46 protein-coding genes and 4 pseudogenes are annotated in these 49,816 nt (G+C 70.5%); 23 read left to right on the forward strand and 27 right to left on the reverse strand.

From position 1 onward, the window contains the following. Positions 1–278, forward strand: a 278-nt coding sequence (locus RNC47_RS26570) for an MmyB family transcriptional regulator (RefSeq protein ID WP_449657355.1), incomplete at its 5' end; no start/stop codon positions are given. 67 nt (positions 279–345) lie between these two features. On the opposite strand, the gene RNC47_RS26575 is transcribed toward RNC47_RS26570, so the two are convergent. The 7 genes from RNC47_RS26575 to RNC47_RS26605 form a co-directional block, all read right to left on the reverse strand. Continuing rightward, on the reverse strand, positions 346–1,845 hold the full coding sequence (locus tag RNC47_RS26575) for an aldehyde dehydrogenase family protein (protein WP_311602260.1): 1,500 nt from the start codon (positions 1,843–1,845) through the stop codon (positions 346–348). A 32-nt stretch (positions 1,846–1,877) separates the two neighbouring features. Then, positions 1,878–2,906, reverse strand: coding sequence for a zinc-dependent alcohol dehydrogenase family protein (locus tag RNC47_RS26580; protein WP_311602261.1), 1,029 nt, complete (start codon positions 2,904–2,906; stop codon positions 1,878–1,880). 142 nt (positions 2,907–3,048) lie between these two features. Continuing rightward, entirely contained in the window at positions 3,049–4,527 is a 1,479-nt protein-coding gene (locus RNC47_RS26585) for an MFS transporter (protein WP_311602263.1), read from the reverse strand. A 408-nt stretch (positions 4,528–4,935) separates the two neighbouring features. Next, positions 4,936–5,922: a ketopantoate reductase family protein gene (locus RNC47_RS26590; RefSeq protein ID WP_311602264.1), complete on the reverse strand. Its 987-nt coding sequence runs from the start codon at positions 5,920–5,922 to the stop codon at positions 4,936–4,938. Between the two features lie 28 nt (positions 5,923–5,950). Then, a complete protein-coding gene (locus RNC47_RS26595; protein WP_311602265.1) occupies positions 5,951–6,742 on the reverse strand; it encodes an HpcH/HpaI aldolase family protein in 792 nt (263 codons plus the stop codon). 32 nt (positions 6,743–6,774) lie between these two features. After that, positions 6,775–8,226 carry an aldehyde dehydrogenase family protein gene (locus RNC47_RS26600; RefSeq protein ID WP_311602267.1) on the reverse strand — a complete coding sequence of 484 codons (1,452 nt, stop codon included), beginning with the start codon at positions 8,224–8,226 and terminating at the stop codon, positions 6,775–6,777. 40 nt (positions 8,227–8,266) lie between these two features. Then, positions 8,267–9,085 (reverse strand): SDR family NAD(P)-dependent oxidoreductase, encoded by an 819-nt coding sequence (locus RNC47_RS26605; RefSeq protein WP_311602268.1) that lies wholly within the window; start codon positions 9,083–9,085, stop codon positions 8,267–8,269. Between the two features lie 240 nt (positions 9,086–9,325). On the opposite strand from RNC47_RS26605, the gene RNC47_RS26610 reads away from it, so the two are divergent. The 4 genes from RNC47_RS26610 to RNC47_RS26625 all read left to right on the forward strand — a co-directional run bounded on the left by RNC47_RS26610 (position 9,326) and on the right by RNC47_RS26625 (position 15,761). Further along, positions 9,326–10,162, forward strand: a complete 837-nt coding sequence (locus tag RNC47_RS26610; RefSeq protein WP_311602269.1) for a hypothetical protein — start codon at positions 9,326–9,328, stop codon at positions 10,160–10,162. 86 nt (positions 10,163–10,248) lie between these two features. Beyond that, entirely contained in the window at positions 10,249–13,221 is a 2,973-nt protein-coding gene (locus RNC47_RS26615; protein WP_311602271.1) for an FAD-binding and (Fe-S)-binding domain-containing protein, read from the forward strand. Then, positions 13,218–14,708, forward strand: a complete 1,491-nt coding sequence (locus tag RNC47_RS26620) for an NAD-dependent succinate-semialdehyde dehydrogenase (protein ID WP_311602272.1) — start codon at positions 13,218–13,220, stop codon at positions 14,706–14,708. Before RNC47_RS26615 ends, RNC47_RS26620 begins: the two co-directional genes overlap by 4 nt. Positions 14,709–14,984: 276 nt before the next feature. Further along, entirely contained in the window at positions 14,985–15,761 is a 777-nt protein-coding gene (locus tag RNC47_RS26625) for an IclR family transcriptional regulator (RefSeq protein WP_311602274.1), read from the forward strand. Positions 15,762–16,154: 393 nt separating this feature from the next. Here the strand turns inward: RNC47_RS26625 and RNC47_RS26630 are convergent, their stop codons facing one another. Next, positions 16,155–16,637, reverse strand: a complete 483-nt coding sequence (locus tag RNC47_RS26630) for an SAM-dependent methyltransferase (RefSeq protein WP_311602275.1) — start codon at positions 16,635–16,637, stop codon at positions 16,155–16,157. A 489-nt stretch (positions 16,638–17,126) separates the two neighbouring features. Between RNC47_RS26630 and RNC47_RS26635 the strand changes: the two genes are divergently transcribed. Continuing rightward, positions 17,127–17,408, forward strand: coding sequence for an integrase core domain-containing protein (locus tag RNC47_RS26635; RefSeq protein ID WP_311602276.1), 282 nt, complete (start codon positions 17,127–17,129; stop codon positions 17,406–17,408). A gap of 68 nt (positions 17,409–17,476) precedes the next feature. Here RNC47_RS26635 and RNC47_RS26640 read toward each other — a convergent pair whose 3' ends face one another. From RNC47_RS26640 to RNC47_RS26650, 3 genes are all read right to left on the reverse strand, one after another. Continuing rightward, entirely contained in the window at positions 17,477–18,343 is an 867-nt protein-coding gene (locus RNC47_RS26640) for a helix-turn-helix transcriptional regulator (protein WP_311602278.1), read from the reverse strand. Between the two features lie 105 nt (positions 18,344–18,448). Then, a complete protein-coding gene (locus RNC47_RS26645) occupies positions 18,449–18,787 on the reverse strand; it encodes a MoaF-related domain-containing protein (RefSeq protein WP_311602280.1) in 339 nt (112 codons plus the stop codon). A gap of 114 nt (positions 18,788–18,901) precedes the next feature. Beyond that, positions 18,902–19,501: a flavodoxin family protein gene (locus RNC47_RS26650; RefSeq protein ID WP_311602281.1), complete on the reverse strand. Its 600-nt coding sequence runs from the start codon at positions 19,499–19,501 to the stop codon at positions 18,902–18,904. A 474-nt stretch (positions 19,502–19,975) separates the two neighbouring features. On the opposite strand from RNC47_RS26650, the pseudogene RNC47_RS26655 reads away from it, so the two are divergent. Together RNC47_RS26655 and RNC47_RS26660 are read left to right on the forward strand one after the other, a co-directional pair. After that, positions 19,976–20,149: pseudogene (locus RNC47_RS26655) on the forward strand (alcohol dehydrogenase catalytic domain-containing protein); the annotation flags it as partial. 1,002 nt (positions 20,150–21,151) lie between these two features. Continuing rightward, the gene (locus tag RNC47_RS26660; RefSeq protein ID WP_311602283.1) at positions 21,152–22,033 is read left to right on the forward strand and encodes a hypothetical protein; all 882 of its coding nucleotides are present in this window, start codon (positions 21,152–21,154) and stop codon (positions 22,031–22,033) included. A gap of 6 nt (positions 22,034–22,039) precedes the next feature. Here RNC47_RS26660 and RNC47_RS26665 read toward each other — a convergent pair whose 3' ends face one another. Then, positions 22,040–23,200 carry a sensor histidine kinase gene (locus RNC47_RS26665; protein WP_311602284.1) on the reverse strand — a complete coding sequence of 387 codons (1,161 nt, stop codon included), beginning with the start codon at positions 23,198–23,200 and terminating at the stop codon, positions 22,040–22,042. 65 nt (positions 23,201–23,265) lie between these two features. Beyond that, positions 23,266–24,321 (reverse strand): zinc-dependent alcohol dehydrogenase, encoded by a 1,056-nt coding sequence (locus RNC47_RS26670; RefSeq protein ID WP_311602286.1) that lies wholly within the window; start codon positions 24,319–24,321, stop codon positions 23,266–23,268. Between the two features lie 124 nt (positions 24,322–24,445). On the opposite strand from RNC47_RS26670, the gene RNC47_RS26675 reads away from it, so the two are divergent. Then, complete coding sequence (locus RNC47_RS26675; RefSeq protein WP_311602287.1) at positions 24,446–25,159, forward strand: response regulator transcription factor; 714 nt, start codon at positions 24,446–24,448, stop codon at positions 25,157–25,159. 127 nt (positions 25,160–25,286) lie between these two features. Continuing rightward, positions 25,287–26,093, forward strand: a complete 807-nt coding sequence (locus RNC47_RS26680; protein ID WP_311602289.1) for an SDR family oxidoreductase — start codon at positions 25,287–25,289, stop codon at positions 26,091–26,093. 103 nt (positions 26,094–26,196) lie between these two features. On the opposite strand, the gene RNC47_RS26685 is transcribed toward RNC47_RS26680, so the two are convergent. Then, complete coding sequence (locus RNC47_RS26685) at positions 26,197–26,394, reverse strand: hypothetical protein (protein ID WP_394814887.1); 198 nt, start codon at positions 26,392–26,394, stop codon at positions 26,197–26,199. Between the two features lie 52 nt (positions 26,395–26,446). Next, positions 26,447–26,563 (reverse strand): annotated as a pseudogene (locus RNC47_RS37665) (IMP dehydrogenase); the annotation flags it as partial. 88 nt (positions 26,564–26,651) lie between these two features. On the opposite strand from RNC47_RS37665, the pseudogene RNC47_RS26690 reads away from it, so the two are divergent. Beyond that, a pseudogene (locus RNC47_RS26690) lies at positions 26,652–27,038 on the forward strand (MmyB family transcriptional regulator); the annotation flags it as partial. A gap of 27 nt (positions 27,039–27,065) precedes the next feature. Here the strand turns inward: RNC47_RS26690 and RNC47_RS26695 are convergent. After that, positions 27,066–27,941 (reverse strand): LLM class F420-dependent oxidoreductase, encoded by an 876-nt coding sequence (locus RNC47_RS26695; RefSeq protein WP_311602290.1) that lies wholly within the window; start codon positions 27,939–27,941, stop codon positions 27,066–27,068. 403 nt (positions 27,942–28,344) lie between these two features. Here RNC47_RS26695 and RNC47_RS26700 point away from each other — a divergent pair, with 403 nt between their 5' ends. From RNC47_RS26700 to RNC47_RS26710, 3 genes are all read left to right on the forward strand, one after another. After that, positions 28,345–29,367, forward strand: a complete 1,023-nt coding sequence (locus RNC47_RS26700; RefSeq protein ID WP_311602291.1) for a zinc-dependent alcohol dehydrogenase family protein — start codon at positions 28,345–28,347, stop codon at positions 29,365–29,367. Positions 29,368–29,426: 59 nt separating this feature from the next. Continuing rightward, complete coding sequence (locus RNC47_RS26705) at positions 29,427–30,194, forward strand: glucose 1-dehydrogenase (RefSeq protein ID WP_311602292.1); 768 nt, start codon at positions 29,427–29,429, stop codon at positions 30,192–30,194. Positions 30,195–30,744: 550 nt separating this feature from the next. Next, positions 30,745–31,209: a PPOX class F420-dependent oxidoreductase gene (locus RNC47_RS26710; RefSeq protein ID WP_311602294.1), complete on the forward strand. Its 465-nt coding sequence runs from the start codon at positions 30,745–30,747 to the stop codon at positions 31,207–31,209. A gap of 126 nt (positions 31,210–31,335) precedes the next feature. On the opposite strand, the gene RNC47_RS26715 is transcribed toward RNC47_RS26710, so the two are convergent. Next, entirely contained in the window at positions 31,336–32,031 is a 696-nt protein-coding gene (locus tag RNC47_RS26715) for a TetR/AcrR family transcriptional regulator (RefSeq protein WP_311602296.1), read from the reverse strand. Between the two features lie 102 nt (positions 32,032–32,133). On the opposite strand from RNC47_RS26715, the gene RNC47_RS26720 reads away from it, so the two are divergent. From RNC47_RS26720 to RNC47_RS26750, 7 genes are all read left to right on the forward strand, one after another. Further along, positions 32,134–33,072 carry an NADP-dependent oxidoreductase gene (locus RNC47_RS26720; protein WP_311602297.1) on the forward strand — a complete coding sequence of 313 codons (939 nt, stop codon included), beginning with the start codon at positions 32,134–32,136 and terminating at the stop codon, positions 33,070–33,072. Between the two features lie 26 nt (positions 33,073–33,098). Next, complete coding sequence (locus tag RNC47_RS26725; RefSeq protein ID WP_311602299.1) at positions 33,099–33,779, forward strand: SDR family NAD(P)-dependent oxidoreductase; 681 nt, start codon at positions 33,099–33,101, stop codon at positions 33,777–33,779. A gap of 59 nt (positions 33,780–33,838) precedes the next feature. Continuing rightward, positions 33,839–34,210 (forward strand): DoxX family protein, encoded by a 372-nt coding sequence (locus RNC47_RS26730; RefSeq protein WP_311602301.1) that lies wholly within the window; start codon positions 33,839–33,841, stop codon positions 34,208–34,210. A gap of 22 nt (positions 34,211–34,232) precedes the next feature. Continuing rightward, on the forward strand, positions 34,233–34,871 hold the full coding sequence (locus RNC47_RS26735; RefSeq protein ID WP_311602302.1) for an NAD(P)-dependent oxidoreductase: 639 nt from the start codon (positions 34,233–34,235) through the stop codon (positions 34,869–34,871). 56 nt (positions 34,872–34,927) lie between these two features. Then, positions 34,928–35,980 carry an LLM class flavin-dependent oxidoreductase gene (locus RNC47_RS26740; RefSeq protein WP_311602303.1) on the forward strand — a complete coding sequence of 351 codons (1,053 nt, stop codon included), beginning with the start codon at positions 34,928–34,930 and terminating at the stop codon, positions 35,978–35,980. 102 nt (positions 35,981–36,082) lie between these two features. Beyond that, entirely contained in the window at positions 36,083–36,967 is an 885-nt protein-coding gene (locus RNC47_RS26745) for a dioxygenase family protein (protein ID WP_311602305.1), read from the forward strand. Next, entirely contained in the window at positions 36,964–37,398 is a 435-nt protein-coding gene (locus RNC47_RS26750) for a nuclear transport factor 2 family protein (protein ID WP_311602307.1), read from the forward strand. Before RNC47_RS26745 ends, RNC47_RS26750 begins: the two co-directional genes overlap by 4 nt. Before the next feature lie 117 nt (positions 37,399–37,515). Here the strand turns inward: RNC47_RS26750 and RNC47_RS26755 are convergent, their stop codons facing one another. Continuing rightward, the gene (locus RNC47_RS26755) at positions 37,516–38,109 is read right to left on the reverse strand and encodes a TetR/AcrR family transcriptional regulator (RefSeq protein WP_311602309.1); all 594 of its coding nucleotides are present in this window, start codon (positions 38,107–38,109) and stop codon (positions 37,516–37,518) included. 116 nt (positions 38,110–38,225) lie between these two features. Between RNC47_RS26755 and RNC47_RS26760 the strand changes: the two genes are divergently transcribed. Beyond that, positions 38,226–40,709 carry an alpha-L-rhamnosidase-related protein gene (locus RNC47_RS26760; RefSeq protein WP_311602311.1) on the forward strand — a complete coding sequence of 828 codons (2,484 nt, stop codon included), beginning with the start codon at positions 38,226–38,228 and terminating at the stop codon, positions 40,707–40,709. A gap of 113 nt (positions 40,710–40,822) precedes the next feature. Here the strand turns inward: RNC47_RS26760 and RNC47_RS26765 are convergent, their stop codons facing one another. The 6 genes from RNC47_RS26765 to RNC47_RS26790 are packed head-to-tail and all read right to left on the reverse strand — an operon-like array spanning position 40,823 to position 46,259. After that, the gene (locus RNC47_RS26765; RefSeq protein ID WP_311602312.1) at positions 40,823–41,695 is read right to left on the reverse strand and encodes a 3-keto-disaccharide hydrolase; all 873 of its coding nucleotides are present in this window, start codon (positions 41,693–41,695) and stop codon (positions 40,823–40,825) included. Continuing rightward, positions 41,692–42,870, reverse strand: a complete 1,179-nt coding sequence (locus RNC47_RS26770; RefSeq protein ID WP_311602313.1) for a Gfo/Idh/MocA family protein — start codon at positions 42,868–42,870, stop codon at positions 41,692–41,694. The genes RNC47_RS26765 and RNC47_RS26770 overlap by 4 nt, the downstream gene beginning before the upstream one ends. Before the next feature lie 20 nt (positions 42,871–42,890). Beyond that, positions 42,891–43,793 carry a sugar phosphate isomerase/epimerase family protein gene (locus RNC47_RS26775; protein ID WP_311602314.1) on the reverse strand — a complete coding sequence of 301 codons (903 nt, stop codon included), beginning with the start codon at positions 43,791–43,793 and terminating at the stop codon, positions 42,891–42,893. Between the two features lie 17 nt (positions 43,794–43,810). Beyond that, positions 43,811–44,728 carry a TolB family protein gene (locus RNC47_RS26780; protein WP_311602316.1) on the reverse strand — a complete coding sequence of 306 codons (918 nt, stop codon included), beginning with the start codon at positions 44,726–44,728 and terminating at the stop codon, positions 43,811–43,813. Continuing rightward, positions 44,725–45,195 carry a heme-degrading domain-containing protein gene (locus RNC47_RS26785; RefSeq protein ID WP_311602318.1) on the reverse strand — a complete coding sequence of 157 codons (471 nt, stop codon included), beginning with the start codon at positions 45,193–45,195 and terminating at the stop codon, positions 44,725–44,727. The genes RNC47_RS26780 and RNC47_RS26785 overlap by 4 nt, the downstream gene beginning before the upstream one ends. A gap of 26 nt (positions 45,196–45,221) precedes the next feature. Then, positions 45,222–46,259 carry a Gfo/Idh/MocA family protein gene (locus RNC47_RS26790; RefSeq protein WP_311602320.1) on the reverse strand — a complete coding sequence of 346 codons (1,038 nt, stop codon included), beginning with the start codon at positions 46,257–46,259 and terminating at the stop codon, positions 45,222–45,224. A gap of 134 nt (positions 46,260–46,393) precedes the next feature. Between RNC47_RS26790 and RNC47_RS26795 the strand changes: the two genes are divergently transcribed. Further along, complete coding sequence (locus RNC47_RS26795; RefSeq protein ID WP_311602321.1) at positions 46,394–47,656, forward strand: MFS transporter; 1,263 nt, start codon at positions 46,394–46,396, stop codon at positions 47,654–47,656. 45 nt (positions 47,657–47,701) lie between these two features. Here RNC47_RS26795 and RNC47_RS26800 read toward each other — a convergent pair whose 3' ends face one another. The 3 genes and pseudogenes from RNC47_RS26800 to RNC47_RS26810 form a co-directional block, all read right to left on the reverse strand. Beyond that, the gene (locus RNC47_RS26800) at positions 47,702–48,754 is read right to left on the reverse strand and encodes a LacI family DNA-binding transcriptional regulator (RefSeq protein WP_311602322.1); all 1,053 of its coding nucleotides are present in this window, start codon (positions 48,752–48,754) and stop codon (positions 47,702–47,704) included. Between the two features lie 388 nt (positions 48,755–49,142). Continuing rightward, positions 49,143–49,412 (reverse strand): RraA family protein, encoded by a 270-nt coding sequence (locus RNC47_RS26805; protein ID WP_311602323.1) that lies wholly within the window; start codon positions 49,410–49,412, stop codon positions 49,143–49,145. Positions 49,413–49,684: 272 nt separating this feature from the next. Continuing rightward, a pseudogene (locus RNC47_RS26810) lies at positions 49,685–49,816 on the reverse strand (IS481 family transposase); the annotation flags it as partial.

The following is a 49,816-nucleotide window of genomic DNA, read 5'->3' on the forward strand; positions in this document are numbered from 1 at the left end:
TCGCGCTCGTCGGCGAGCTCTCGCTGCGCGACAAGCAGTTCGCCCAGTGGTGGGGAGAACACCAGGTCGCAGCCCGCACCATCGGCACCAAGACCCTCGACCACCCCGTCGTCGGAGAACTCGTCCTGGACTGGGACACCCTCACCGCCAACACCGACCCCGACCAGCACCTGACCGTCTGGACCGCGCCCCCCGGCTCCCCCACCCACGACCGCCTGCGGATCCTCGCCTCCTGGGCCGCCAACCACCACCTACCCGCCTCCCAAAACCTCACCTGACCCCACCCGACCGGCTCGGAAACGGCAGGTCAGTGGATGGCACCGCGGCCGAGCGACAGCGGGCCGGTCATAGTTCCATGTAGACACTCTTGGTGTACAGGTAGGTGTCCATATGTGCAGCACTCCCCTTGGAGCCATACCCACTCAGCTTCGTTCCACCGAATCCGACCAACGGATCGATGTAGCCGTAACAGTTCACCCACATCGTGCCGGTGTGCACGCCATGGACCACTCGAAGAGCAGTGGACAGACTTTGTGACCACACCGCTCCCCCGAGACCATATTCGCTGTCATTAGCGATAGCGATGGCCTCGTCCACATCATCGAACGGCAGAATCGACAAAACTGGGCCAAAGATCTCTTCGCGAGCGATTCGCATCTCGTTGGTCACCCCTCCGAAGACACTCGGCTGCACGAAGTATCCGTTTTCGAGTTCGCCCCCGAGCCGTTGGCCGCCGCGGAGCAGTTCGGCCCCTTCGGCTCGTCCGACATCGATGTAGGACAGCACCTTGTCCAACTGGGCTTGGGAGATGACCGGGCCCAGTGCGGCGGCGGCGTTCAGGCTGTGCCCGATCCGAAGGGTGTCCGTGAACGCCAGCAGCCGCTCGGTGAACTCGTCAACGATGGGCCGCTGAACCAGCACCCGGGTGCCGGCGAAACAGATCTGACCGGAGTTGGCGAAAACACCCATCGCGGCTCCCGGCACCGCCTTGTCCAGGTCTGCGTCGGAGCACAGGATATCCGCCGACTTGCCACCCAGTTCCAGCTGCAGCTTTTTGATGTTCACGGTGGACGCCTGGATGATGCTGCGGCCGGTCTGCGTCGATCCGGTGAAAGCGATGCGGTCGACATCGGGGTGAGCCGCCAGCGCATGGCCGGCTTCCTCGCCCAGGCCGGTGACGACATTGATGACCCCAGCCGGCATTCCGGCCTCGTGCAGGAGCTCGGCCACCCGCAGCACCGAAAGGGAGGCATCCTCGGATGGCTTCAGCACGGCGGTGCACCCGCTGGCCAGAACAGCACCGACGATCCAGAACTGACCGTTGAGTGGACCGTTCCAGGGAATGATGCCGCCAATGACTCCGACCGGGGCCTTCAACGTCATCGTGGTGACGTTGCCGGGGATACCGTTCATCAACGTCTCACCCGTGATGTTCGCCGCCTGAGAGGCGAAGAACGACACCATCTTCAGCAAGGCGGGCTTGGTGTTACGCAACCTCGAGACCGGGGCGCCCATGTCAAGGGCCTCGATCTGAATCAGTTCCTCGAATCTTTCGTCGAGGACCTGGGCGATGCGCGTCAGCAACGCCTGGCGCTCGTACGGGGTCCAGCTGCTCCACGGACCTCGGAACGCCCTGCGTGCGGCCAGGACCGCGCGATCGACGTCGGACCGGCCGCCGGCGGCGAGCCGCGCCAGGACTTCACCGGTCGACGGATTGACGGTGGTCAGTGTCTGCCCGGACGCGGCCGGGACGCGCTGGCCGTCGATGACGAGATGGTGCACGTCACGGGACAAGAAGACCTGGGCCTGCTCGCTCGGAGCGAAGTTCTGCTGGGATGTGGTCACTGCTTCCCTCTCACCTGACCTTCGACGCCTCGTCAGTCGAAGACGAAGACGCCTTTGCCGATCTGGCGTCGATCGAACAGCTCGTAGGCCCGCTCCGCCTCGTCCAGCCGGAACTCGTCCGTGAACAGCGACTCCACGTCCAGGCCGCGCTCGGCGACGAACAGGGCACACTCCTCCTGGAGGTTCTTGCTGAAGGTGAGCGAGCCCACGATGGTCTTCTGCAACTGGATGAGTTCTTCGCTGTCCAGCTCGATCTTGCCGAAGACTCCGACCATGCATGCGGTTCCCCAGCGCCGGAGTGCCTGGACCGATTGCCGGCGCACGGTGGTGTTGGCGCTGCATTCGATTGACTTGTCCGCGCCCTCGCCGTTGCGAGTCAGTTGGCGAACAGCGGCCACGGGGTCCTGCTCTCGCGCATCGACGACGTGGTCGGCGCCGAACTGTTCGGCCAGCTTCAGCCGCGAGGGCTCGACGTCGAGGGCGATGACCCGAGCGCCGAAGGCCTTGGCCAGCAGGGTGCAGCTCAGGCCCACGGGCCCCTGCCCGAAGATCGCCACGGTCTCGTCGGCGGACAGACCGACCCTCTTGATCGCTCCGAAGGCCGTTCCGGTGCCGCACGAGATGGCCGCGCCGGTCTTGAACGACAGTGAGTCGGGCAAGCGGATGAGCGTGTGCGCGGGAATTCTCATGAAATCCGCATGTCCACCGTCGCCGTCCAGCCCGCCATATACCGTGCGCGCGTTGGGACAGTACTGCGTCCAGCCCGAACGGCAGTATGGACAGGTACGGCACCCGTCGTAGTGGTGGACCATGACCCGGTCTCCGACCCTGGCCTCGCTGGGTCGCACGGCGTTACCGACGAGCTCGACGACGCCACACGGCTCGTGTCCTTCGATCACCAGCTGAGATCCGGTGCGCCGCGGGCCGTGGAGGTGGTGGAGGTCGCTCCCGCACATGCCGGAGGCCTTCATACGGATGACCACTTCGTCCGGCCCGGGCACCGGGTCGGGACACTCACGGACCTCAAGCTTGCCTTCGCCCAGGAAAAGAACAGCCTTCATGTCTACGATCCTCGATGATCATGAGGTGGACGGCGCTGACGGCACCGCGGGTGTGATGGCCGGCAGCGGAGTCGCCGCCGGATTCGCCAGCCGGGCCGGCAGGACCGACCCGGCTGGCCACGGGCATGGCCCGCGGACGGGTTCAGCCGTGCGGGCCCGGCCGCTGAACCGCGAGAGACGAGCCCGAGGGCGAGGAACCGGGAGACGCACCCGGCTCCGGCTGTGCGTCATGCGTGGCTCTGGGTCCCTCCGGCGCCTCATCGGCGTCGCCGTCCGGGGCGAGCTGCTCCAACGCCTCGCGAGACGTGTCCACACCAGCTACGGCGTTGAGCAGGGTCACGACGACGTACATGCCAGAGACGGCCAGGATCACCCCGAGGACGCCGTGGTGGGAGAACAGCCACAGGACAATGAAGGGGGAGAAGATCAGGCCGATGCGACCGACGGTCTGGGTGAAACCGCCGCCACGGAAGCGGAAGGCGGTCGGGAAGAACTCCGGGGTCGTGCCCAGCCCCAGGGTCAGGAACGACGCGACCGTGGCGACCAGGACGAAGCCGACGGCGATGACCTGCGCGGGCTCGTTCATGAACGGATAGACGCCGGCGAAGATCGCCGAGAGCGTCCCGAACATCATGATGCTGCGGCGCCGTCCGAGGCGGTCGACGATGAACACGCACAGGAGTGGCCCCGCGACGTAGCCGGACATGATGGCCGCGTTGAACCCGAGGGACTTGGACACCGTCATCCCCTGCTCCACGAAGAAGGTGGGCATCCAGCCGGTGACGGCGTAGGAGCCGAACAGGCACGTGACGGTCAGGATCAGCGCCATCAACGTCCGCCGGATGACAGGGCGCGAGAACAGCACCGTGATCGGCACCCACTCGACATTCTCGTCCGCCGCGCCGGCCGCCTGGTGCGCGACCGGAGTCGGGACGACCTGGCCCGAGACCCCGGACTCCCTCTCGATCCGCTGGATGATGGCCTCGGCCTCCTCGTACCGCCCGCGCGACTCCAGCCAGCGCGGCGACTCCGGCATGCCCCGGCGCAGCCACCAGACGATCAGCGCGCCGACGCCCCCGATGACGAACATCCCGCGCCAGGACAACGCGGGAATGACCACCCAGCCGACGAGCGAGGACAGCGAGACGCCGAGTCCGGCGAAGATCCCGAGCAGGCCCAGGTATCGGCCGCGGCGGCCCCGCGGGATGAACTCCGTGATCATGCCGTAACATATGACGTACTCGGCCCCCATCCCGATGCTCATCACGCCTCGCAGGACGATGAGCACCTCCATTGACGGCGCCATCGCCGCACCCAGGGCGAGGGCGCCGAAGAGCGCCAGGCTGAACTGGAAGGCGAAGCCGCGTCCGTAGCGATCACTGAGCCAGCCGGCGAAGGACGCCCCGATCGCGAGACCGGCGAACGTGACCGACAGGAAGAGCGAGTTCAGCTCGAGTGTCGAGAAGCCGGTGTCCAGCATCGCCGCCAGCACCCCGGCCGAGAGTGTGTTGTCGAACGAGTCGCAGAACATGCCGAGGCCGACCAACAGCGCGAAGCGCCGGTGGAACCTGCCAGTCGGCAGGCTGTCGAGCCGCGGGCCCGCGTTGACGTGCGTGTTCATCGGTCGACACCTCCCGGTCGCACCGCGCCCGAGACGTGGCGGGAACGGGTGGGGTCATCAGCCGGGCTGGGAGTACGAGTTTCGCATGGGTTCGATCGCCATTGTCCGGTCATGCGGCTTACTACCTTTGCTTTGGTGTTCGGTGCGCGACGGCGCGAACACGACGGTGTGTGGTGAACCGCCCCTTCTGGCGGTGGGCCGTCTCGATCAAGACGGACTGCCGGCTCCGCTTTCAAAGATGGGCACGATGCGCCGGCGGCTCGGCGGCGACGGTGTACGGCTCCTCGCTACGACGCTTGAAGATATCCTGCATTGTGAGACTTGGTCAATGACTGGAGCCGGCTTACCGCACCATCACGACGGGCGCCGCACCCGCCGATACCGCCGCTCAGGCCGGACGCTGCGATGTCATCGACTGGTGTCGTGATACTGGCCCGCGGCACGGGCCCGCTGGGTGGCCAGTTCGATCACCAGGTCGAGGTTGGGGGTCGGGACCCCCAACCGTTCGGCCAGGTCGAGGGGGACCCGGAACATGGCGTCGATCTCCATGGGCCGGCCGGCCCGCAGGTCCTGCGCGATGCTCTGTAGATGCCCGGACTTCGCCAGCTTGCTCAGGCCCTCGTCGGGGTCGCCCGGATCGCAGCCCAGGGCGCGGGCGATGGCGGCGCCCTCGGCTGCCATCGCCTTGGCGGTGCCCGCCACAGCGGGCTTGTCGAGGACGTCCTTCATGGGCGAGGCGCTGAGGACGGCCAGCGAGCCTCCGATCAGGTTCATGAGTAGTTTGGCCCAGATCGCGTCGCGGATCCTCGGCGTGACGCCGACCTCCAGGCCGCTCGGATTCAGGAGCGACGCCAGGGTGTCGAGCCTCCCGTCGGGCCGGCCGTCGGGGCGTCCGATGATCAGGCGGTTGCGTGGGTTCTCGGCACGGATCACCCCCGGCGCGATCACGCTGCAGGCGGTGTAGGCCACGGCGCCCACGGCGCGCTCCGGACGGACGTGGTCCCACAGCAGCCGCCCGGGATCCAGCCGCCGGAGGTGGGTGCCGTCCAGGGCTCCGCCGTGTGAGTGGAAGTACCACCAGGGAATGCCGTTGGTGACGAACAGCGCCAGGCCGTCCTGGTGGAGCAGGGAACCGACGTGCTCGGCGATGGTTGGCAGGGCCGGGGCCTTGACCGCGACGATGACGACGTCCTGTGGCTCCAGATCGCCGGGGCGGTCGGTGGCGACGGGGTGCGAGACGAGCTCTCCGTCACGGGTCTCCACCCGCAGCCCGTGCTGTCGGATCGCGGCGAGTTGCTCCCCGCGGGCGATCAGCGAGACCTCGGCTCGCCCTCCGGCGAGGCGTCCGGCGATGTGCCCGCCCACGGCCCCGGCGCCGTACACGCAGATCTTCATGTGCGATTCCTGTTCCGTGACGAGACGATCAGTCGAACTGCCGACGCTTCTGTGCCGCGGCGGCGCTGAGGAACGAGATGTCGTTGCCGGTGGAGACGTAGCCGGCTCCGAGTTCCAGATACCGCCGGATGAGGTCCGGCCGCCCGCCGAGGCCGCCGAGGCCCACGGCCTTCCCGTGTGCTCGGCAGGCGTCGATGACGTGCAGGAACGCCTCGTGTACCTGGGGGTGGTCCACCTGCCCGGCGACCCCCAGTTCGCCGCTGAGGTCGCTCGCGCCCACGAGGAGGACGTCCACGCCGTCCACCGCGGCGATGGCGTCCGCCGCGTCCAGACCGGCCCGGGACTCGACCATCGCCACCACCATGGATGCCTGGTCGAGCTCGCGGACGGTCTGATCGGCGGGGAGGGGCCGGTAGTGCAGTTGGGGCGCCGCGCCCGCCAGGGAGCGCTCGCCCAGGGGCGCGTGCTTCACGGCTCGAACCGCGGCGCGCGCCTCGTCGGCGGACTGCACGCCGGGCACGACGATCCCCATGGCGCCGGCGTCCATCACCCTGGCGATGAGGAAGGGGTCGGGGCCGGGGACGCGGACGAGGGGGGTGACGCCCAGATGGGTACAGGCCATGCAGATCTGGCCCGCGGCTTCCAGGGGAAAGCTGCTGTGCTCCATGTCGATGTAGACGGAGTCGAAACCCGCCGTGTGGGCGATGGCGGCGATGTCGACGGTCCGCACCAGTCGAATGGTCATCGAGAACACCGGCTCGCCCCTGGACAACTTCTCCTTGGCGGGATTGCGCAGCAGAGGGATCGCTTCGTCGTTCATGTGCTGAAGGCTCCTGACGGGCTCGGGGTGTCTCAGCCGAACAAGGTCGGCAACGCTTGCGCCTCGTCCTCGAACCCGTACACGGATTTGACTTCGAGATATTCTTCGAGTCCGAACCTGCCCATCGAGCGACCGATGCCGGACTGCTTGTATCCGCCCATGGGGGTGTGGGAGTCCGTCGCCGCGCCGTTGTAGCTGATGCGTCCGGCGCGCAGCCCGTTCACCACGCGGTGGGCGTTCGTCCGCCGGCCGCCGAAGACATATCCGCCGAGCCCGTAGGGCGAGTCGTTGGCGATGCGCAGGGCGTCGTCCTCGTCGCGATAGGACAGGACGGCCAGGACAGGGCCGAAGACCTCCTCTCGGGCGATCCTCATGTCCGATGTGACTCCGGTGAACACCGTGGGACGTACGAAATAACCCCGGTCGAGACCGTCGGGCCGCTCGACACCGCCGGTGACGAGGCGGGCGCCCTCGTCGAGACCGCTCTGGATGTGGTCTCTGATGGACGTGAACTGGGCGGCGCTGACGACCGGCCCCATGGTCGTCGATCTCTGCAGCGGGTCACCCAGGCGGTAGCGGCGCGCCTCGTCGACCAGGAAGGGCACCACCTGCTCCACCTGGCTTTCGTGCACCAGCATGCGGCTGGGAGCATGGCAGGACTGGCCGGCGTTGAAGAAGCAGCGCTGGATGTTCCAGCGCGCGGCCCGTTCGAGGTCGGCGTCGGGCAGCACGATGTTGGCCGACTTCCCACCCAGTTCGAGACAGGTACGTTTCACGGTGCCCGCGGCCGCGGCCCCTACCTGCTTGCCGGCGGCGGTGGACCCGGTGAAGGAGATCATGTCCACGCTCGGGTGGTGGGACAGCGCGTCGCCCACCTCGCGGCCGGTGCCGTTCACCAGGTTGAACACGCCCGGCGGCACCTCTGCCTCGTGCAGCACCTGGGCCAGGAGTACACCGCTCGCGGCGGAGTTGAGACTGGGCTTGGCGACCACCGTGCACCCGGCGGCCAGCGCGTAGACGACCTTGATCACGCCGGTCTGGACCGGCCAGTTCCACGGTGAGATCAGCGCGCAGACGCCGATCGGCTCGCGACGGACGATGGCGCTGCCGACCCGCGACTCGAACGGGTACTCGCGCAGGACGTCGCGGGCCGCCCTCAGGTGTTCGGCCGGGCCCGTGACCTGAGCGCGGTTGCTGACGGGGATACCGACCTCGCGCGCGATCAACTCGGAGAAGTCGCCAATGTGCGACTCGTACACGTCGATGACCCGGTCGATCAACGCGATCCGCTCCTCCACCGAGGTGGTCGAGAAGCTCTCGAACGCGTGTCGGGCCGCGGCGACCGCGCGGTCCACGTCCGCGGCACCCCCCAGGGCCACCTGGGCGAAGACCTCCTCGTGGGTCGGGTCGACGAGTTCCCGTTCGCGGGGCTCGATCGGCTCAGTCCATCGACCGTCGATGTAGAGGTGCGGGTACTGCCTCATGCGCGAGGTCTCCTCAGACTGCGTGTGGCTGTCGGGTGGGTCAACTGCTGTGGGTGTAGCCGCCGTCGCACGCGATGGTCTGGCCTGTGACGAACGCGGACGCTGGCGTGGCCAGGAAGAACATGACGCCGACCAGGTCGGTGGGGACCATTCCCCGGGGGATGCACTGTTGGGCCGCCGCGCGCGCACGGGCCTCGGCGGGCTGGTCGCGCTCGACCTCCGTGGCGACCATGCCGGGCCGCACGCAGTTGACGGTGATCCCGTGGCCGCCCAGCTCGCGCGCCAGGGAGTTGGTCATGCCGATCAGGGCCGACTTCGAGGTGACGTAGTGCAGGTAGTTGGCGGTGCCACGGGTCACCGCGTCGGACGAGACGTTGATGATGCGGCCGAAGCCCGCCGCGCGCATGTGTGGGGCCACCGCCCGGACGCACAGGTAGCTCCCGGTGACGTTGACCTTCAGCACCTGTTCCCACTGCGCCACGGGGATCTGGTCGAACGGCGCCTTCTCGATGGTCGCGAAGATCGACGCGTTGTTGATCAGGACGTCGATCCGGCCCCACCGCTCGATGACGGTGTCGACCATCGCCAGGACGGACGACTCGTCGGCCACGTCCACCCTGACGGCCAGACCGACCCCACCGGCGTCCTGGATCTCCTTGACGACCGTGTCCGCCTTGTCGACATCGATGTCGGCCACCACGGCGACGGCTCCGGCCGCGGCGAACTGGCGCGCCAGTTCGCGGCCGATGCCCTGGGCGGCACCGGTGACGACGACCACCCGACCCTCGACGCTGAAGTCCCGCGCCGACGCCGGCACGCCGGAGTCATGTGGGGTGTGGGTCAGGGGTGTCGTCGTCATCGTCGATCCTCGTGGCGTCGCGCTTCGTGGTGGGCGTGCGGGCAGTGGTGGACGGGGCTCCTGGAGCGTCACTCGTGCGTGACGGGAGGTGGCATCCCCACCACCCCTTGGAAGTTATCCCGCATTATGGGATATCGTCAACGGCGACGGTCGCCCCCGCCGGACGCCTGCGGGCAGAAAGGACGCCGGGGCCCACCGGCGCTCACCGCGGGGCGACATCGATTGCGTGAAGGAGCAGAGATGCGCGTAGGCAAGGCATCCGACACCGACAGCGAACGGGTCGGAACCATGCGCGAGGGAACACTCGACCAGAAGCACCTGCTGTTCGGAGAAGACGGCTCGCCCAACAACTACGACCTGAACATGGGCCTCACAGGCGGTGGCGGCTGGCGGACCCCTCGCCATCGGCACAACTTCGACCAGATCCGCTACGTCATCCGGGGCAGGCTGCCGTACACCGATACCGACGTGCTGGAGGAAGGGTGGGTGGGGTACTTCCCCGAGAGCGTCCACTACGGCCCCCAGGAGCGCCCCGAGGGGCTTCGCACCATGGTCCTGCAGTGCGGCGGCGCGAGTGGCGCCGGCTACCTGAGCGTCGCGCAGCGTGAGGCGGTGAACGCCGAGCTGAACAAGACCGGGGAGTTCAAGAAAGGCCTGTACCACTACACGGACGCCGAGGGGGTGCCCCGGACCATGGATGGTTCGCAGGCGATCTTCCAACACGCCACGGGAGGCAAGCTCGAGTTCGCGGCTCCGCGGTACACCGATGTCATCGCGATGGACCCGAAGGCCTTCGCATGGCAGCCCGGCGGCGCGGGCCTCCAGGAGAAGTGGCTGGGAAGCTTCACGGAACGCAATCTGCGGATCGGCTTCCTTCGTCTGGACGCCGGTGCGGTGTACCAGGCGGGCCAGCACCCCTCCATCGAGATCCTGTTCCAGATCGACGGCAGGGTGTCGGCGGGCGGCGAGGAGTACGGTCCCGAGACCGGGTACGAGTTCTCGGCCAACGAGGGTCCGGTTCCCGTCGAGGCCGTCGAGCCGACCGAGTTCTTTCGCGCGGTGCTGCACACCTTCTGAGCCGACGCCGGACGACACGGGGCACCCGCGGCCCCGTGTCGCGGTCACCGGCCACTGACTGACGTTCCGAGAAAGAGCTCATGCCCATGACCGATCCCGCCAGCCGTCCGGTGACGGCGTTGCTCCGGGAACTCGCGGAGGCGGGGGTGCCGGCTGAGGCGTCGCCGCGGCGGCGTTCCGAGTATTCCTACGACGCCTCCAACTACCGCGTCGAACCGCTCGCGGTCGTGTTTCCGCGCACCGTCGACGACGTCGTGGCCGCCGTCGCGGCGTGCCGGGCGAGCGGCACGGCCGTCATCGCCCGAGGGGGCGGCACGTCCATGGCCGGCAACGCCGTCGGTCCCGGGCTCGTGCTGGATTTCTCCCGGCACATGGACCGTGTCCTCGCCGTCGACGAGGAGGCCGGGACGGTCGATGTCGAACCCGGCGTCGTGCTCGCGGCGCTGTCCCGCGAGGTGGAGCGCGCCACCGGCGGTCGCCGCACATTCGCGCCCGACCCCTCGTCCAGGAACCGCGCCACGGTCGGTGGGGCGATCGGCAACGACGCGTGCGGCAACCACTCCGTCCGCTACGGCCGCACCTCCGACCACGTGGCGGAGATCGACCTCGTCACGTCCGACGGCGCGCGGCTGACGGCGACCGAGACAGGTATCCGAGCCACCGATCCCGCCGACCTGTTCTCCGTCACCCGGGCGGAAGCCCTCGCGGCGTCGCTGGCCCGGCTGGCACAGGAGAACCTGAGCGCCTTCCGACTCGAGTTCGGCCGCATTCCCCGGCAGGTCTCCGGCTACCACCTCGAGAACCTCCTGCCGGAGAAGAAGTTCAACATCGCGCGCGCGGTCGTCGGCTCCGAGGGGACGTGGGCCGTCGTCGTGGGCGCTCGCATGAAGCTCGTGCCGAAGCCGGCGAGCGCGCTGCTCGTCTGTCTCGGCTACGCGGACGTCGTCGACGCCGCCCGCGACGTCCCGACGATCCTCGAGTTCTCGCCGGCCGCCGTCGAGGGCACCGACGAGGCCATCGTCGCCACGATGCGGCACCGCCGGGGTTCCGGTTCCGTCCTCGGCCTGCCCAAGGGGCGGGCGTGGCTCTTCGTGGACCTGGACGGCGACGACGCGGCGTCGGTGCGCGCCCAGGCGGACCGGCTGCTCACGCGGCTGGCGAAGAACGGGCGGCTCGTGCAGGGCCGTGCGGCCGCGGACCCGGCGGAGCGTGCCTCGCTCTGGCGGGTCCGGGAAGACGGGGCAGGACTGTCCTCCCGTCTGGCGTCAGGGGGCGAGTCGTGGCCGGGCTGGGAGGACTCGGCGGTCGCGCCGGAGCGGCTCGCCGACTACCTCGCGGACCTTCGCGAACTCCTGGCCGAGCACGAGCTCACCGGCGTGATGTACGGGCACTTCGGCGCCGGCTGCATGCACATCCGCATCACCTACGACCTGCGAAGCGAGGAGGGCCGCGAGGTCTTCCGCGCCTTCACCCACCGGGCCGCGGAGCTCGTGGTCCGGCACGGCGGATCGCTGTCGGGCGAGCACGGAGACGGCCGTGCGCGGTCCGAGTTGCTGCCCCTCATGTACTCGCCCGAGGTGCTGGCCGCGTTCTCCGAGTGCCGCCGGCTGTGGGACCCGGCGGGCATCCTGAACCCGGGCTCCATGACGGATCCCGACCCCATGGACGCCCACCTCGCCCTCGCGGGGGTTCCGGAGCGTGAATGGCGCACGAGCTTCGACCTGCGACCGGCGACGTCCGCCGGGACGGATCCGTGGGTCCACGCCGTCCAGGGCTGCATCGGCGTGGGCCGGTGCCGCGCGGACGGCGGCGGGGTGATGTGCCCGAGCTACCGCGCCACACGGGACGAGAAGGACTCGACACGAGGCCGTGCCCGCGTCCTGCAGGACATGGTCCGTGGCGCGCGCACGGTCGAGGAGGGCTGGCGGTCCGAGGAGGTCCGGGAGGCCCTGGACCTGTGCCTGGCGTGCAAGGCCTGCTCAACCGACTGCCCGGCCGGTGTCGACATGGCCACGTACAAGTCGGAGTTCCTCGACCACTACCACCGTGGCCGCCGCCGGCCGCTCACGCACTTCTCGCTCGGCTGGCTACCACGGTGGCTCAAGCTGACAGGCCGCCTCCCCGGCATCGTCAACGCGGTCCTCACGACCCCGCTGGGCAAGGTCGCGGCGGCGGCGGGCGGGCTCACCACGAAGCGCGCGCTGCCGCGGTTCGCCAGCGCGCGGGAGTGGCGGCGCGAGATCGCCGAAGCCGGCGTCCGGGCCCCGGGGGCCGCCGGCGAGGACGCGGCGGTCCTGTTCGTGGACACGTTCACGCGCGGCTTCCGGCCCGAGGTCGCCGGCGCGGCGGCCCGCGTCCTCGCGGACGCCGGCGACGCCGTCGAATGCGCCGCCGACGCCTGCTGCGGTCTGACGTGGATCTCGACGGGCCAGCTCGGTACCGCGAAGCGGCTGCTCGCCAAGGCCGCGGAAGCGCTCGACGACGGCACCGACCGGCCGATCGTCGTCGTCGAGCCGAGCTGCGCGGCCGCACTCCGGAAGGACCTGCCCGAACTCGTCCACACGGAGCAAGCCGAGCGCGTCGCGGCGCGCGTGCGCAGCTTCGCCGCGCACCTCGCCGACCGGGTGTCAGCGGGCTGGGAGCCGTCCCCGGCGAGGCCGGTGCCACAGCGGGCGGTACTCCAGACGCACTGCCACGAGTACTCGGTCTTCGGGGCCACGGCCCAGCGGACCGTGCTAGAGGCGGCCGGCGTGCGCGACATCGTCGACGCGAACGGCTGCTGCGGCGTGGCCGGGAACTTCGGCTTCGAAGCCGACCACTACGACGTGAGCATGCGGGTCGCGGAGCACGCGCTCGCCCCCGCGCTCAGAGCCACCGACCACGACGTCGCCGTACTGACCGACGGCTTCTCGTGCGCCAGACAGGTGGACCAGCTCGATCCCGCGAGGCCCGGCCTGCACCTGGCCCAGGTCCTCGACCGGGGCGCGACCAGAGCCACCAGCCCGACTGCTCCCCCGACCAGAGACCGCCACACCGAGGAGACGGAAGAACCCCGATGACCACCAACGCCAGCGACCTCCGCACCTCACAGCGAGCACGCGAGGTCATCGCCACAGTCAACACAGGCGTCTTCATCGACGGGCAGTGGGGCGAAGCCGCGTCCGGTGCCCGCTTCGACGTCGTCAATCCGGCGACCGAGGAGGTCGTCGCGACCGTGGCCGACGGCGGCCCCGAGGACGCACTGCGCGCCATCGAGACCGCGGGCCGCGTGCAGAGGGACTGGGCCAGGACGGCGCCCCGTGAGCGCGGCGAGATTCTGCGCCGGGCCTACGACCTCATCATGGCGCGGCAGGACGAGCTCGCCCTGATCATGACCACTGAGATGGGCAAGCCGCTCGCCGAGGCCAGGGGCGAGGTCGCGTACGCCGCCGAGTTCTTCCGCTGGTTCTCCGAGGAAGCCGTCCGCATCGGCGGCGACCTCACGACAACGGGCGACGGGAAGAACCGCATCCTCGTCTCGCGCGAACCCGTCGGCCCCAGTGTCCTCGTCACCCCCTGGAACTTCCCGCTCGCCATGGGCACCCGCAAGATCGGACCGGCCATCGCGGCCGGCTGCACCATCGTGTTCAAGCCCGCCAACCTCACCCCGCTCTCCTCCCTGGCGCTCGTGGACATCCTGGTCGAGGCCGGGCTCCCCGCCGGCGTCCTCAACGTCGTGTGCACGATCGACGCCTCCTCGGTGGTCTCACCGTGGATGGCGAGCGGCATCGCCCGCAAGATCAGCTTCACCGGGTCGACCGCGGTGGGCGTCCGCCTGCTCGAGCAGGCGTCCCAGCACGTCATGCGCTCGTCGATGGAGCTCGGCGGCAACGCCCCCTTCGTCGTCTTCGAGGACGCCGACCTGGACCGCGCGGTCGAAGGAGCGGTCGCGGCCAAGATGCGCAACATGGGCGAGGCATGCACCGCCGCGAACCGGATCTTCGTCCAGCGGCCCATCGCCGAGGAGTTCGCGCGCCGTCTCGCCGCACGGCTGGGCGCGTTGTCGGTCGGCGACGGCGCCGAGCCCGGCACCGAGGTCGGCCCGCTCGTGGAGGAGAAGGCCCTGCGGAAGGTCCAGGAACTGGTCGACGACGCCGTCGGCAAGGGCGCCAAGGTCGTCTGCGGCGGGAACCGGCCCGACCGCCCTGGCTACTTCTACTCGCCCACCGTCCTCTCGGACGTCTCGGCCGACGCGGACCTCATGGCCGAGGAGATCTTCGGTCCGGTGGCTCCCGTCGTCCCGTTCGACACGGAGGAGGAGGCCGTCCGCCTGGCCAACGACACCCCCTGGGGCCTGGCGGGCTACCTGTTCACCCAGGACGTGGACCGCGGCTTCCGGGTGGGGGAAGCCCTCGAGGTCGGCATGGTCGGCCTCAACACCGGCATCGTGTCCAACCCCGCCGCGCCGTTCGGCGGCGTCAAGGCCTCGGGTCTCGGCCGCGAGGGCGGACGTGTGGGCATCGACGAGTTCCTCGAGTACAAGTACATGGCGATCCCACGCGCGTGATCCGCCGGCTGGGGCGAGGCGGCTGGAGCCCGGAACCTCGGGGCCCGAGCGGGGCGTTCCGCGCTGCTCGGGCCCCGACGTTCCGGCTCCAGCGCGTCGACGGCCGACCGCCAGCACCGGGAACAGTCGCTCCGGTCTCACACCGCTGGAACGGGGCCCGGCGGGGCACTAGCATGGCCACCATTACCAGCGCCGCCGAACCGACCGCCGTCGTCAGGACGGTCCCCATGGTCACCATCTTTGACAATATCCCACAATGCGGGATATTTTACCTAAATGGCAGTGACAGCGACTCAGGGCGGCGCGAGCCTGGCCAAGATGCTCCACATCCTGGAGCTGTTCAGCGAAACAGAGCCCGTGTGGTCCACGGCCGCCATCATCGAGGCCCTGGAAACCTCCCGGTCGACCGGGTACCGGTACATCAAGACCCTGCACGAGGCGGGGCTGCTCGACGCGGTACGCAACGGCCACTACGCCCTCGGCCCACGCATCATCGAGATGGACCTGCAGATCCGCCTGACGGACCCACTGCTCCTCGCCAGCCATGGCGTACTGGAGGATCTGGTGGACAGGATCGGGCACTCGGCTCTTCTGTGCACCGCGTTCCGTGACGCGGTCCTGTGCGTCGGCGAGTACCGTGCCCCGCTGAGCCCCGAGAACCGCTTCAGCCGCGGGCAGCGGCGCCCATTGTTCCAAGGAGCGGTGTCGAAGGTCATCCTGGCCCATCTCCCCCATCACCGTCTGAAGGCCATCTACGCCCGTCAGAGCGGCGAGATCGAGAACGCCGGGCTGGGCAGCACGTGGAGCGCCTTCCGCGCGACCCTGGGTCAGATGAAGAAGGACGGCTACGTCCTGACCGTGGGAGAGTTCAACCCCGGCGTCTACAGCGTCGCGGCACCCATACTCACCGATCAGAAGACCTCTCTGGGCAGCGTGGGTGTCGCCTGGGACGAGAACGAGCGGCGCGACGTCGAGGTCCAGCACGCGGTGCTCGCCGTCAAGCAGGCGGCGACGACCATTTCGGAACGCCTGCTGGAGAAGCAGCGCCGCTGAGAGCCCGCACAGCGCCATGCGCAACACCTTGAGGGGTGTTCCCCTGTGCCATGAGAGGTCCCCCCACGCCGCTCCCCTTACCCCCGCCGAACGGCGCCTCGGGCACCGGGACCAGCCCTCGTGTGTCGCGATTCGACCACCTCCACGGTGACCTCGTCCCCTTCAAGGCGATCGAGTTGGTCGAGGGAGGCGTCATGGGTCCCGAGGTGGAGCGTCTGGCCGGAAAACCGTGCAGGAAGTGTCGTAGTAGAACCCCAGGATTCCCCACGGGGTGTAGTAGATGCAGCTGTTGCGCCTGTTACCTGGGCTTCTGCTGGTGTCTGCGACCGCTGTTGTGCACGCGAACACCGGCCTCGAGGATTCAATCATTCATGCAGGGCCTGGAACCCTGCGCTAGTCACGGGGGGTGGCGTAGTAGTCCGCCAGCATCTCGGTTGGCCAGGCGGGCTGGTGGACCTCCCCACGCGGGCCCATCTCCTCGAACCAGGGTTTGATGTCCAGCACGGGCGTGCCGTCCACGGCGTCCAAGCCCTCCACGTGGAGGTCGAGGCCGTCGACCTTGAGCAGACGGCAGCGAGACACCCCGAGCCAGTTGAGCCGGCGCATGTTGCGGTGGGCGAAGATGCCTCCCGCCGGCCAGTCGGGATTGTCCGGTGGGCGCCGCGGTTCGGGGTGGAGATCCGTCGGGTCCGTGAGGTGAAAGCGGAAGACCACTTCGATGTGCGAGAAATCCTCCAGGCCGACGACGGAGCCGGTGCCGAACCTGGTCGCGTCGATACGGATGATGGCGCGGCTACCGCCCCAGTAGTCGTCAGTCGGCTCGATCCGGCCGCCCACGACGTGGGCGACGGGGACGACGGTGAACTCCTCGGTCATCTGTGGTCTCCAGGTGATCAGGTCCGTGCTTCAGGACGACTGCGCCAGGAACGCGGCGGCTCGGTGGTCGATGTCTCTGACGAGGGGGATGCCCCGGGCACGCACCGGCGACAGGGCACGGCGCATGTCTGCCGCGGTACGTCGGGCGCGGGCGGAGTGGACACCGTCCATGAGGTCGAGGGCACGTGACCACGTTGCACACGCTTCTTCAATGCCCCCTTGTCGCGCCTGCACGGACCCGAGGTACCCCAGGGTCACCGCATGCGTCCGCGTGAAGGAGGACGCCTTGCGGGTGCGCACACTCCGGCGGAACTCCCGCTTCGCCCCTTCGAGATCCCCGGTGTCACGCAGCACGCAGCGTACCCTCAACCAGCCAAATGAGATGAGCTCTTAGCAGACTCCGCTGATATCCCGAGCTACACGGAAAGCAGACCGGAACAGGCGACTGCCGCAGGGAGCGATATTCCACTCCGGCCACGGAGGCGACACATGTCCCCGGAGTACGGCGAGGTCCTCAACTCGCTCGGCCTTCGCAGGTCCGCCGGCCGAACCGGGATCTGCTGCGGCAACGCGATGGCCGAATCGTTCTTCAGTGCCCTGGAGAACGAGCGAGTCTCACGTGCGACATGCCTGACTTGCGAAGCAGCCCGAAGAGACATCACCAGATATATCGAGCGCTGGCACAATCCCAGGCGACTTCACTCGGCGATAGGTTACAGTCCCCCTCGGGAAGTCCGCGTCGAGTTCGAAGAGCTGCAACTCGCCGCATGAAATAGTCGGCCAACTCCCTGTCCGGAAACAGCGATGCCCCTCACCTGTGGGAGAGGAGGCTGGGGCGGTCAGGTGGAGCTGCGTGTCGATCGGCTGGAGTCCGCCGACCAGGAGGCCAGCACGCGCAGGCTGTCGTGGGTTGGAGTGCCAGGTTCAGCGGTCCAGACGATGATCTGAAGGTCGGGGTCGGCGGCCCAGGTGACGGCGTTCCAGTCGAGGTACAGGCTCCCGACGACGGGGTGGCGCAGGTGCTTGTTTCCGGTGTCCCGGACGGCGACATCGTGGGCGCCCCACCACCGGCGGAACTGCTCGTCCTGGGCCGAGAGCTCGCCCACCAGGGCGGCGAGTCGCACGTCCCCGGGGTTGTTCGTGTTGTGCATCCGCATCTGAGCGATGGCCAGCCGGGTGACACCCTCCCAGTCCGCGTACAGATCGCGCATCGCGGGGTCGGTGATGAGCAGCCTGATGTAGTAGCGCTGCTTCTCCGGGATCTTCCCGAAGTCGGTGATCAGGGCGGCGGCCATGGCGTTCCAGGCGACGATCTCGGTGCGCGGCCCGATCACGAAGGCGGGGGTGTGCGCCATGTCGTCGAGCATGCGCTGCAACTGCGGCTGAACCCGGGGGTGCGACGGGCGACGGGGCGCGCGGAACTCGTTATTGGCCGCGAGCTCGTACAGGTAGGCACGCTGATCGTCATCCAGGTGCAGCACGCGGGCCAGGGACTCCAGCACGGACGGTGAGGGCTGGATACGGCCCTGCTCGAGACGGGCGTAGTAATCGGTGCTGATGGCCGCCAGTACCGCGATCTCTTCACGGCGCAGCCCGGCGACGCGCCGTGGGCCGCCGTCGGGCAGACCGACGACGGCCGGGGCGAGTTCGGCGCGGCGTGCCTTGAGGAACTCTCCCAGATCATGGCGGCGAGGATCGCGCTTCATGCCTCCCAGCTTGACACCGGAGAGCGGCATTGTCAGGGGGAGAGATCTGTCCCTGGCAGCGCTCACCGTCAGGGTGTCGGGGGTCGGCCGCCGCAGGCCGCGGGTTCAGCGGACGCGGGTCCACGTCCCGTGTAGCTGGACGAACTCGCCGCTGATCACGGAACTGGCCATGCAGGTGCCCTCCGTGTAGTCCTCGATGTGCGTGACGTGGTCACCGGCGTCGGGCTCGGTCCAACGTACGACGTACAGGCCGTCCCGGAGCTGGGTGGTGGTGTACTCCATCGTCTGCTTGCGGCCCTTGATGGCCCCGCCTGTCACCTCGAAGCTGACCTGGGTCGCCGAGTCGAAGGTGATCTCCACCGTGAAGTGGCCGAGCGGTGTGTCCGGGCCCAGGTCCGCCAGCCAGGTCTGGCCCACGCTGGGAAGAGTCGCGTTGCTGTCCATCCCCTATTACCTCTTTCTGCGAGACCATTGATCGTGGTGCGGTGTTTCGTCAGCCGGGCAACGCTCGGGACAACGGTCCAGATGCGCTCCTCGGGGGTCGGTGAAGGGGCTGTCTCAGGCCGCGAGGGCGGCCCGCCCGGCCAGGAAGTACGCCGTCTGCTCGGCCACGCGGGCGCCGAGGCCCTCGGCGGTGGCGATGTCCGAGGCGTGGACACCCTCAGGACCAGCATCGACCGGCGTCTGGGCGCCCGCACCGACGAAGTAGCCCAAACGGTTGACATCGTCCTCGCTACCCGTGGTGGAGGCCCAGCCCGGCTGGACGCCCAGGCTGATCCAGTGCATGCCGTGCTGGGCGGCCATCGTGAAGAAGTAGCCCAGGGTCGAGGACTTGTCGCCGTTCTTGGCGCCGGAGTTGGTGAAGCCGGCGGCTATCTTGTTGGCCCAGGCCTGGGTGTACCAGCGCTTGCTGCTGGCCTCGGCGAAGGCGTGGAAGGCAGCGGAGGCGGTGCCCATGTAGGTGGGGGCGCCGAAGATGATCGCGTCGGCGGCGTCCAGCCGCGCCCACTGCTCGTCGGTGATCGTGTCCACGGATATGGAGATCACCTCGGCACCGGCTCCCGCGGCACCGCGCGCGACGGCCTCGGCGATGACGGCGGTGTGTCCGTAGCCGGAGTGGAAGGCGACGGCGACCGTGGGGCGAGAAGTGGAGGACATGGGGGTGTTGCTCCTTGAAAAGGATTGCCTGAACCTGCCCTGGAAGCATGGCACGCGATTCGGCGGAAAGGGTAGGAAGGATCTGTCCCTGGTCGGGTTCCATCCTGGTAGGGACTTGCTTCCCGATCGGGAAAGAATCCCGGGGAAGCACGCCGGAAAGGGCGTGAAAGAAGACCGCGCCCGTCAGCCGGCGGTGTCGGACACGGAGTCGTTCTACCCCCTGCCGGCGGGTGACGGGCCGCATCGCGGAAACCCCCTTGGTGATTCCGTTTCTGGCGCTTTCCTGGTGTCGGCGCCGCCGCGAAGCACGAAGAGGGATCACGACAGAACTCCTGAAGCGGCGGCCGACGGGGAAAGGGCCACCCGTCGGCGCGATGCCCACCTCCGTGCCTTCCCTCCCGAGAAACGCAAACAGGAGTAGGGACATGTGAGCGACCGTGATCCACGCCCCCGGCGACATCCGGGCCGGTGGCCACCTGCGTCTGCGGCTCCGGCCCATGGCCCTATCAGGGGCTGGAGCCCGTCAGCGACCCGCACCCGAGGTGGCACGAGTACGTTGGCGTCGTTGAGGAGGCCGGCAGTGAGGTCACCCACGTCAAGCCCGGCCAGTTCGTTGTCGGAGCCCGGTGTTCTGGTCGTGGAGGTTGCTGACGGATGCCTGGAACAACTCCTACCCCCACCAGCTGGATGAAGAGGCTCATCGTGGCGGCTGTTCTTCGGGACGGCCGAGGGGGAACGACTGGCACACCGGAACCACCGCGCCGGCCGCTGCGCCGTCCGTCGTTCGGGTCGGCCCCTGTGGGGCAGCGGGCACCAAGTGCCAGAAAATGCCTGATCAGGGGCTTGTGGCAGGAAGACTGCATATTTACTGACTCAGCCTCCCCAGGTTTCAACCCTGGCGCCGCCATCCCAGCGATTCGGCCTCTGACCTGTGGAAACACGGACACGGGTCGAGCTGTTTCTCTTACGCACCGCCCGACGGAATGATCATTCCGCCTGGATTTGCCCCATGTGATCTCGCGCGCTGACCAGCGCGTGTTTGGGGCAGCGTGGGGCGTTGTCGCGGATCTCAGGTCGCCGTTCCGGCGGCGAGGCGCGCCGCGATCTTGGCGTTCTCGGCGGGACAGGCGCGATGCGTGGGGCCTTTCGGGGGCGCTTCTTGAGCCCTCGCTGGTCATGCGGCTCGCCGCTGTGCGTTGCAGGCATGGGCCGCTCGGCACCGCGCGAAGGTGGCTGAGGCCCGGCGCGTGTACGACCTCGTCAACGCGTCACAGGCTGGTCCGGCGGTCGTGAGCGGACAGGGCCCCGCCTGCGGCCCGGACCGTACTCCGGGCGGCCGTTCTCGATGACCAGGCGGTTGCTCACCGCGTCGCCCGGCGGGCCGTCGACGTCGAACACGACGGACTTCATGCGGCCCGGCCGCCCACGATCACCCGCCACACCTCGAACATGGCAGGCAACGAGCACGCGGCGAGGTGCTCGTCAACTGTCTGGGACGCGCGAGGGCTCTTCCTTGACTGTCCGCTGTGACCCGTGGCACGTCCGCCAGGTGTCAGGGAAGCGGCCGGAAGACGTCAGCCGGCCGCGCTTTCATGTCTCCCCCTTCCCCCACCCTCGGGGGCTCACGACAGCCTCAGAAGGAGCGAGCACATGAAAGACCGGGTCCCGGCCGAGGAGCTGCTGGCCACCTCGGACCTGCGGGTGCGCAGCGCTGCGACCGCGTGGCGGCATGTCAGGGCCGAGTACGTGGACGTCGTCGACGACATCCTGGACACCCTGGCGCCCAGCGGCCCCTACGCGTACACGGTCGTCCCCGTCCTGGAGGAGGGCAGGGAGATCCCGACCCAGCGGATCGTCACCACCTACGAGGAGATCGAGCACAGCTACCGCTCCATGCACCGGTACGCCGCCGTGGTCGGGGTCCGCCCGGTGACGGAGATCAACGGCTCCTGGTACACGTTCGTCAGCGGCCTGGGGCGCGGGCGGGAGAAGGAGACCGGCGCGGAGCACGAGCGGCCGATCATCGTGCTCTTCCCCACCATGGGCTCCGAAGGCATCACCGGCGAGCTTTTCTGGGGCAGGACCCAGCAGGACACCTTGGCCGGCGACCCGGCCGACGGCGCGCTGGCCGCCAGGTACGCCGTGGGCGCGGTGCGGGCGACGTTGCTCGACGCGCACCGCGACGGGGACGTCGACACCATCGTTGAGCTGGCCCACCCGGAGATCCAGGCGGGCCTTCGGGACTACGTGGCCGGCACCGGGACGCTCGCCGAGCTGCACGGCGTGGAGGAGCTGCGGGCCCACCTGTCGGATTTCCACGCCCACTACGCCGTGCGCGGGATCGAGGTCGTCGCCAGCCACCTCGACGCCTGGTTCTTCTTCCACGAGCTGCGGTGGACGGTCGAGGCCAGGAAGGGCCCGGAAGCCGGCGCCGTCCTCCGCTACCACACCGCCGAGTACGCCGAGGTGTCCGCCGCCGGGCTCGTGGTGGCGCGGATCGGGCACGGCACGGACCCGATCAGGATCGGCTGAGGCCCGTCAGGGCCGGCCCCGGTCGAGGGGGAGTTCGGCGGTCACCTCGAACCCGCCCCCGGCGCGCGGGCCGGCGCTGAGGTGGCCGCCGGCGGCGACGGCGCGCTCCCACATACCCAGGAGGCCGTAGCCGCCGCCCGGCGCGTGGCCCACGGCTGGCCGGAGGCCCTCGTCGGCGTTGGTGACGGTGAGGCGCAGGCGGTCGTGGTGATAGCTCAGACGCACGGCCGCGGCGCGGGTGGCGCCGTGCTTGGTGACATTGGTCAGCGCCTCCTGCGCGATGCGGTACGCCGCGAGGTCGGCCCCGGCGGTGAGCGGCTGCGGCTCGCCCTCGGTGGCGACCGTGACCGAGAGGCCGGCGCCCCGGAACGAGGCGGCGAGCTCGGCGATTCCGATGACGCCGGGGGCCGGTTCCGGCGCGGGCCCCGCCTCGTTCGCGTGGCGCAGCAGGCCGACGGTCGCCCGAAGCTCGCGCAGGGCCGCGGCGGTGGTGCCGGTGAGGTCGGCGACGAGCCGTTCGGCCTCCACCGGCCGGTCGCGGAGGACCCGGGCCGCGGTACCGGCCTGGATGGTGGCCAGCACGAGGTGGTGCGCGACGACGTCGTGCAGTTCGCGGGCGATGCGCAGGCGCTCCTCGGTGACGCAGAACCGCGCCCGCTCCTCCTGGGCCCGCTCGGCCTGCCGCGCGCGGAGCCGGTGCGCGGTGCCGAGGGCGGTGGGCAGCAGCAGCCAGCCGGCGGGGCCGACCGCCTTGAGGATCAGTGGCTCGGCGGGGCCGGCCACCAGCGCCACGGCCACCAGTGCCGCGACGCATGCGGCGCAGAAGGCGTTGGCGGTCCTTCGGTCGGCGCGGGCGGCCAGCGAGTGGAGCGCGACCATCAGCGGGCCGAGCAGCAGCAACACGGTGAGCATGTAGCCGAGCGCTGCCGTGGTGGTGGCGCAGGCGGCGGCAAGCGCCACCGTGACGCGTGGTCGGTCGCGTCGCCACGGCAGGACGGCGCAGGAGACGCCGGCCAGCAGCACTCCGGGCCACCACGGGGTTTGCCGCTCCGCGCCGGGGAGTGTGAGCAGGCTGCCGGGGAGCGAGCAGGCGAGCAGCGCGACGGGGACGGCCGCTTCGACGAGTCGCGGCCGGCGTCGGCCGGTTCCGGACGGGCTGTCGGGCACGGAGTGTTTCCTGCGGTCCTGGTGTCCTACGGAGCGCCGGAACCGGTCGAGCGATCTCCGGCCGGTTACGACCGGGCGTCGTCGGCGTCGTCGAAGGTGACGACGACCTTCTCGGCGGCCCCGGGGGTCAGCACGAGCTCGAAGGCCTGCTCGGCCTCGGCGAAGGGCACGCGGTGGCTGATCAGCTTGGCGAACCGCTGCTGGTGCTCGGCGAGTTCCGGGGTGACCTCGAAGATCTCGGTGGGGTAGCCCTGGGAGGCGATCAGGGTCAGCTCGCTGCGGAGCATTCCGCCAAGGTCGATGGCGTCGGACTTCTTCTGCACGGCGACCATGACCAGCCGCGCGCCCCACTTGGCGTTGTCGACCGCGGCGTTGAAGACGGCGGGGGCGCCGGCGGCGTCGATGTATATGTCGGTGCCGGGGCGGGGCTGGCCGAGGGCGTTGGCGGCCTGGCCGTGTAGTTCGGTCAGCCGCGCGGTCAGGTCCTCGGTGGCCGAGTCGACGACGGCATCGGCGCCGACGGCCAGAGCCGTCTCCAGGCGTTCGGGGAGCACGTCCACGACGACGACGTGCTCGACGCCGCGGAGCTTCAGCCAGATCGTGGCGCCGAGGCCGATAGGGCCGGCGCCGAAGACCACGACCTTGTCGGAGGGGGTGGCGGCGGAGCGGTTCACGCAGTGGCGGGCGACGGCCATCGGTTCGTTGAGGGCGGCGACGTCGAAGGGCAGCGTGTCGGGGAAGACCGCGACGCTCTCGCCCACCACGGCGTTCTCGACCAGTAGGTACTCGCTCATGGCGCCGAGGGGGCCGCCGCAGCCGATGATGCCGGAGGGGGCGCCCTGCGGGTTGACGACCACCCGGTCGCCCACGGACAGGCCGCTGACCTCGGTGCCCACCTCGACGATCTCGCCGGCCGGCTCGTGGCCCAGCGGCAGCGGGACCATCGAGCCACCGGGGCCGAAGGGGGCACCGCCCATGTGCAGGAAGGTGACGTCGGTGCCGCAGATGCCGCAGGCGCGGATCCGCACCACGGCGTCCCTGGGGCCGGGGACGGGGCGGGCTATCTCGGTGACGGCGATCTCGTTCACGGCGCCGGTCTGGACTGAGCGCATCGTGCTCATGGGGCCTTCTCTCCTCGACGGTGTTGCTTAACTCAGGCAACCATATCCCATTGCTTGACTTAGGCAAGTAGGTCTAGACTGTTCGCCCGCCCTACTGATCGGTCCTGTCATGAAGAGGCACCTCGTGCGTGAGAAGCCCTGGGGCCGGGAAAGGCCCTGGCCGCCGCGTGGCGATGGGCGGCACATCCTGGTCGTCGAGGGCGATCCCGGTGTCACCGACCTGCTCGCCACCGCGCTGCGGATGGCCGGCTACCGCGTCAGGACGGCCGCCACCGGCGCGGACGGGATGCGGCAGGTCGCGGAACGCCGCTTCGACCTCGTGCTCTGGGACGCCACGCTGCCCGATCTGGCCCGCTTCACCCGGGGCCGCCGCACCACCCCGGCGGACCGACCCCCGCTGCTCTTCCTGGCCACCTGCGAGTCCCTCGACTTGTTGCTGCCCGAACTCGACGCGGATGGCTCGGACTACGTCACCAAGCCCCTTCGAATCGTCGAGGTCCTGGCCAGGGCCCAGACGCTGCTCCGCCGTCGAGGGGCCGAGCACCGCCGGGGCGACACCGGCTACGGGGACCTGCGTCTGGACGACGCTGCCTGCCAGGCCTGGCGCGGGCCGCGGCCGCTCGAGCTCTCGCCCGCCGAGTACCGGCTCCTGCGCCATTTGCTGGCCAACGCCGGGCACGTGCTGTCCAAGGAGCAGATCAGCCGGCACGTCTGGGGCGAGTACCGCGCCGACCATGCCATCGAGAAGCTCGTCTCCCGGCTGCGCCACAAGGTGGACCTGGAGGACCCCGCGCTGATCCGTACCCGGCGCGGCTTCGGCTATTGGCTCGGGGTGTGAGGTGCGTCATGTCGGCGCAAGGTCAGGAAACCGTCCGGCCGGCGTCAGTCTCCTCCGCTTCCCTGCGGTCCATCCGCACGCGTGGGCATCGGTCTCGACCGAGCCCCTGGCAAGCAAGGAGGAACCCATGACGACCGTGGGCATCGTCACCGGCGCGGGACGCGGGATGGGGGAGGCGTGCGCACGACGGCTCGCCGACCAGGTGGACGTGCTGCTGCTCGTCGACCGCGACGAGACGACCGTTTCGGCGGTCGCCGAGGAGTGCGCCGGGGCCGAGCCGTTCGCCCTCGACGTCACCGACCGGGAGGGGCTGGCCCGGCTCGCCGCGCGGGTCGCCGACCTCGGTGACCTCGGGCCCGTGGTCCACGCCGCCGGCATCTCGCCCACCATGGCCGACTGGCGGCGGATCTTCCAGGTGGATCTGATCGGCACCGCGCTGCTCGCCGACGCGCTGCGCCCTCTCGCCGGGCCCGGGACCGCGATGCTGTACTACGCCTCGATGGCACCGTTCCTGTCCGGCGTCGCCCCCGATCCAGCCGTGACGGCGGTCCTGGACGACCCGCTCGCGCCGGACTTCCTCGACCGGCTGCGCGAGTCGCTCGGCCCGGCCGTCGAGAACCCAGGGACCGCGTACCCGTGGGCCAAGTACGGTGTGCACCGCTTCGCGCGCGCCGAGGCCGTGCGCCTGGGTCCGGTCGGCGCCCGCGCCTGCTCCCTGTCGCCCGGCGTCATCGACACCCCGCAGGGCAGGCAGGAGGCCGCCGAGCACCCCGTGATGGCGGAGTTGGTGCGCCGCACCCCCCTCGGCCGCACCGGCCGGGCCGAGGAGGTCGCCACGGTCGCGGCCTTCATGGTCTCCGCGGAGGCTGGCTTCCTGAACGGCGTCGACATCCTCGTCGACGGCGGCGCGTACGCCGCCGTGCGCACCGACTGAGAGACCATCTCATTGAGACCGTGTCCTGTGTGGTGAGTCGGCAGAGACGTTTGTGGCAGATGAGGGCGGCGGTAGCCGGACAGCCAGGACATCGCGCGTTCGATCACCACCGGTGACGGCCAAGTCGCTGGCTGGACTCCACTCCCTTGCGGGCGATACGGACGGCAAGGCGCTTACCACGGAGCCATCTGCGCAGGTCAGGCCGGTCGTATGCGTTGTCGGCGCGCACCTTGCCGGGCCGGTGGTGCCGGCCGCGTTCGGGGTCGTGTCTCGATTGGAGACCGGCGAGGAGGGGCTTCAGGCCCTCGCTGTCGTGGACGTTGCCACGAGAGAGCGACGACGAGAGGCAGTCCGGCGACCTGGTCCAACGGCAGGGTGAGGTCGAACCCGGCCCGGGTCGATGCGGCCGTCGAGGACCCGCTGGACGAGGTCGGGCAGGTGGCGCGGACGGGAGCTGGGCCGCCACGCAGGTAGGGCCCACAGGTCCGAGCCACACGCAGGTCACGACCATGCGGATGATCGCGTCGGTCGGACGATCCTCGGCTCTTCGAGCTCCTCGTCGACCCGGCGATGCGGACGCTGTACACGGACTGGACGACCTCGGCCAGAACCGCCGTCGCCCAACTGCGGATGGAGGCCGCGAAGTACCCCGACGACCCCGGCCTGATCGCACTGGTCGGCGATCTGTCGATGCGGGACGCCCGGTTCGCCGAGTGGTGGGGGGAACCCCGGGTCGCAGCCCGCACCATCGGCACCAAGACCCTCAACCATCCCATCGTGGGCGAACTCGTCCTGGACTGGGACACCCTCACCGCCAACACCGACCCCGACCAGCACCTGACCGTCTGGACCGCGCCCCCCGGCTCCCCCACCCACGACCGCCTGCGGATCCTCGCCTCCTGGGCCGCCAACCACCACCTACCCGCCTCCCAAAACCTCACCTGACCCCACCCGACCGGCCGGCGGCGCCCGTCAGCCGAGTTCGGCCAGCCGCCGTACCGCCGGCGCCACCCGCTCCTCGATCCAGCGGGCCGGCCGGGGTTCCGCCGTGGCCGCGATGACGGTGTCGATGCCGAGTCCGGCGTGGTCGGCCATCTCCCGGCCGAAGGCGTCGAGATCGCCGAGCGCCTCCCCCCGGCAGATCACCGTCTTGCGGATCCGGTCGTAGTCCCGGCCGAGGTCGTCGCAGTGGCGGCGCAGCACGTCCAGCTTGTGCGCGGTCTCCTGCGGGGTGGAGGTGAGCAGGTTGCAGGCGTCGGCGTACTGGGCCACCAGCCGCAGCGTCTTCTTCTCACCGCTGCCGCCGATCATGATCTCCGGGTGCGGACGGCTCAGCGGCGCGGGCACGTCGCGGGGTTCGGCCAGGCGGTAGTACTCGCCCTCGAAGGGGCCGTTGTCCTCCGGGTCCCATACCCGCAGGCAGACCCGCAACGTCTCCTCGAGCCGCTCGAACCGCTCGGCGACCGGCGGGAACGGCACGCCGAGCCCCAGGTGCTCGCGTTCGTACCAGGCGGCGCCGATGCCGAGGGTGGCCCGGCCGCCGGAGAGGGTGTCCAGGGTGCTGACGATCTTGGCCAGCAGCCCCGGATGGCGGTAGGTCACCCCGGTCACCAGCGCGCCGAGCCGCACGGTGGAGGTGTGCGCGGCCAGGTAGCCGAGGGTCGTGTAGCACTCGAGCATGGCGAGTTCGGGGCCGCCCAGCTGCTCCATCTGGAAGTAGTGGTCCATCACCGACAGCCAGCTCGCCCCCGCCGCCTCGGCCGCCGCTCCCGCGGCGGCCAGCTCGGGGCCCAGCGCGCCCGGCCCGTCCGGGTGGTCGAACCCCATGATGTGAACGCCCAACCGCATGTTCCCACTCCTCGTCGTGAGGTCCTGTCCGGGTGCGGATCACCCGCTCGGCCGTGCGGTGAGCCTGCCGGCCCGGCCCGGAGAAAGCACCGGTTCGAGCACGCGCCTTTCCCGGCGACGGCGACGCGTTCAGGAGGCGGGCTTCCCCGCGAAAGGCCACGATAGGCACATGCTGACCCCGTGGAAACGGCACCCGCCGCACGCGCGGCGCGAGCCGCGGGTGGGGCCATGATGCCGCCGGCCGAGCAGGCTGTGGGTGGGAGGGATTCCTCCCTGGATGAGGCGTTCCCGGGATGCGACTCTCCCCTTCACGCCCGCCGGCGAACACGCCAACCTCGGTGCCGGGACGGGTGGAGGAGATCGGACCGGTCGGCCGGGCAGACCGTCAGAAGGGAGCACGACCATGCGTGGTGCCGTGATGTACGCCCCGGGCGACGTCCGGGTGGAGGAGCGCCAGGACCCGAGGATCGTCGAACCGACCGACGCGGTCATCCGGCTGTCCGCCACCTGTGTCTGCGGGTCCGACCTGTGGCCCTGGCGCGGGATCGACCCGCTTCAGGAGCCCTCCCCCATGGGCCACGAGTACGTCGGCATCGTCGAGGAGGTCGGCGACCAGGTGCGGAACGTCCGCCCTGGACAGTTCGTGGTCGGGTCGTTCTTCGCCTCCGACAACACCTGCGAGATCTGCCGCGCCGGCTACCAGAGCTCCTGCGTGCACCGCGTCCTGATGGGCCCGCTCGGCGCGCAGGCCGAGCGTCTTCGGGTCCCGCTGGCCGACGGGACCCTGGTCGCCACGCCCGAGGTCCCGCCCGACGACCTGATCCCGAGCTTCCTCGCGGCCTCCGACGTGCTGGGCACCGGCTGGTTCGGCGCCGTCGCGGCGGAGGCCGGCCCCGGCAAGACCGTCGCCGTGGTCGGCGACGGCGCGGTCGGGCTGCTCGCCGTGCTCGCCGCGAAGCAGCTGGGCGCCGAGCGCATCATCGCGATGAGCCGGCACGAGGCCCGGCAGCGGCTCGCCGTCGAGTACGGCGCGACCGACATCGTCGCCGAGCGCGGCGCCGAGGGCGTGGCGAGGATCAAGGAGCTCACCGGCGGGCTCGGCGCGCACTCGGTCGTCGAGGCCGTCGGCACCCAGGAGTCGATGATGCAGGCCATCCACGCCACCCGGCCCGGCGGACACGTCGGCTACGTCGGCGTCGCCCACGGCGTCGAACTCCCCGGCGAGGAACTCTTCTACTCCCACGTCCACCTGCACGGCGGGCCCGCCCCGGTGCGCCGCTTCCTGCCCGAGCTTCTGGACCTGATCTGGAACCGCCGGATCGACCCCGGCAAGGTCTTCGACCTCGCCCTCCCCCTCGACCAGGCCGCCGACGGCTACCGCGCCATGGACGAACGCCGCGCCACCAAGGTGCTCCTGCGCGTCTGACTTCGCGTCGGGCACCGGCTCCACACCGTCACCGAAGAAGAAGGACAAGAGAGAAGAGAATGGGACCGACCTACGACTTCACCGGGCAGGTCGCCCTCGTCACCGGCGCCGCCTCGGGCATGGGCCTGGCGACCGCGCGCGCCTTCGCCGAGGCCGGCGCGGCGGTCGTGCTCGCCGACATCGACGAGGACGCCGTCCGGACGGCTGCGGACGACCTCACCGGCGCCGGCCACCAGGCCACCGGCGTACGCTGCGACGTCTCCGTCGAGGACGACGTCGCGGCCCTGGTCGCCACCGCCGTACGCGTCCACGGCCGGCTCGACATGGCCTTCAACAACGCCGGCATCCAGGTCCCGCCCAGCGACGCGGCCGACGAACCCGCCGACGTCTTCGACCGCGTCAACGCCGTCAACCTGCGCGGCGTGTGGGCCTGCATGAAGCACGAACTCGCCCAGATGCGCCGGCAGGGCAGCGGCGCCATCGTCAACTGCTCCTCGCTCGGCGGCCTCGTCGGCATCCCCGGCCGCGCCGCCTACCACGCCTCCAAGCACGGCGTGCTCGGCCTCACCAGCAGCGCCGCCCTCGAGTACGCGCCGCGCGGAGTCCGCATCAACGCGGTCTGCCCCGGCACCATCGAGACCCCCATGGTCACCGACATGATCGACAAGGGCGAACTCGACCTCGCCGAGGCCGTCGCCAACCAGCCCATCGCCAGACTCGGCCGCGCCGACGAGATCGCCGCCGCCGTCCTGTGGCTGTGCAGCCCCGGGGCGAGCTTCGTCGTCGGCGTCGCCCTCCCCGTCGACGGCGGCTACACCGCCCGCTGACCGCGCGGGCCCGGCGGAGCGTCAGGGCTGGGAGCCGCCGTCGTCCACGGCGAGTTCGACGCACCGCTTCCGATGGCAGGTGGTTCCCCGGTTGCTCACCGGGCCCACCGCCAAGGCCCTGGAGGCCCGCCGCGCCGAGGCGTATGAGGCCTTGGTCCGGCTCATCGACCGGGTCAAGCCCACCGGCCGTCTGCGCAAGGACTTCGACCCCTCGGACCTGGTGCTGATACACACGGCCACCGCCGGCGTCGTCAACGCCACAGGGCAGCCGCCCGAACGCCTGGCGACGCGTGGTCGCGCTGTGCTTCCAGTCCTTCGAGGCTCCTGCCCGCGGTCCCCTGCCCGCCTCGCCCGAGCACGACGCCCTCTGCCGGGCCATGCTCCGCGCCGGCCCGGCGGGCGCCGTCACGCCGGAGCCGGACAGGAACAGCCGACCCACCGTCGACGGCGACCCCTCTCCCCCCAGGCCGGCCTCAGCACAGTGGCGCCACCTCGTGCCAGGTCCTGTCAGCGCCCCTCTCGCAGCGCGTTCGTGTCGTACGGTGCCTCCATGAGCCCCTCCATCGCCACCAACACGCCCGTGGACTTGGCCGGCCTGCTGGACTTCGTCAGGCCCCGGCACCGCTTCCTGCTGATCACCCGCCGGGCGGGCGGCTCCCCGCAGGCCTCGCCCGTGACGGGTGGGGTGGACGACTCGGGGCGGCTGGTCGTGTCCACCTACCCCGAACGCGCGAAGACCCGCAACGCGCGGCGCGACGCCGCCGTGTCCCTGGTCGTGCTGTCCGACGAGTGGAACGGCCCCTGGGTGCAGATCGATGGGGAGGCCGAGGTCCTCGACACGCCTGACTCGGTGGAACCGCTGGTCGAGTACTTCCGCAACATCTCCGGCGAGCACCCGAACTGGGACGAATACCGGGAGGCGATGATTCGCCAGGGCAAGTCGATCATCCGGGTGACGCCCCGACGCTGGGGCCCGATCGCCACCGGCGGCTTCCCCGCCCGACTCGCCCCGTGACGGAACGGGTCCCGCCTGATTTCCCACCACGGCGCGCTGACACCTGACGACGCGGCGCGGCCCCGCGAACGACAACGGTCTCTCGGCACGACGCCGCGCGCCGGGTTCACGAGGAGACCCGTCCCATCAGGTGGCGTGGGGGCCGGGGTGGGTGATGCGGACCATGGCACGGTAGAGGGCGGCCGGCGGTGGAACGTCGGGCATGGGCGGGATCGGCGCACCGGGTGCGGCGTAGGAGCGGAGCATGTGGGCGACGAGGCGGCGCCAGGCGTCGGGGGCGGCGTCGCCGGTGGCGTTGATGACGCCGGCGTTGGCCATGAGCAGGATCGGAAGGTCGCGGTCGGTGAAGTCGTCGCGTAGATGACCGGTCGCCTTGGCACGGGCGATGACTTCGAGGAATCCGTCGTAGGCCTCGGCGCGGCGGGCTTCCAGGGCCTTGGCGGCGGGGAAAGTCATGGTCAGGACGTCCGCGAAGCCGCGGTCGGCGGCCTGCATGGCGCACACGGCGTGGACGTAGCCGACGAATCCGCGCCAGGGATCGGGGTCGGCCAGGGCGTCGGTGACGGCGGCGGCGTAGCCGTTCATACGGTCGGCGAAGACGGCGTTGATGAGCTCGTCCCGGGTGGCGAAGCGGCGGGAGAGGGTGGCTTTGCCGACGCCGGCCTCGCGGGCCACGGAGGCCATCGAGACGCCGAGACCCTCCGTGGCGAACAGGCGGCGGGCGGCGGCCAGGATGCGGTCGCGGTTGCGTTCGGCATCCGCGCGCAGCCCCGTTCCGGACTGCTGGTCCGAGGCGCCCTCGGGGGCTGCGGAGAAAGTCATGACCCCATCCTACCTATCTGGAACAGGCGGCCCACTTTTGTTGTTACGCTGGGCGGCAGTGGAATCGGGAAGGCCGTTCCACTTATGGGAAGGTGTGTGGTCATGCTTGCTGTCACGCTGCATGAGGTTCCTTCGGCCCTGGCCGTGACCGAGGTCGAGACCCCCCGGCCGGAGGCCGGCGAGGTGCTGGTGAGGGTGGTCGGCTCGTCGGTGAACGGCTTCGACGCCGCCACGGCGGCCGGCTATCTGAAGGGGATGATGGAGCACCGGTTCCCGCTGGTGGTCGGCAAGGACTTCGCCGGCATCGTCGAGGAGCTCGGCGAGGGCGTGGACGGCTTCGCCGTCGGTGACGCCGTCTTCGGCGTGGTGATGAAGCCGTATCTCGGCACCGGTTCGCTGGCCGAGTACGTCACCGTGCCCGCCGCCCACGGTGTCGCCGCGATCCCCGAGGGCCTGGCGGCGCCGAACGCCGGCGCGCTCGGCCTGGCCGGGACCGCCGCCTGGGACAGCCTGGCGGCCGTAGCCCTCGCCGAGGGCGAGACGGTGCTGGTCTCCGGGGCTACCGGCGGAGTCGGCGCGCTGGCAGTCCAGCTCGCGGCCGCCCGCGGCGCCCGCGTCATCGCCACCGCCCGCCCGGGCGCCGAGGTCGACTTCGTCACCGCCCTGACCGGGACGAAAGTCGACGTGGTCGACTACACCGGCGATCTCGCCGCCCGGGTCGGCGTCCTCGCCCCGGAGGGCGTGGACGTGGTGCTGCACCTGGCGGGCGACGGCGTCCAGCTCGCCGGCCTGCTGCGGCCCGGCGGACGGATCGCCTCCCCCCTCGGCCTGACCCCCGACGCGGTCGAAGACCCGGGCGTCACCGTCCACCCGATCATGGCCGACCCGAACGCCCGGACGCTGTCCACGCTGGCCGAACAGGCGGCCTCCGGCGCGCTCCGCATACCCGTCACCGCCACCTACCCGCTGGAGCGGGCCCCGGAGGCGTTCGCCGCCTTCGGCACCGGCGCACTCGGCAAGCTCGCCATCACCTGCTCCTGAACGCCACTACTCGGAAGAGCCGCATCATGCCCACCATCGCCATCGTCGGCGCCGGCCCCGGTATGGGTCTGGCCATCGCCCGTGTCTTCGGCAGCAGCGGCTTCGACGTCGCCCTGATCGCCCGCACCAGGCAGAAGCTCGACGCCCTCGTCGACCAGCTCGGCGCCGAGGGCATCACCGCCGCCGCGTTCCCCGCCGACGTCCTGGACCGTCCCTCCCTGACCGCCGGCCTGAACGCCGCCGCTGACCACTTCGGCGGCATCGACGTGCTGGAGTACTCCCCGGCCTCACACGCACCCGGGCCCGGCCTCACCATCGCCACCCCCTCCGAGACGACGGCGGAGAACCTGCGGCCGTACCTCGAGTACGTCTTCTACGGCGCCGTCACCGCCGCCCGTGCCGTGCTCCCCGCGATGCGCGAGGCGGACGCCGGCACCCTCCTGTTCACCTCCGGCGGCGGCTCGGTGGACCCCGTCCCGATGCTGGGCAACGTCAACCCTGCCGGCGCGGCCCTGCGCAACTGGGTCATCAACCTAAACAAGGAACTGGCCGGCAGCGGCGTCCACGCCGCCCACGTAGCGATCAACGTCTGGATCGGCGATGAGGGCCCCGAGGGCTTTCCCACCGCCACATCCGAGGAGATCGCCCCCCTCTACTGGGACCTGCATCGGCGCCGCGACCGGGCCGAGGCCGTCTTCGACGCCTGACCGGCCGGTGCGTCCCACGCCAGGGCCCCGGCCCACCTCGTTACCGAAGGACTCCTACCGTGAACGTCTTCCTGTGGATCGTGCAGGCCGTGCTGGCTGCCATGTTCGCCATGGCCGGTGTCATGAAGTCCACCCAGCCCAAGGAGAAGCTGGTCGACAGCCTGCCCTGGGTGGCCGACTTCTCCCAGACGATCGTCCGTTTCATCGGCGTCGTGGAGCTGGCCGCCGCCCTCGGGCTGATCCTGCCCGCGGCCACCGGCATCGCCCCCGTCCTGACCCCGCTGGCGGCGACCGGCCTGGTCGTGGTGATGGTCCTGGCCGCGATCACCCACGCCCGCCGCAAGGAGCCCGGCGCGATCGCCTTCAACGCCGTCCTGCTCGTCCTGGCCGCCCTGGTCGCCTGGGGCCGCTTCGGCCCCTACAGCTTCTGACCCCGTCCCCAAGGACCCCGTCATGCGTGTCACCGTCTTCGGCGGGACCGGCGCCATCGGCCGCCTCGTCGTCCAGCGGCTTCTGGACGACGGCTACCAGGTCACCGCCCTGGTCCGTACGCCCGCGAAGCTCGCCCTCACCCACCCTCGCCTCACGGTCATCACCGGCCAGCTGTCCGACGCCGCCGCCGTCGGGGAGGCGGTGGCCGGCGCGGACGCGGTGATCAGCGCTCTCGGCCCGTCCCTGAAACGGTCCGCGACCGGCACCCCGCTCACCGAAGGGACGCGGATCGTCGTCGAGGCGATGGAGGCGCGGAAGGTGACCCGCTTCGTCGGCCTGGCCACGCCCTCGCTGGCCGACCCGCGCGACAAGCCGCACTGGAAGCACCGGGTCCTGCCCGTCATGGCCGGGCTGCTGTTCCCCAACGCGCTGGCCGACCTCAAGGGCATGACCCGGGCCGTCACCGACTCCGGCCTCGACTACACCCTCGCCCGCATCACCAACCCGACGAACAGGCCCGCCGCTGGCCGCGTCCGCGCCGGCTTCCTCGGCCACGACCGGGTCGGCTCCGCGATGAGCCGCGCCGACATCGCCGCCTTCCTCGTCTCGCAGCTCACCGACACCCGCTACCGGCGAGCCATGCCCGCCATCAGCAACTGACCCGCCCCTGACGGCGCCGGCGTCGACCGGAGCCACCCACTCAGGAGGAGTCCGCCGTGGAGATCGGCATCCTGTCCCTGTCCGACCTGCAGACCGACCCCGCCAGGGGCACCCTCCACGACCCCGCCCGCCGCACCCGCGAGATCGTCTCCTACGCGATCGCCGCCGACCAGGCCGGCCTCGACGTCTTCGGCCTCGGCGAGCACCACAGCCCCGACTTCTCCGTGGCCAACCCGGCCGTCCCGCTGGCCGCCATCGCCCAGGCCACCACCCGCATCCGCCTCACCAGTGCCGTCTCCGTCCTGTCCACCCTCGACCCGGTCCGTCTCCACCAGGACTTCGCCTCCCTGGACCATCTCAGCGACGGCCGCGCCGAGATCATCGCCGGACGCAGCGCCTTCCTCGAAGCCTTCACCCTCTTCGGCATCGACCCCGCCCACTACGACACCGTCTTCGCCGAGAAACTCGACCTCCTGCTGGCCATCCGCGACCACGAGCGCGTCACCTGGTCCGGCCGCCACCGCCCCGCCCTCGACGACCTCCCCGTGCCGCCCCGCCCCCAGCAGGAGAAGCTGCCGTTGTGGCTCGGGGTGGGCGGCACGCTCTCCAGCGTCGAACGCGCCGCCCGACTCGGCCTCCCCATGGTCCTCGGCCTCATCGGCGGCGACATCCGACGCGCCCGCCAGCTCACCGAGCACTACCGCGCCCTGGGCCAGGCCGTCGGATATGCCACCGACGTCCTTCGCCTCGGCGTCACCAGCCACTTCCACGTCGGCAAGACCTCGCAGAGCGCCCGCGAGGAGCTCTACCCCTACTACCGCGAGTACCTGCGGCCGAAGACACCCGGCGGGCGCGGCTGGCTCGTCGGCCCCGACGAGTACCGGGCCCTGTCTAGCCCCTTCGGCGCGCTGATGGCCGGCAGCCCCCAGGAGATCGTCGACAAGCTCCTCACCGAACGCGAACTCCTGGGCATCGACCGGTTCATGGGGCAGGTCGACTTCGGCGGCATGCCTGCCCCCATGGTCCACGGCTCCATCGAACTCCTCGCCACCGAGGTCGCCCCCGCCATCCGCGAGGAACTCGGCCCACCGACAGGACCCGCGGCATGACCGACGGCACCGGCTTATCCATCCGCGCCCCGCCGCTCCGCTCCCGCCCCGACCGACTGATCCCCGACACCGCGAGCAGCACCCTTCGAGGAGTAGACCGGCATGACCACCATCGATCCGTCCCACGTCGACCCGGCACTGATCAACCCCCGCGCGGTGCGTCTGGTCGAGGCGTTCAAGGACGCCCTGGCCCGCCTGCGCGACGAGGAGGGACTGACCTTCGACGACCTCAACGCCGTCACCGACCTGCTGCAGAAGATGCAGACGGCCACCGGCGCCCCCCTGGCGTTGATCGCCATGCCCCTGTACAGCGAACTCTTCCAGGGCGGCCGCGACGGCTACACCCCCTCCGACGATGTCAACAGCCCCACCTACCTCCCCGACTCCCCACGCGTCGACAACCCCGGCACCCTGCCCATGCGGCCCGACGAACCCGGAACCCCGCTGATCGTCTCCGGCCGCGTCCTCGACGGCCACGGCCGACCCCTCACGGGCGCCAAGCTGGACATCTACCACGCCGCCAACAACGGCAACTACTCCGGTCTCTACGACGATGGCGTGCCCAAGTACAACCTGCGTGGCCACCAGTTCACCGACGCCGAAGGCCGCTACACCTTCACCACCATCACCCCCGTCGCCTACGCCGACCCCCACGTCACGGCCGTCGACGGAGTCCCCGAGGCCGCCGCGGCCCTCGGACGCAGCCTCTACCGCCCGGCCCACATCCACTACGAGGTCCACCACCCCGACCTCCTCACCCCCTGGCGCGGCGAGATCTACTTCAGGGGAGACCCCGTCATCCCCGTCGACTTCGTCGGCCCCAAGCTCGCCCACCCTGCCCTGCAGGCCGACACCCGCCTGCACGAGGACCCCGAGGACATCGCCGCACACGGCTTCCAGGGCCCATACCGGACCATGGACTTCGACTTCGTCCTCAAGACCCGCACCAGCCCCGACAACGCCGCACCCAAGGAGCAGGCGGCGTGACCCCCGAGGAGGCCACGGCCTGGTCGCTGACCCGGCTCAACACGGCCTTCTTCCACCACTACGACCGCCGCGAGTACGACGCCCTCCTCGCGTTCTTCGCCCCCGACGCCGTATACGAGGTAAGAGGACGCACGCTGCGCGGCCACACCGAGATCCGGGGCCTGCTCAACACCCGCCCCGGGCCCGAGCAGACCATCCGGCACCTGCTGACCAACCAGCACTTCCACACCTTCGGGGACACCACCGCCCAGGGCACCATCACCCTGATCGCCTACGGCGGACCCACCCCCACCGGCGAAGGACCCGCCCGCTACCAGGCGGCGAACGCCGGCCACCTCGTCGAACTCGTCGACCACTACCGACTCGACGACGCACACTGGAGGATCGCCCACCGCACAGTCGACATGATCCTCGCCCCAGCCACCACCTGATCACGCCCACGGTGTCGGCGACGGGAACGGCCACCGCATCTCCCGTCGCCGACACCCCACCGACCACCGATGCCGGGAGCGCGAGGGCGAGGTCCGTGCGTCAGGCGTGCCGGCCTCCTATGGCGTGCGGGAGGCGAGGGCTCGGAGCATGGACAGGAGTGTCCGCGCGCACCGTTCCGGGTCGACGTCGGGGTCGATCAGCCACTGGGCCTCGACGCCTTCGACGGCCCCGAGGATCACTGCGGCGAGCGCGTCGGGGTCGGTGTCGGGAGGGAGTTCGCCCCGATCGATCGAACGGCGGATCGCGTTGGCGGACCTGGTGCGCAGCGCCCTGTGTCGCTTCGCGGTCCACTCGTGCGCGGGGTGGTCGGGGTGGGACGCCTCGCTCGTGAGGGCGTGGGCGAGCTGGACGAGGACGCGGTCGTCGAGGATGCGGCGCACGGTCTCCGGCATCCCGTCCAGGAACTCCGAGAACCCTTCTTCCTGGTCTCCCGGGTCGCCGTAGGTGTGCAGGCGCTCGTCCCGCCGGTCGAGCAGGGCCAGCAGCAGGGCCTCCTTGCTCGGGAAGTGGTGGAGCACTCCTGCCCGGGTGTACCCGGAGCGCTTGGCCACCTCGTTGAGGGAGCCGCCACGGTAGCCCCGCTCCGCGAACACCTGTTCGGCGATGTCGAGTATGCGCTGCTGGGGGTCTGGCTGTCCGCTGGTCCGCACACCGCACAGACTCTCACGGCGGGATCTCGAACGAGAGACCTACCGACATGTTGGTAGGTCTGCTTTAGTGGTGTGCCCCGCGCTTGCCCGTGCCGCCGAGGAGAGGGCCGAGAACGATGAGCACCGACGCATTCCCCCGCACCCCCCGGCCCGGACGGGTCGCCCGCTGGGCCGGGCACTGGATCGCGGCCGAACCACCGCCGGTCCCCGAGGACCCCAGCGCCATGTCGGGTGGCGGGAGGCACGCCGGCTTCTCCCGGGCGCTGTTCCGGCGCACCGTCGAGCTCGCCGCCGCGCCGACCACGGCGACGATACGGCTGACCGCCGACGCACGGTATGTGCTCTGGGTCAACGGCACCGAGATCGGGCGTGGGCCGGCGCGGTCCCAGCCGTACCGGCTGCGCTACGACGAGTACGACATCACGGCCGCGCTCACCGAGGGCGTGAACGTCGTCGCGGTGGTCGTGACCTACTACGGCGAGGCCACGTCGTGGTGGATGCCGGCGGCCGGCGGTTCCGCCCTCGGTCAGGACGCGGCACTCGTCGCGGAGTGCGTCGTCGACGACGAGCTGCTCGTGACCGACGACTCCTGGCGCTCGATCCGGTCGACGGCGTGGACGCTGCCGTCGGACCGCGAGATCGGCCTCCCCCTGGAGATCTTCGACGCGCGACAGCTCGACGCGGGCTGGAACCTGGTGGGTTTCGACGACTCGACGTGGCCGCGCGCGAGCGTCGTCGCCACCACGCACACCGGTGCCCAGGGCCGCACCCGGCCGCCGGCCTACCCGTACGGGCCGCTCCTGCCGCGCGGCATCTCCCACCTGGGCGGCGACATCGTCACGGCGCGGCTCGCCGCCGGCGCGGTCCATCCGTTGCCCGCGTGGGCGTCCGACAGTCCCGTCGCCAGGGCACGCCAGGTGCTCGCGACGCCCGCGCGTGAACCGGTCGACGCCGAACTGCCCGTGCCGTGGCCCGGGGACGCGGACGGCGCGCTGCATCTCGCCTTCGACTTCGGCCGGATCGTGGCCGGCATCGTCAGCCTTGACATCGCGGCCGCCCCGGGCACGCACGTCGAGCTCTATTACCGGGAAAGGCCGTACGATCCCGCGGCGGACGCGTCGTTCACCGACCCGGTCACCGGCGCCCGCTACATCGCGCGCGGGGACGACGAGGGTTTCCACGCGATGGAGATCAACGGGTTCCGGCACGCGCACGTCATCGTGCACGGCGGAGCGGCCACCGTGCGCGGGCTCAGGGTGCGCGAACACCTCTACCCCCGCACCGGCGAGGCGTACTTCACGTGCGACGACGAACAGCTCGTCGCGCTCTACCGCGCGGCGGTGCGCACCGTCGAGGTCAACTCCACGGACGCCTACACGGACTGCCCGACGCGCGAGCAGCGAGCCTGGGTGGGCGACGCCGTCGTGCACCAACTGGTCGACCTGACCACCAACACCGACTGGGGACTCGCCCGCAACTACGTCGCGCTCAGCGACTCGCCCCGCCCCGACGGCATCCTGCCGATGAGCGTGGTCGGCGAGATCGAGAGCGGCGGCGGGCTCACGATCGGCGACTGGTCGCTCAGCTGGATCCACGGCCTGCACAACCTCTACCGGTACGAGGGCGACGAGGAGTTCCTTCGCGCGCACCTCTCCACCGCCGAGGGCGTCCTCCGGTGGTTCGCCCGCTCACTCGACGAACACGGCACGCTCAGCGACGTGCCCGAGTGGAACCTCGTCGACTGGGCGAGCCTCTTCCTGAACGGCCGCAGCTCCATCCTGACCGCCCTGTGGGCCCGCGGGCTCCGCGAGTTCGCCGAGATCGCCGACGCGCTGGGCGACCACGGCCGCGCCCGGTGGGCCCGAGGGCTCCACGAGCGGGCGCGCGAGGGCTTCGAGGACTTCTGGGACGCGCGACGCGGCCTCTACATCGACCACATCGTGGACGGCGAGCCGCGCCTGCCCGCCTCGCAGGCCGCCGGCGCGGCCGCGATCGTCTCAGGGCTCGCCCCCCGCGAACGGTGGTCGGCGATCGCCCGCGCGATCACCGATCCCGAGCGGCTCGTCGTCCGCTCGTGGATCGGCCGCGAGGACGGCTCCTACGACCTGGAGCGGATGACGGAGCAGACCCTCCGCCCGCTGTCGGCCGACTGGGACGTCGAATCCCAGATCGTCATCGCCCAGCCCTTCTTCAGCCATGTCACGCACGACGCGGTCGCGCTCGCCGGCCACGCCGACCGGCTCCCCGAACTCCTCCGCAGGTGGGCCGCGTTCCTCACCGACGGATACGACACCTTCGGCGAGTGCTGGGGATGGGGAACGCCCGCACACGGCTGGAGCGCCACCCCCGCGCGGGACCTCGTCGCCCACGTCCTCGGCATCCAACCGGGCTCACCCGGCTTCCGCACCGCACGGATCGCCCCACGCCCCGGAAACCTCCGCCGTCTCGCGGGCGCGGTGCCGTCACCGTCCGGCCCCGTCGAGGTGAGGATCGACGGCCGCGACGTCGAGGTGCGCAGCCCGGTCGAGGTGGAGTTCGTCCACCCCGACGGAACCACACAAACCCTTCCCCCGGGGGACCACGCGCTGCGACTCCGCTGAACCGAAGTGTGCTTGTAGGGCGAGGTCGGCACCGTGCCGCGGTGGGAGCCCAGAGTCTCTACCGCGGCGCCGCATCCGGTGCCGGCCCGCGCCGGCCGGGCTTTCCCTCGTCTTCAGGCGTTGGACGCCGTGGTCAGGTCCTTGATGCGGATGTTCCGCCAGCGGCACTGCGCTCCCGTGCCCCAGCGGGCTTCGCCGAACAGGGCGTCGTTGTCGTGGACTTCGAACGCGATGTGGCCTCGCGGGCCGAGGGTGTCGAGTACCGCCCGTGGGTCGTAGTTGGGCGAGTCGAGGGTGGCGGTGTCGAGTTCGGCGATCTTCAGTCCGTTCACCCAGGTCGTGATGGTGGGCAGGGGGCCGACGCAGCGGATCCGCAGTTCGTTCCACTGGCCCCACCGCCACACCCGCAGGAAGTCCTGCACGCCGGCGGCGTAGCTGAGGCGGGCGATCTTCTCCGGGGTGACGGGTTCCGCGGAGGTGGCGGGGTCGTCGGCGGCCAGGCCGATCGGCGTCCCGTGCTCGTCCTTGACCGACACGACGGCGAAGGGCACCGCCGAGAAGCTCGCGAGGCCGTTGCCGAAGAACCCGCCGATGCCGCCGGACTCGCGGTGGTCGAGCAGCACCTGGAAGCCCTCCCAGGTGTCGGGCCTGCGGCGGAGCATGATTCCGGTGTCGGCGGGCCAGTCGGGTCGTGCCTCGACGACGAGTTCGAAGTCGCCGAAGGTCTGGTCGCTGACGAGGTAGCCGCCGTAGCCCGGCGTCTCCTGTTCGCCGACGATGTGGCCGTCCTCCACTCGCCACACGGCGGGGTGTTTCTCCGGCTCGACCGGCGGTTCGATGCCGAGTTCGGCGAAGATCTCGGCGACGTCGGGGCCGCCCGGATACACGGTGCCGTAGACCCGAGGGACCGGATGCCAACCGTCGAGGCTCAGCCCGTCGAACAGGTCCTCGAACCCCTCATCGTCGAACGTCTCGATCTCGCTCATCGCGGAACCTCCTCTTCCGTCGGGCGGGCGTGCGGCATGACGCCTTCCCCGCCACCCGCGGGGCCGATCGTCGTCCAGGCGCCGGACGCGGCGCTGCGCAGCAGCGCGTCGACGATCTCGACGGATCGCAGCCCGTCGTCGACCGTCGGCAGTCCCTCGCGCTCCTCGCCGCGCACGGCGGCGTAGGTGTCGGCGCAGAACGCGGCGAACGCGTCGGGCCACCCCTGCGGGTGCCCCGGCGGCACACGGTTGAGCCGGGCCTGGTCGACCGCGGCGTCCCCCTCGCCCCGCCGGAGGACGGTGGCGCCGTGCTCGGTTCCGAACCACACGGACTCGGGCTGCTCCTGGTCGAACACGGCCGACTTCAGCGATCCGTCGAGTTCCAGCCAGAGCCGGTTCTTCCGGCCGGCGGAGACCTGGGAGACGACGGTGTTGGCGAGCACGCCCCGCTCGGTGCGGAACGTCGCCACCGCGATGTCCTCGGTCGCCACGGGCACGCGGTCACCGCGGGCGTCGCCGCTGAAGGATGGTCCCGACGCGGCGGGCCTGGTGGGGTAGGCGATCGAGGTGCTGGCGCAGACGGCGGCGAACCGCTCGCCCGAGACGAACTCGGCCAGGTCCGCCCAGTGCGAACCGATGTCCGCGAACGCGCGCGAGGCGCCGCCGGTTCTCGGGTCGACGCGCCAGGTCGAGGCGCCCGGTGAGAGCAGCCAGTCCTGGAGGTAGGAGCCGTGCACGAGCAGCGTCTCGCCCAACTCGCCGGACCGCCGGCGCTCGCGGATCTCCCGCACCAGTGGGTGGTATCGGTACACGTACGGCACCGTCGCGACCGTGCCGGCCGCCCGGACGGCCGCCGCCAGCTCGCGGGCGTCGGCCAGGTCGGTGGCGACGGGCTTCTCGACGACCAGGTGCATGCGTGCGTCCACCACGGCGCGCGCGTAGTCGACGTGCGTGTCGTTGGGGGTGCAAACATGCACGACATCCGGCCGCGCCGCCAGCAACTCGGCCAGGTCGGGATACCCGGTCGGGACGCCCCACCGCGCCGCGGCCTCCCGCGACCTCTCGGGACGGGAGCCGAGCACGCCGATCACCGTGGCGCCGGCGTCGCGGGCGGCGCGCAGATGGGCCGCCGCGATCATGCCGGTGCCGATGATCGCCACCCGCGGCGTTCCCACGCCGGCCGTCACCCCGGCCGTCACGAGGCGCCCCCGGTCCTCGCCGTGAAGTACGGGTGGTCCCGCAGGAACGCCAGCGAGGCGGCACTGCTCTCGGTGGGGGTCGGGAGGTTCGGCACGTCCACCTCGATGACGAACCAGCCGTTGAACCCCGCTGGCAGCGCGGCGAGGACCGCGTCGAAGTCGATCGCGCCGCGCCCCGGCTCGATCCACACCCTCGACCTCCCGGTCGCGGTCGCGTAGTCCTCGTCGCGCTCCCGTGCGGCCTCCGCCGCGGCGGCGTCGACGTCCTTGAGATGGACGTTCAACACCCGGTCGGCGTAGTCGCCGACGAGCTTCTCCGGCACCATGCCGGCCCACCGCAGGTGGCCGGTGTCGGGGCCGAACCACAACGCACTGCCGGCGGTGGCGTCCAGCACGTCACGTACCTCACGCTCGATCTCCACCGCGGTGCCGACGTGCGGGTGCAGCCCATACCGCACGCCCTCGGCGGCGGCCGCCTCCGCCGCGGCAGCGAGCCCCTCGGCCACCACGAGCGTCCGATCCATGTCGTGTCCCGTACCGACGGCTGGCCGCGCCATCCGCTCGGGCAACAGGTCAGCGGCGATGAAGGCACTGTCCACGCCGAGTTCGAGGTGGGCCCGCGCGTGCCGTCTGATCGCCTCGACGGCGTCGTCGTGGCGGGCGCGCTCGTGGAACGGCGCGGAGAAGTACCCGGGTGCCGGCGCGAGCGCGTGGTCCGCGAGCAGCGCGCCGTACTCGGCCGGGGACATCTCGGGCGGCAGCTCGATCGTCAGATGCGTGAAGCCGACCTCGGCGAGCGCGGCCATCGCCTCGTCCAGGACGGCGCGGTCCAGCCGGTAGCCGCCGTCGCCGAGGATCCACGGCAGGGGGTTGATCGCCGTGCGGTGTTTCAGGGTCATCGCGGTCTCCTTCTCGGTCACTCGGCGACCAGCTCGCTCCGCTGGTCGAAGGGGTAGTCGACGAAGGCGAACGCCGACCCGTCGGGCGCCCAGCTCGGCACGTTGATCGTGCCCTGCCCACCGTGGAGGGCGACCAGCGTGGTGGGCTCCCGCCAGGCGCCGACCGTCACCAGCCGCAGTTCGACGGGCAGGTCCGCCGGGTGCCCGGTCGTGCCCGGCGGGTAGCTGAGGTAGACGGCGACATCGCCGGTCGGCGCGACGTGCGGGAACCAGTTCACGCGCTCGTCGAAGGTGAGCTGTTCGAGTTCCGTCCCGTCCGGCCGGATCCGGGCGAGCTGGGCGTGGCCCGGCGTGTCGGAGAACTGCTCGGTGTTGAAGACGATCCACTCGCCGTCCGGCGTCCACGCGCACCCGTCCGCCGGTCCCGGATCCGTGGTGACGGCGACATCGTCCTCTCCGTCGAGGCCGACGGTGTGGATGGTGGCCGACGCCCACCAGTTGTCGCCCTCCGGATCGAGGCGGACATAGCCGAGACGCCGTCCGTCGGGGCTTATGCCGTGCAGGAAGTGCATCCCGCCGTCGTCGGCGGTGACGCGGCGGGCGAGGCCTCCGTCGAGCGGGACCTCCCAGATGTGCCAGTCGTTGGCCGACGCGAACACCGTCGCCCCGTCGGGGGCGAGGACATGGTCGTTGTTGACGGCGGGCAGCCCCGCCGTGGGGATCTCCCGGGGCGGGCCAGAACCGTCGGCCGGGAGCAGCCAGAGCCTGCCGTCCCCGTTGACCAGCAACTGGCCGTCGGGGGTCCAGTTCGGCGCCTCGTAGAGGCGGTCAGGTGTCTCGAACACCGTGTGCGCCGTCCCGGTGGCGCGGTCCCAGACGCGGATGCGAGCCAACTGACCGACCGCCAGCCGCCGGAAGGGCCCCTGCCCGCTCACTTGTTGTCCCCTTCGGCCAGAAAGGCGCGAACGCCCGCCACGATCAGCTCGTGGTCCTCCAGCGAGGCCAGCCCCGAGGCGGTGGCGGCCGCGACGACACCGACGCCCCGCACCCGGATCGGGAAGGACCCACCGGTCACCGCGTACTCGGCGCCCAGCCACCCACTCGCGACCGGGTCGACGCCCGCGGCGGACAGTCGAGCGTCCACCAGCGCGCTGCTGGCTTCCATGCGCAGGACGACCGCGGCCTTCCGCGCGATCCACGTCTCCTGGTCGGGGGTGATACCCGGTAGGGCGGCGCGGAACAGGACCAGTCCTGGTCGGCGGATGTCGATGCCGACCCGGTGGCCGGCCTCCTGAGCGAGCGTGGTGATGCGGGTACCGAGACGCCACGCGTCGTCGTGGTCGAAGGCGTCGAACACCAGCTCCCGCTCCTGGCGTTCCAGCGTGGCGATGAGGTCGGTCACGGAAGGTCCCTCCGAGTGGCGGGTGGTCAGAACGCGGCGAGCTGCGCTCGCGCCTGGTCGATGGTGGCGAGGATCGACACGGTCTCCTCCAGCGTGTGCACCGGGGACTCGGTGCGGCCCTCGCCGACGAACCGGGCCAGCGCCGTGGCCTCCCACGACAGCCCGTCGAATCGCCGCAACCCCGTCGGATCGCTCCAGGTGAGCACCGGCCCTGACGGGTCGTCGCTCGGGGCGAGGGTGAAGGATGTCGGCGTGTAGAAGGCGCCGTCGACGGTGATCGTCGCCTCGGACCCGGCGATCACGGCGGTCGTCGGGGTGCGCGTGAGGATCGACGAGTACAGCGTCGACTGCGCGCCGTCCCCGTGGCTGAGTACCAGCGTCGAGTACGCGTCCACGCCCGTCTCGGTCATGCCGCCCACGGCGACGACGCGGGTCGGCGCGCCGAGCACCATCGAGGAGAACTGCGCCGGATAGATGCCCAGATCCAGCAGCGCCCCGCCGCCGAGCTCGGGCCGGTGGAGGCGGTGCCCGGGGTCCGCCGTGATGGCCTGCCCGTGGTCGGCGAACACGGCACGCACCTCCCCGAGCGCGCCGTCCGCGAGAAGCCGACGGATCACTGACGCCTGGGGCAGGTAGCGGCTCCACATCGCCTCCATCACCAGCACCCCTGCCGAGCGGGCCGCGTCGGCCAACTTCCGTGCTTCGGCGGCGGTCACCGTGATCGGCTTCTCGATCAGCACGTGCTTGCCCGCCGCGATCGCCGCCAGCCCGATGTCGAGGTGCTCGCTCTGTGGCGTCGCGACGTAGACGACGTCGACCTCCGGGTGGGTCACCAACTGCTCGGTGGTGCCGAGGGCGTGCTCGATGCCGTGACCGGTGGCGAACCTCTCCGCCCGTGCGCGTGAGCGGGAGGAGACGGCCACGACCCGCTGCGCGGTGTGGGAGCGCAACGCGCTCGCGAACTCGCCCGCGATCCACCCCGGTCCGACGATGCCCCACCGGAGCGAGGGTTCTCCCGTGCCAGGCAGGTAGAGCTCGGGTTCCGGCAGTCGAGAAGGCGGCATGTCGTCGCTCCCGTTCAACTCATTGTCGAGACAGTTGGCACGAGCTAAAGTCTGGCCAGCGCCCACCTTAGCACGAGCTAAATCACCGGCTCGAGGTGCTGTTGGGCGTTCGCACACGACTCAAGGAGGCGTCGATGTCGACAGAATCTCCGGCCCGCCCGCATGCGACCCCGGCTCCCCCGCGGCCCGTACGGACCTCGTACATCACCGCCCTGGGGGTGGCACAGTTCGGGATCTTCGTGGCGATCCTCTCGCCGGTGTTCGTAAGCATGCAGCTCAAGGCGGAGGAACTGAATCCCGACGACCCCGCGGCTGTCATCGGGATCGTGCTACCCATCGGCGCCATCGGCGCCCTGATCGGGAACCCGCTCTTCGGAGCGTTGAGCGACGCGACGCGGACGCGCTGGGGGCGCCGCAAGCCCTGGCTCCTCGGCGGCATCGTGGCACTGCTCGCCGGCCTGGCCGCGATCGCCGCGAGCACGAACGTCCTCACGCTGACCATCGCCTGGCTGTTCTGCCAACTCGGGTCGAACGCCGCGTTCGCCGCACTGATCGCGAGCTTCGCCGACAACGTCCCCGAGGCACAGCGTGCCCGCGTGTCGAGCGCCATCGCCGTGGCGCAGAACGTCTCGGTCCTCGCCGGCACCTACGGCGCGGTCCTGCTTGTCGACAACCTACCCGTCCTGTTCATCGCACCCGGCGTGCTGGGCGTCGCCTGCGTCATCGGCTACGTACTCGTCACCCCCGACCGCCTCCCGGAGACGCCGGCCAAGCCGCTGGCCCTGCCCCAGATCCTCGGCGCCTTCTGGACGAACCCGGTCGCCCATCCGGACTTCGCCCTCGTCTGGTTGTCAAGGTTCTGCCTGATATTCGCGAACTTCATGTTCACCACCTACCGGCTGCTCTACATGCAGGACCACATCGGCCTCGGCGAGAACGACGCAGTCGCCGCGGTCGCCAACGGCGTGCTCTTCTACACGATCGCCCTGTTGGTTGGCACCGCGCTCGCCGGCTGGCTGTCCGACCGGCTCCGCCGCCGCAAGATCTTCGTCGCCGGCTCCACCCTCCTGTTCGGCATCGGCCTTGTCATCCTCGCCTTCACCGACAGCATGACCACGTTCTACCTCGCCGAGATCATCATGGGCTTCGCCTACGGGATCTACTCAGCCGTCGACACCGCGCTGGTCGTCGACGTTCTGCCGGACCCGGAGAAGCCGGGCAAGGACCTCGGGGTCTTCAACATCGCGAGTTCCCTGCCCCAATCCCTGGCCCCGGCCCTGGGGCTCCTGCTGCTGGGCTTCGGCGGCGGCGACAACTACCCCGTACTGCTCTGGGGCGCTGGCGTCATCGCCGCCATCGGGGCCGCTGCCATCGTCCCCATCCGCGGCGTCCGTTGACCCCTGGCGATCGCCAGGGCCGGGGCGCCACGGCGTGCCAGCGCGTCACGGCCCGGTCCTGACGGATCCGGTCGACTCACGTACCACGAGTTCGGTCCGCGTCGCGGTCACCCGGCGGGGCCTCTCGTCCCGCTCGATCCTCTCCAGTGCCGACGTCAGGGTCGCCTCGACGGTGGCCTCGACATCCTGCCGAACGGACGTCAGCCTGTGGTAGGACAGCGACGCCAGGTAGCTGTCGTCGAACCCGATCACCGAGATCTCCTCGGGCACCCGCACATCCGCCCGCGCGAACACCGCCAGCACGCCGACGGCACACTGGTCGCCACAGCACACCACGGCGGTGGGACGCTCGCCGCGCCCAAGGAGTTGGCGAGCCGCACCGGCGCCCCCCTCTTCCGAGAAGTCGCTGGAGAGCACCTCGATCCGATCCGCCAGGTCGAACTCGGCCATCGCGGCACGGTAGGCGTCGGCACGGTCCCGGCCTACGTTCCCACCGAGCCCACCGACGTAGACGATGTCGCGGTGCCCGAGCCCGACAAGGTGCTCGATCGCGAGATGAAGGCCCTCGACCTCGTCCACGTGGACGTTGTCCACCTCCGGCGTCCGCACCCACTCCCCCAGCCACACCACGGGGACCAGATCGCACGCCGCCGCCAGGGCGTTCGACGTCGGATCGGGGTTGAAGGCGACCAGCGCCTCCACCCGTTCCTCCATCAGCTGGGAGACGACGACGTCCGTCGGCCGCTCGACGGTGGTGGGGCCGAGTGCCACGCCGAAGCCCCGCTCCGCGGCTCGGACGAACAGCCGCTCCACGAAGCGCACCTGGAAGGGGTTACGCATCTCGAACACGGCGCCGATAAGCCGCGTGCGGTTCTGACGCAGCAGGCGCGCCGACGCGTTCGGCCGATAGCCGAGTTCGCTCGCCGCCGCGAGGATGCGCTCCTTCGACTCCGCGCTCGGGCCGGGAACATCCCGCATCACCAGCGACACCAGCTGACGGGACACCCCGACGTGGTCGGCGATGTCCTGCATCGTCGGCAGTCGGCCGGGCTTCCTGCCGCCCCTTCGCGCCCGCGCGTCTCCCACGTCGGTCGTCATGCACTCAGTCTCGCACGCGCTACCAGCGATGACGTGGGACCCCGCAGCCAGTCCAGGTGGCAAGTACAGGCTCACGAGTCGCGCGCCGCACAGGTGGTCCGAGTACTCGGTACTGGGACCGACGACCTTCAGAAGGTGGGAGATCTCCTCGTCCGGGTGCCTCGGGATCGCGGCCCCGTCTCATCGCGAATATCCGCGAAGTGCTCGCACACGCCCTCGATCGACAGGGTCGTTGCCGTAACCCCGGGTCCCGCCGACGAAGAACCGCGCGCGACCGACCACCGCCGCAGTGTACGTCTCGCCGGAGACGGGGCAGTCCTCGTGAGCAAGGAAGGCCACGGGCGGGCGGGGCGCCGAGTAGCGATGGTCCTGCTCGGCGCCCCGGTGCTCAGGCCCGCTTGAGGCGTTTGTCGAGGGCATCTGCGGTGAGGGCGTAGGGGTGCGGCTCGACGTCGAAGGCGGACTCCGTGCTCACGTTGCGCGGGATGCCGAGGCGGTCGAAGAGCAGCGCGCGGGCGCGCTTGTCGCTCTCGGATTCCTGGTTAGCGTAGGTGAGCACGTCGTCGATGAGTTCCTCGGGCACGATGATGGCGCCGTCGCCGTCGGCGACGACCAGGTCGTCGGGTCGGACGAGCTGTCCGCCGATCTCGACGGGCATGCTGTGGCCGCCCCACTCGACCCGCCCCTGGTCGTCCGCTATAACGGATAGACCGCAACCGCTCGCGCGTTCTTTGTCACTGGCTCCGTCCACCCTCGCGTCCGAAGGCTGCCAGCCCTGCGCCCCTTTGACGGTCAAATCCTGCTGAAGACAGGACGGAATTTACGGTTTCTGGCACCATGTCCACGCCATCGAATAATCGGCGCAGGCGGCAGGCCTCGCCGACAGCGCCGGGCATTCTGGATTCGGGGGCGGCGGAAACGGTGGGCGGCCTAGGTGTATTGACTCGCGGCGTTGTTAACGCGGGTGATCGGGGGTTGGCCTTCGAGTGCGGTGTGGCAGCGATGGTAGTTGTAGGTGTGGAGGTAGTCGTTGAGGGCGGCGGTTCGTTCGCTGTTGCTGCC

It is taken from the genome of Streptomyces millisiae (assembly GCF_031845425.1).
GTDB lineage: Bacteria > Actinomycetota > Actinomycetes > Streptomycetales > Streptomycetaceae > Streptomyces > Streptomyces millisiae.

Excerpts from the sequence above, each read along its gene's own strand:
- RNC47_RS26795 (WP_311602321.1), top strand. The coding sequence starts at position 46,394 with ATGTCGACAGAATCTCCGGCCCGCCCGCATGCGACCCCGGCTCCCCCG.
- RNC47_RS26790 (WP_311602320.1), bottom strand. The coding sequence starts at position 46,259 with ATGCCGCCTTCTCGACTGCCGGAACCCGAGCTCTACCTGCCTGGCACG.
- RNC47_RS26725 (WP_311602299.1), top strand. The coding sequence starts at position 33,099 with ATGCCCACCATCGCCATCGTCGGCGCCGGCCCCGGTATGGGTCTGGCC.
- RNC47_RS26620 (WP_311602272.1), top strand. The coding sequence starts at position 13,218 with ATGACCACCAACGCCAGCGACCTCCGCACCTCACAGCGAGCACGCGAG.
- RNC47_RS26720 (WP_311602297.1), top strand. The coding sequence starts at position 32,134 with ATGCTTGCTGTCACGCTGCATGAGGTTCCTTCGGCCCTGGCCGTGACC.
- RNC47_RS26640 (WP_311602278.1), bottom strand. The coding sequence starts at position 18,343 with ATGAAGCGCGATCCTCGCCGCCATGATCTGGGAGAGTTCCTCAAGGCA.
- RNC47_RS26590 (WP_311602264.1), bottom strand. The coding sequence starts at position 5,922 with ATGAAGATCTGCGTGTACGGCGCCGGGGCCGTGGGCGGGCACATCGCC.
- RNC47_RS26595 (WP_311602265.1), bottom strand. The coding sequence starts at position 6,742 with ATGAACGACGAAGCGATCCCTCTGCTGCGCAATCCCGCCAAGGAGAAG.
- RNC47_RS26680 (WP_311602289.1), top strand. The coding sequence starts at position 25,287 with ATGACGACCGTGGGCATCGTCACCGGCGCGGGACGCGGGATGGGGGAG.
- RNC47_RS26745 (WP_311602305.1), top strand. The coding sequence starts at position 36,083 with ATGACCACCATCGATCCGTCCCACGTCGACCCGGCACTGATCAACCCC.
- RNC47_RS26630 (WP_311602275.1), bottom strand. The coding sequence starts at position 16,637 with ATGACCGAGGAGTTCACCGTCGTCCCCGTCGCCCACGTCGTGGGCGGC.
- RNC47_RS26585 (WP_311602263.1), bottom strand. The coding sequence starts at position 4,527 with ATGAACACGCACGTCAACGCGGGCCCGCGGCTCGACAGCCTGCCGACT.
- RNC47_RS26765 (WP_311602312.1), bottom strand. The coding sequence starts at position 41,695 with ATGAGCGAGATCGAGACGTTCGACGATGAGGGGTTCGAGGACCTGTTC.
- RNC47_RS26735 (WP_311602302.1), top strand. The coding sequence starts at position 34,233 with ATGCGTGTCACCGTCTTCGGCGGGACCGGCGCCATCGGCCGCCTCGTC.
- RNC47_RS26615 (WP_311602271.1), top strand. The coding sequence starts at position 10,249 with ATGACCGATCCCGCCAGCCGTCCGGTGACGGCGTTGCTCCGGGAACTC.
- RNC47_RS26705 (WP_311602292.1), top strand. The coding sequence starts at position 29,427 with ATGGGACCGACCTACGACTTCACCGGGCAGGTCGCCCTCGTCACCGGC.
- RNC47_RS26695 (WP_311602290.1), bottom strand. The coding sequence starts at position 27,941 with ATGCGGTTGGGCGTTCACATCATGGGGTTCGACCACCCGGACGGGCCG.
- RNC47_RS26805 (WP_311602323.1), bottom strand. The coding sequence starts at position 49,412 with ATGCCCGTCGAGATCGGCGGACAGCTCGTCCGACCCGACGACCTGGTC.
- RNC47_RS26670 (WP_311602286.1), bottom strand. The coding sequence starts at position 24,321 with ATGAGCACGATGCGCTCAGTCCAGACCGGCGCCGTGAACGAGATCGCC.
- RNC47_RS26635 (WP_311602276.1), top strand. The coding sequence starts at position 17,127 with ATGTCCCCGGAGTACGGCGAGGTCCTCAACTCGCTCGGCCTTCGCAGG.
- RNC47_RS26625 (WP_311602274.1), top strand. The coding sequence starts at position 14,985 with ATGGCAGTGACAGCGACTCAGGGCGGCGCGAGCCTGGCCAAGATGCTC.
- RNC47_RS26700 (WP_311602291.1), top strand. The coding sequence starts at position 28,345 with ATGCGTGGTGCCGTGATGTACGCCCCGGGCGACGTCCGGGTGGAGGAG.
- RNC47_RS26800 (WP_311602322.1), bottom strand. The coding sequence starts at position 48,754 with ATGACGACCGACGTGGGAGACGCGCGGGCGCGAAGGGGCGGCAGGAAG.
- RNC47_RS26710 (WP_311602294.1), top strand. The coding sequence starts at position 30,745 with ATGAGCCCCTCCATCGCCACCAACACGCCCGTGGACTTGGCCGGCCTG.
- RNC47_RS26775 (WP_311602314.1), bottom strand. The coding sequence starts at position 43,793 with ATGACCCTGAAACACCGCACGGCGATCAACCCCCTGCCGTGGATCCTC.
- RNC47_RS26610 (WP_311602269.1), top strand. The coding sequence starts at position 9,326 with ATGCGCGTAGGCAAGGCATCCGACACCGACAGCGAACGGGTCGGAACC.
- RNC47_RS26760 (WP_311602311.1), top strand. The coding sequence starts at position 38,226 with ATGAGCACCGACGCATTCCCCCGCACCCCCCGGCCCGGACGGGTCGCC.
- RNC47_RS26715 (WP_311602296.1), bottom strand. The coding sequence starts at position 32,031 with ATGACTTTCTCCGCAGCCCCCGAGGGCGCCTCGGACCAGCAGTCCGGA.
- RNC47_RS26605 (WP_311602268.1), bottom strand. The coding sequence starts at position 9,085 with ATGACGACGACACCCCTGACCCACACCCCACATGACTCCGGCGTGCCG.
- RNC47_RS26650 (WP_311602281.1), bottom strand. The coding sequence starts at position 19,501 with ATGTCCTCCACTTCTCGCCCCACGGTCGCCGTCGCCTTCCACTCCGGC.
- RNC47_RS26660 (WP_311602283.1), top strand. The coding sequence starts at position 21,152 with ATGAAAGACCGGGTCCCGGCCGAGGAGCTGCTGGCCACCTCGGACCTG.
- RNC47_RS26600 (WP_311602267.1), bottom strand. The coding sequence starts at position 8,226 with ATGAGGCAGTACCCGCACCTCTACATCGACGGTCGATGGACTGAGCCG.
- RNC47_RS26645 (WP_311602280.1), bottom strand. The coding sequence starts at position 18,787 with ATGGACAGCAACGCGACTCTTCCCAGCGTGGGCCAGACCTGGCTGGCG.
- RNC47_RS26580 (WP_311602261.1), bottom strand. The coding sequence starts at position 2,906 with ATGAAGGCTGTTCTTTTCCTGGGCGAAGGCAAGCTTGAGGTCCGTGAG.